This is a genomic window from Streptomyces sp. NRRL S-244 (assembly GCF_000717915.1).
GTDB lineage: Bacteria > Actinomycetota > Actinomycetes > Streptomycetales > Streptomycetaceae > Streptomyces.
In genome coordinates this window covers 1-46,783 of sequence record NZ_JOCX01000037.1, presented here as the reverse complement: position 1 = coordinate 46,783, position 46,783 = coordinate 1, and the positions used below count along the sequence as shown (strand labels likewise).

Genomic DNA, 46,783 nt, shown 5'->3' with positions numbered 1-46,783 from the left:
AACCTCATCCACCGAAGTGGACGGGGTATCAACTTCTGGCGTTGATTTTTGGCACGCTGTTGAGTTCTCAAGGAACGGACGCTTCCTTTGTACTCACCCGCAGTAATATTTACTGGGGCTTTCCTCCGGGCTTCGTTCTTCGTTTCCAACTCTACCAGATCATTTCTTCGTCGTTTCCGACTTGGATTTGAATTCGGTGACCGTTGGGGGTCTTTGCCTTTCGGCGTTCCACCACTTTAGCGCTTATCCCTTGCGACTCATAATCGAGCCGCCGGATTCGAATTCGGGCATGCCAAAATCGACCCCGCCAGGGGAACGTCGTAGGTAGTGGGTTGGCCGCCCCGGGGGTCTGCTGATGGCAGTGCCCCGTTCAAGCGGCTCGGGCTACGTTAGGCCTCTGCCAAGGCGGAGTCAAGTTGAACGGCGGCGTGGCGCATGGGCGCGATACGGGCTCACCGTCGGGTCGTGCGTGATCCAGTAGCGGTACGGATGATCCGCGCCGGCACCGCCGACTCCCGTGCGCGGGCCGTTGCTCACCAGGTCGGGTGAGGTGGCGGTACCCGTCAGGAGTGCCAAGGGGGAATCGGGGCCGGCGCAGAGGTCTGTGCCGTCCAGGGAACGGTCGACCGCCAGGGCGGTGGCCAGGCGGGCCGGGCCTTTGGCCAGTTCCCGGTCACCTCTGGCGGAAAGTCGACGTTTGCGGGCCAGGTCGGCGCCCACGGTTACCTCGCCCGCGCGCAGCAGCACCCCGCTCGCGTGGCCGGGCGGACCGCACACCAGGTTCAGGCTGAACCACATGCCGTAGATGAAGTAGACGTACGCGTGTCCGGGCGGACCGAACATCGATGCGTTGCGCTGGGTGCGCCCCCGGTAGGCGTGGGAGCCCGGGTCGGCCTCCCCCTCGTACGCCTCCACCTCCGTGATGCGCAGTTCCACGGGGCCTTCGGGTGTACGGCGGACCAGGGTCCGGCCGAGGAGGTCCGGGGCCACGGTGAGGACCGGCCGGTCGAAGAAGGACCGGGCCAGGGGCGTACGGTCGGGGCGCGCGCTCATCCGGTCGAGCGTAGTCCAACGCGCAGATCTGCAACCGGGGCCTAAGGTTCCGCGTTTGTCAGGGTGTACTCGTAAGCGGTAGTCGCACGAGCCTTCAAGGGGAGTCAGAGCATGGGGTTCAAGAAGCTGTTCGCGGCGCTGGGTGCCGGCGGTGCTTCGGTGGACACGATCATCACCGAGCCGAACGTCGTGCCGGGCGGGATCGTCCAGGGCGAGGTCCGCATCCAGGGCGGTTCCGTGGAGCAGCAGATCGAGGGCCTGTCCGTCGGTCTCCAGGCGCGGGTCGAGGTGGAGGGCAACGACCAGGAGTACAAGCAGGACATCGTCTTCACCAAGCAGCGCCTCGGCGGTGCCTTCCAGGTACAGGCGGGCGCCCTGCACGTGGTGCCGTTCGGGCTGGAGATCCCGTGGGAGACGCCGATCACCCACTTCGGGGGCCAGCACCTGCACGGGATGAACATCGGGGTCAGCACCGAGCTGGAGATCGCGCGCGCCGTGGACGCCGGCGACCTCGACCCGATCAACGTGCACCCGGTGCCGGCGCAGCAGGCGATCCTGGACGCCTTCCGTCAGCTCGGCTTCAGCTTCCGCAGCGCGGACATGGAGCGCGGGCACATCCGCGGGACCCGCCAGACGCTGCCGTTCTACCAGGAGATCGAGTTCGTGCCCCCGGCGCAGTACCGCGGGCTGAACCAGGTCGAGCTGACCTTCGTCTCGGACGGCCGCGAGATGGACGTCGTGCTGGAGATGGACAAGAAGTCGGGGCTGTTCTCCGAGGGCAGTGACACGTACCGCTGCTTCCAGGTGGGGCTGCAGTCGTACCAGGGGACCGATTGGGCGGCGTACCTCAACCAGTGGATCGCGTCCGTCGGTTCGCAGCGCAACTGGTTCTAGGCTCGGCCCGTTACCGGTACTGGTTCGCGATCAGGAGGTTCAGCAGTGGCCGAACAGAAGAGGGCGCCCCTTCCGCACGATTTCCACCCTCAGGTGCACGCGTTCTCGGTGGAGAGCGCCGATCTCGAGCCCGGTGGGGAGCTGGGCGACGCCCAGGTGCTGAAGGGCGGGAACGTCTCTCCGCACCTGCGGTGGGAGGGTTTCCCGGAGGGGACGAAGAGCTTCGCCGTGACGTGCTTCGACCCGGATGCCCCGACGGGCAGCGGGTTCTGGCACTGGGTGCTCTTCGATCTGCCCGCTTCGGTCACCGAGCTGCCGGCCGGGGCGGGCAGCGGGAAGTTCGAGGGGCTGCCCGCTGGGGCCGTGCACGTACGGAACGACTACGGCACGAAGGACTTCGGCGGGGCGGCTCCGCCGGCCGGGGAGCGGCACCGGTACGTGTTCACCGTGTACGCGGTGGACCAGGAGAAGCTGGGCCCCGGTGCGGACGTCTCGCCGGCGGTCGTCGGATTCAACCTGCGGTTCCACTCGTTGGGACGGGCGCAGCTGATCGGTGAGTACGAGAGCCCCGCGGGCTGATCGTTCGCCGTGCGTTTGCCCGGTCCTGGTCTAAAGACGACCAGGACCGGGCATTTTTATTGCGTTGTCCCGCGTGGCGCGCGCGGCCAGAGTGGTTGCGGGCCCTGCCGCCGGTGTGGTCGCGGGCCTGCACACGGGAGGTGGGCGAGATGCGGGACACGCTGGTGCTGAATGCGAGCTTCGAGCCGCTGTCGACGGTGACGCTGAACCGGGCTGTGGTCCTGGTGCTCCAGGACAAGGCCGTGGTCGAGCAGTCGCATCCGGAACTGCGTGTGCGCGGCGCCTCCCTGGATCTTCCGCTGCCGCGGGTGATCAGGCTGTGCCGGTACGTACGGGTGCCGTTCCGAAGACATGCTCCCTGGTCGCGGAGGGGGGTGCTGGTCCGGGACCAGCACCGGTGCGCGTACTGCGGCAAGCGCGCGACGACCGTGGACCACGTGCTGCCGCGGGCCCAGGGCGGTGGGGACACGTGGCTGAACACGGTGGCCTCCTGCGCCGAGGACAATCACCGCAAGGCGGCCCGGACTCCGGAGGAGGCGGGGATGCCGCTCCTCCGGAAGCCGTTCGTGCCGTCTCCGGCGGACGCCATGCTGCTGGCCCTGGGGGTGGGGGGCCGTGAGGCGCTGCCCGAGTGGCTGGAGCGTTCCGCCTAGTACGGCCGACGCGGCCGGTACGGCCGGATGACCTCGGGTGCGCTGGGCGACGTATTTCCCGTACGTCGCTCAGCGCAGCAGCAGCTGGACGATTGCGAGCACGCCGACCACGACGATGACCCCGCGGAGCACGGTCGGGGAGAGGCGGCGGCCGACCTTGGCGCCGATCTGGCCGCCGAGGGTGGAGCCGACGGCGATCAGGACCACGGCCGTCCAGTCGAACTCGGCGACGAAGAGGAAGAAGACGGCCGCGATGCCGTTGACGAGGGCGGCGAGGACGTTCTTGACGGCGTTGATGCGCTGGAGGTCCTCGTGGAACGACAGGCCCATCAAGCCGACGTAGAGCACGCCCTGGGCGGCTCCGAAGTAGCCCCCGTACGCGCTGGCGAGCAGCATTCCGGTGAGCAGGGCGGGGCCGCCGTCGGGGTGTCCGGGTTCGGTGCCGGCGGCTTCCTGGCGCTTGCGCAGGGCCGCGGCGAGGCGGGGCTGGAGGACGACGAGCACGAGGGCGAGTCCGATGAGGACGGGCACGATCGTGTCGAAGGAGTCCGACGGCAGGGTGAGGAGCAGGACGGCGCCCGCGAGTCCCCCGACGAGGCAGACGGCGCCGAGCCGGAGGATGCGGCCGCGCTGGCCCTGGAGCTCCTTGCGGTAGCCGATGGCTCCGCTGATGGAACCGGGCACCAGGCCGAGGGTGTTGGACACGTTGGCGGTGACCGGCGGGAGTCCGGTGGCGAGCAGCACCGGGAACGTGATGAGGGTGCCGGAGCCGACGATGGTGTTGATCGTGCCGGCGCCGATGCCGGCCGCGAACACCGCGAGTGATTCCCAGGGGGACATCGAGAGCAGAGACATGGACTGAGCCATCCCCTTTGCATGAGTGAGTCGCCTCCCCGCCATGAAGGTCGAGGGGCCTCACTGATCATGCAGGAGCGGAGGGGCCGGTCAGTCGATGGGGGGCTGTTCGCGGCGCTCGGCGGCGGCCTTGTCGGCCGCGCCGGTGCCATTGCCGCCGTCCTTGCCGGAGTTCTGCGGGTTGAAGCCCGAACCTCCGCCCATGGGGCCGAAGTTGCCCATGGCTCCCGAGAGGCCCTTGAGGGCGTCTCCGATCTCGCTGGGCACGATCCAGAGCTTGTTGGCGTCGCCTTCGGCGATCTTCGGGAGCATCTGGAGGTACTGGTAGGCGAGGAGCTTCTGGTCGGCGTCTCCGGCGTGGATGGACTCGAAGACCGTACGGATGGCCTGCGCCTCGCCCTCGGCCTTCAGTGCGGCGGCCTTGGCCTCACCTTCGGCGCGCAGGATGGAGGACTGCTTCTCACCCTCGGCGCGCAGGATCTCGGACTGCCGGATGATCTCCTCGCGGGAGGTCAGGGTCCGCTCCAGGTCCATGCCGCCGATGATGTTGCGCAGGGTGGTGACGGTGAGCTGCTCGATGGCCTGGATGTAGCTGGCGACCTCGTACGTCGCGGCCCGCGCGTCGGTCACCTGGTAGTAGATGACCGTGTCGATGTTGACGACCAGGTTGTCCTGGGTGATGACCGGCTGCGGCGGGAACGGCACGACTTGTTCGCGCAGGTCGATGCGGTTGCGGATCGAGTCGATGAACGGGACGACGATGTTGAGGCCCGCGTTGAGGGTGCGCGTGTAGCGGCCGAAGCGTTCGACGATGGCGGCGCTGGCCTGCGGGATCACCTGGATCGTCTTGACCAGTGCGATGAAGACCAGAACCACCAGAATGATCAGGACGATGATGATCGATGACATGCGGTTCCCCGTGCCCTTCCGGCTGTCCGTGCTGCCCCGTTGATCGGAGTCTCGCAGACCCCGGGGCCGCGGGTCGGCTCCTTGGCTCAAGCTCGACAAGCTCACATGACGATCGCGGTGGCTCCGTCGATCTCCACGACGTCGACCTGCTGGCCCGGTTCGAAGCTGCTGTCCGCGTCGAGGGTGCGGGCGGACCAGACTTCGCCGGCGAGTTTGATCCGGCCTCCGCTGCCGTCGACGCGTTCGAGGACGAGCGCGCTTCTGCCCTTCAACGCGTCGATTCCGGTGCGGTGTTGGGGCCGCTGCTCGCGGTGGTGGTTGGCGATCGAGCGGACGACGGCGATGAGTGCCACCGCGACGATCACGAAGACCAGGACCTGGGCGACCACTCCCCCGCCGAACGCCGCCGTGACGGCGGCGGCGACCGCGCCGACGGCGAACATGCCGAACTCGGGCATTGCCGTCAGGACGAGCGGAATGCCCAGTCCGACCGCGCCGATGAGCCACCACAGCCACGCGTCGATGTTCACATGGTCATGGTAGGTCGGGCGGGCGCGGTCGGGACAGGGTGCGACGGTGCGCGGACGGGCAGTACGCGCGCGCCCCTGCTAGCGCAGCGGGAGGCCCTGGGCGGTCCAGCGGTCGCTGTCGTTGCGCTCGACGACGAGGGGGAGGCCGAAGCACAGCGAGAGGTTGCGCGAGGTCAGTTCGAGGTCGATCGGGCCCGCGGTGACGACCTTGCCCTGCCGGATCATCAGGACGTGGGTGAAGCCGGGGGCGATCTCCTCGACGTGGTGCGTGACCATCGCCATGGACGGCGCGAGCGGGTCGCGGGCGAGGCGGCCGAGGCGGCGTACGAGGTCCTCGCGGCCGCCGAGGTCGAGGCCGGCGGCGGGCTCGTCGAGGAGGAGCAGCTCGGGGTCGGTCATCAGGGCGCGGGCGATCAGGGTGCGCTTGCGCTCGCCCTCGGAGAGGGTGCCGAACTTCCGGTCGAGGTACTCCGTCATGCCGAGGCGGTCGAGGAAGGCGCGGGCGCGCTGCTCGTCGATCTCCTCGTACTCCTCCTGCCAGGTCGCCGTCATGCCGTACGCGGCGGTGAGGACGGTCTGCAGGACGGTCTGGCGCTTGGGGAGCTTGTCGGCCAGGGCGATTCCGGCGACGCCGATGCGCGGGCGCAGCTCGAAGACGTCGCTGCCGGGCTTGCCGAGGGTGCTGCCGAGGATGGTGGCGGCGCCCTTGGTGGGGAAGAGGTAGCTGGAGGCGAGGTTCAGCAGCGTGGTCTTGCCGGCGCCGTTGGGGCCGAGGATCACCCAGCGCTCCCCCTCCTTCACCGACCAGGAGACCTGGTCCACCAGAGCCCGGCCCTCGCGGACCACGGATACGTCCACCAGCTCCAGAACATCGCTCATGAGCGTGTTGTCTCCCCTTGCAGTCTCGGTTTCGTCTGTGCACCGGTAGGCGCAGCCCCAGGGGAAAACCTACGCCACTCGGCGAGGGGTCCGGGCGCCAGGTTGGCCGCGGGGGCCGATCCGGGGTGATCCGTAAAGTGGGGGAATGCTTTTCGAACCACGTTCAGGGCGGTTGGCCGCCTGGGGGAACGCACTGCTGGCCGGTTTGGTCTCGCCCGACGAGGCCGTGTTGTCGATCGTCGGCGAGGACGCCGTGCACCGGGTGGAGGGGCTGCCGGGCGAATCGGGTCCGGTGGGTCTGACGCTGGCGCTCGGGCGGATGCGGGCGCTGGGGGTGACCGGGCTGCGGGTGGCGCTGCCGGCGCCGGGGCATCCGCTGGGGCTGAGCGGGCCGGCCGAGTTCAACGCGCGGGCGCTGGAGGCGGAGGAGGCGGTGGTCGCGGTGGGCGCGGCGGTGGGTCTGGTGCCGGAGGTGGCCGAGGCGGGGCCGCAGGGGGACGTACACGTCTCGGTGACGTGGCACTGCCTGCCCGTACGGGAGGCCCCGCCGGCGGACGTGCCGTCGCTCGGTGAGGCGGAGCGGGAGCTGGCGGAGGCGCTGCGCGAGGCGACGGTGGTGCTGACCCGGCTGGACGTGGCGGGGTCGGGGCCGGTGGCGGAGGCCGCGCTGTCGGCGTACCGGGCGCGGGCGGAAGCCGGGCGGGAGGTGCTGGCGCCGGGGTACCCGCCGCGGGCGGTACGGGTGCTGGCGCTGGCGCAGCGGGTGGACCTGCTGGTGTCGCTGGCGTACGAGCACGGGCCGGGCGGCGCGGTGGCCGCCTCGGAGATGGCGGCGCGGGCGGAGGCGTTGCGGCCGGTGGAGCGGGTGGCGCGGCGCGCGCTGGTCGCGGCGTACAACTCGGCGGTCGAGGAGCGCGAGCGGGGCTAGGCCGAATCTTTCGGATCATGCCGGGCCCGCGGCGTCCTGGACGCGCCGCGGCCCCGCTTCCCGGGGAGAGGTGGGGGAAGCGGGGCCGGTGCGTGGGGGCGGGTCAGGCGTTGACGCCCGTGTTGCCCCAGACGCCGTTCAGCAGGCCGATCACGGTGACCGTGTTGCCGACCACGTTCACCGGGACGTGGACGGGGGCCTGGACCTGGTTTCCGGAGGCGACGCCGGGCGAGGCCACGGCCTGGCCCTCGGCCGACGCACCGCCGTGCGCCGAGGAGACACCGGCGCCCACGGCAAGGAGGCCGCCCGCGATCACGGTGACGGCAGTGGCCTTCTTGATGTTCTTCACGTTCTTCGTCCTCCAGTACGTCTGCCGCGGCCAGCCGCCGCGGCACGTCATGAAGAACGTTCATCGGACGAACGGGATACGCCATGTGAGGGACATCCACCCGACCGTATGAATTCTCGGATCGGAGCCGGACCGTCCGTTCCGGCCGGGTTCAGTCCGTGATTCCGTGCCTGACCGCCCACAGCGCGGCCTGGGTGCGGTCCGCGAGGTCCAGCTTCATCAGGATGTTCGAGACGTGCGTCTTGACCGTCTTCTCCGACAGGACCAGCGCGCGGGCGATCTCCCGGTTGGACCGGCCGTCCGCGATCAGCGACAGCACCTCCTGTTCCCGCTCGGTCAGGGAGCCGCCCCGACTCGACGATGGCGGTCCCTCCTGCGAGAGCAGGGCCTCGGCCACCTCCGGCTGGAGCAGCACGTGCCCGGCGTGGACGGAGCGGATGGCTCCGGCCAGGGCGTCGGGGTCGATGTCCTTGTAGACGTATCCGGCGGCGCCGCCCCGGAGGGCCGGGACCACCGTCCGCTGCTCGGTGAAGCTGGTGACGATCAGCACCCGTGCCGGGTTCGCGAGCGCGCGCAGCCGGCGCAGGGCCTCGATGCCGTCGGTGCCCGGCATCTTGACGTCCATGAGGATCACGTCGGGCCGCAGCTCCTCGGCGCGGGCCACGCCCTCCTCGCCGTCGGCGGCCTCCCCGACCACCTCGATGTCGTCCTGGACCTCCAGGAACGTGCGCAGGCCGCGGCGGACCACCTGGTGGTCGTCTACCAGGAGAACGCGGATGGGCGTGTCAGCCACCGGGGACCTCCATCTCGATCGTGGTGCCCGTACCGGGCTCCGAGTGCACGGTGAGGTGGCCGCCGACGCCGCTCGCCCGGTCCCGCATGGAGACCAGGCCGAGGTGGCGTCCGGCCGCGCGGATCGCGGAAGGGGCGAAGCCGCTTCCGTTGTCCGTGACGGTCAGCACGGCTCCCGCGGCCCGGCGGGCGAGGGTGACCTCGACGCGGTCGCCGCCCGAGTGCCGCAGGGCGTTGTGGAGGGCCTCCTGGGCGACCCGGAGCAGCGCCTCCTCCTGGGTCGCCGGGAGGGCCCGTACGCCGTCACAGGTGAAGGTGACGTGCGCGGTGTGGGCGCGGTCGAGTACGTGGACCTGGTCGCGGAGGGTGGCGACCAGGCCGTCCTCGTCGAGGCCGGCCGGGCGCAGCTCGGTCACGGCGGAGCGCAGCTCGTCGGCGGCCTCCGCGGCGAGGGCGGCGACCTGCTGGAGCTCGCCCTTGGCGCGGGCCGGGTCGCGGTCGACGAGGGCGGCGGCCGCCTGGGCGGTCAGGCGGAGCGAGAAGAGCTTCTGGGCGACGGCGTCGTGCAGCTCGTGGGCGAGGCGGGAGCGCTCCTCGGCGATGGTGAGCTCGCGGCTGCGCTCGTAGAGCCGGGCGTTGGTGAGGGCGATCGCCGCGTGCTGGGCGAGGAGGGCGAGGAGCTCCTCGTCCTCCTCGGTGAAGCCGCCGGGGCTCTTCTTGTTCGCGAGGAAGAGGGCGCCGAGGGTCTCCTCGCCGTCGCGGACGGGCTGGCCGAGGAAGTCGGACATCTCGGGGTGGGCGGGGGGCCAGCCCTCGAAGCGGGGGTCCTCGCGTACGTCGGCCAGCCGCTCGGGGCCGTCCTGGTGGAGCATCGCGGCGAGGATGCCGTGCTGGCGGGGCAGCGGGCCGATCCGGCGCCACTGCTCCTCGCTGATGCCGTCCACGACGAACTGGGCGAAGCCGCCGTGGTCGTCCGGGACGCCCAGGGCCGCGTACTCGGCGTCGAGCAGCTGGCGGGCGGAGACGACGATCGTGCGCAGGACGTCGCGGACCTCCAGCCGGCGGCTCATGGCGAGGAGCGCGGTGCTCACGGCGGCGAGGCCGCCGCGGGGGCCGCCGATCACGGGACTACCAGTCATGGGCTCACCGTACTCGCGGCTCTGACCTGCGGGATCGGGCTCGGGCCCTAGGGCTGCGGGCGGGGTGTCCTCCTCCTCGGGGAGGGGGTCGCGGGCTCCGTCTCTGCCCTGGGAATGAGGGCGGCGGCGGGCTTGTGGTCCTCAAGGTGGAGAATTCCGCTACAGATTGCATTGCTGTCGCAACTCATGGTGAGACCGTTACGTGGCCGATGTGAGCCCGCGCATAGGACCCAGGTCACTTACGAAGGCGCCTAGTGGACACATAAGGACCGTGTCAGCGCTGCCACGCCTAGCGTCCGGCCCCGAATTCCCGGCGCGTCGGCGCCCCCTGATCCACTAAGCGGGATCGTACGTCACACCTTTGCCAGGCGATTTTGCCGCCGCTAAGAATTGCTCCCGTCGCACAGCGCCGCGGATCCCGGATCCGAGCGGCGCTTTCCTGCGGCTCCCCGATTCGAAGAGGTTGCTACGCATGTCCAAGACCAGCACCCCCGGCCACAGTCGTCGTCTGACGAAGGCGCACAAGATGTCCTTCGCCGCGTTCGCCACCATCGGCGCCGCCGCCCTGGCCGCCACCGTCGTCCCCGCCGGCTCCGCCGACGCCGACACGACCGTGACTGCCGCCCCCGTGGCGTGGACCCAGGCTGTCGAGGGTGTCCAGGCCAAGACCGTGCAGCACCTCAGCGCCCAGACCAAGCTGGCCACGGACGCCGCGAAGGTCGAGGCCGCGATCAAGGCCAAGGCCGACGCCGCCAAGGCGAAGGCCGACGCCGAGGCCAAGGCGAAGAAGGACCGCGAGGCGAAGGCGGCTGCCAGCCGTTCCACCGTCCGCAAGCCGGTCTACGCGAACAACCTTGACGGCTGGATCAAGGAGTCGCTGGCGATCATGAAGGCGCACAAGATTCCGGGCACGTACAACGGCCTGTACAAGAACATCATGCGCGAGTCGAGCGGCAACCCGCGGGCGATCAACAACTGGGACATCAACGCCCAGAACGGCATCCCCTCGAAGGGCCTGCTCCAGGTCATCAAGCCGACCTTCCTCGCCTACCACGTCCCGGGCACCCCGCTGGACCAGTACCACCCCGTCGCCAACATAGTCGCCGCGGCCAACTACGCCGCCGACCGTTACGGCTCGATCGACAACGTCAACAGCGCCTACTAAGGGCCGCTGGCGTAGCAACCCCCCACGCGCCTCAGGGCGGCACCCGGTATCCGGGTGCCGCCCTGAGGCGTTCGTGCGGGGAGCGGGTCGAGCAGCGGCCGGCCGCTAGTTGCGCATGACCTCGGGCTCGTGGCGGCGCAGCAGCTTCTGCACCGCGAAGCCGCAGGCCACACCGATGAGCAGCAGGATCGTGATGTTCACGCCCCACTGGGCGATGGAGTGCTCCCACAGCGGGTCGGTGTTGGTCGGGTTCTGCTGGTCCCACGGCGGCATGAGCTTGCCGAGGTCGAGCGTGGTGCCCGCGGCGGCGACCGCCCAGCGCGACGGCATCAGCCAGGCGAACTGCTCCAGGCCCGGCGAGTCGTACACCTGGAAGAGGATGCCGGTGAAGACGACCTGGACGATCGCGAACATGACCAGCAGCGGCATGGTCTTCTCGGCGGTCTTCACCAGCGAGGAGATCACCAGGCCGAACATCATCGACGTGAAGCCGAGCGCGGTGACCGACAGGCAGAGCTCGACGGCCGGCGGCATGATCAGGCCCTCGGTGGGCAGGTCGCGCGGGACGAAGCCGATGGCGCAGATGACCACGCCCTGGATGGCCGTGATGAAGCCGAGGACGATCACCTTCGACATGAGGTACGCCGACCGGGACAGGCCGGTGGCGCGCTCGCGCTCGTAGATGACCCGTTCCTTGATCAGCTCACGGACCGAGTTCGCGGCGCCCGAGAAGCACATGCCCACGCAGAGGATCAGCATGATCGTGCCGGCGTCGCCGTTGAACCGGGACGGCGGCTTCGGCGGCGCGAGGCCGAAGGTCGCGGGGATGACCGTGGAGACCACGCCCAGGACCGCGGGCAGGATCAGCATCAGGGCCAGGAAGCCCCGGTCGGACGCGATCACCGAGACGTAGCGGCGGATCAGGGTCCACAGCTGGTCGCCCCAGCCCTGCGCCTTCGGCGGCATCATCTGCTGCATCGGCGGCATGGCGACCTGCTGGGGCGCGACCGCGTCGAGGTCGGCGGCGTACAGCTGGTAGTGCTGCGAGCCCTTCCAGCGGCCGGCCCAGTCGTAGTCGCGGTAGTTCTCGAACGCCGAGAAGACGTCCGCCCACGTGCTGTAGCCGAAGAAGTTCAGCGCCTCGTCCGGCGGACCGAAGTACGCGACCGAACCGCCCGGGGCCATGACCAGCAGCTTGTCGCACAGCGACAGCTCGGCCACGGAGTGCGTGACGACGAGGACGGTGCGGCCGTCGTCGGCGAGGCCGCGCAGCAGCTGCATGACGTCGCGGTCCATGCCCGGGTCGAGGCCGGAGGTGGGCTCGTCGAGGAAGATCAGCGAGGGCTTGGTGAGGAGCTCCAGGGCCACGGACACGCGCTTGCGCTGACCACCGGAGAGCGAGGTGATCTTCTTGTCCTTGTGGATGTCGAGCTTGAGCTCGCGCAGGACCTCGTCGATGCGGGCGGCGCGCTCGGCCTCGGCGGTGTCGCCGGGGAAGCGGAGCTTGGCCGCGTACTTGAGGGCCGTGCTGACCTTCAGCTCCTTGTGCAGGATGTCGTCCTGCGGGACCAGGCCGATGCGCTGGCGGAGCTCCGCGAACTGCTTGTACAGGTTGCGGTTGTCGTAGAGGACGTCGCCCTCGTTGGCGGGCCGGTAGCCGGTCAGTGCCTTGAGCAGCGTCGACTTTCCGGAGCCGGAGGGGCCGATGACGCCGATGAGCGACTTCTCCGGGACGCCGAAGGTGACGTCCTTGAGGATCTGCTTGCCGCCGTCGACCGTGACCGTGAGGTGGCGGGCCGAGAAGGAGACGTCACCGGTGTCGACGAACTCCTCGAGCCGGTCGCCGACGATCCGGAACGTCGAGTGGCCGACGCCGACGATGTCGTTCGGGCCGAGCAGCGCGGTGCCGGACTTGGGCAGCGGCTGGCCGTTGACGTAGGTGCCGTTGTGGCTGCCGAGGTCGTGGATCTCGAAGCGGCCGCCCGCGGAGCGGAACTCCGCGTGGAGGCGCGAGACCTGGAGGTCCGATACGACCAGCTCGTTCTCCAGGGCGCGGCCGATGCGCATGACGCGGCCGACGGCGATCTGGTGGAACGTGGTCGGGCTGCGGTCACCGCCGTAGGCGGGGGCCGCGCCCTGCTGCTGCGGGATGTGCGGCTGCTGCGCCTGCTGGTGAGGCTGCTGCTGCCAGGCCTGCTGCGGCGGCTGGTGGGCCTGTGCCTGGGCCGGGGCCTGGTACGCCGGGGCCGCCTGCTGGGCCGGGGCCTGGTAGGCGGGCGCCGGGGCCTGGTAGGCCGGAGCGGCCTGCTGCGGTACGGCCTGCTGCGGCGCGGCGGCGGCCGCGGCGCTCAGATTCAGCCGCGGGCCGTCGGTGGCGTTGCCCAGGTGCACCGGCGTACCGGGCACGAGCTCCGTCTGCTGGACCCTCGCGCCGTGCACGTAGGTGCCGTTGGTGCTGCCGTGGTCCTCAATGCCCCAACCCCGGCCGTTCCAGGCGATGGTGGCATGCCGCCACGACACCCGGGCGTCGTCGATGACCACGTCTCCCTGGGGGTCGCGCCCCAACGAGTACGACCTGGACGGATCGAGCGTCCAGGTCCTTCCATTCAATTCCAGTACGAGTTCCGGCACTCCAGCCCCACTTAAGTCCCCCGAGAATCCCCCTGACGCCAGGGAGTCCGACGTCAGGGAGTCTAGGGATGGCGAACATCCGGGGGAACTATTTCAGGCCTGCGGCCACATGTGGAATCGGGGCCTTCCCGGGGCGTCTACGCCTGCCCGTTGACGGGGGTGAAAGTCACCCGGAGAGTGAGATACGGGACTTCTCGCCCTGGCTGACCCCGTCCCGCTCGGCACGCACGCTCGACACGCACCGGGGGTACGCATGCGCCGCATTCGTTGGGGAGACGTGGTCCTGTCGGGCATCGCCGCCACCGGCTGGGCCCTCGTCGCCATGGCCGGGGTCGCCGCCCTGGGGCTCCGCCTGTCGGGCGCCGACGCCGCGGGCGGCTCGCTCGGGGCGATGACCGCCGCCGTGGTGGTCCTCGCGATCGGCGGCACGGTCACCCCGTCGGGGGACATGTCCGTCCTCGGGATCACCGGGCCGGGCGCCCCGTCCTCGCTGGACGTCATGCCGCTCGGGGTGGGGCTGGCCGGAGCGCTGGTCCTGGCCCGGATCTTCCTGCGCTCGATCCGGACCGGGGCGCCCCGCGGGGAACTCGCCGCCCGGGCGGCCGCGGTGGCGGTGCTGCTCGTCGCCGCGGCGGGCGGGCTCGCCCGGGCCGGGCACGAGGTGGTCACCCTGGACGGGCCGCGGCTGCCGAGGACGCCGTCGAAGGTGGTGGTCCCGGGGATCGGGGACGTCGGCGGGCTGCTCCCGGACCGCATCGGGGACCTGATCGACACCCGGGCCCGGGTGGGGTTCTCGGTGGAGTCCGGGCCGACGCTGCTGGGCGCGGGGGTGTGGGCGCTGGCCGTACTGGCGGTGGCGCTGCTCGCTTCGCGGCGCGGGCCGGCGGCGTTCGCGCGGCTGCGTCCCGCCGTGTCGGCGCTGGTGACGGCCTTGCTGGTGGCGGTGGCGGCCGGGCTGGCGGCCGCGGTGTGGGCGGCGGCGCGCGACGAGCATCCGGGGCGGGTCCTGGGCGCAGCACTGCTGGGGGCGCCGAACGGGGCCTGGACGGGGGTGCTGCTGGGGCTCCTCGTACCGTTCGACGGCCGGGCCACGGGCACGCTGAGCCGGCTGCTGCCGGATCCGCTGGACGATCTGCTGGGGGTGGGGGCCCGGGAGCCGGTGACGGTGTCCCGGCTCGCGGAGTACGACGGGCGGGTCTGGCTGCTGGTCGCGGGGGTGGGGCTGCTGCTGCTCTGCGCCGGTGTGCTGGCCGCCGTACGGACTCCGGGGCGCGGGATCGCGGCGTGCGCGGTGCGGCTGTCGGCCGTGACCGGGGTGGCGCTGACGGTGCTGGTGCTGCTGACGGGGGTGTCGGTCGACGCGTCGCTGTCGGTGCTCGGCGTCGACGCGGTGGATGCCGGGGTGGAGCTGCGGGGGGACGCGCTCTACGCGCTGCTGCTCGGCGCGGCCTGGGGTGCGGTGGCGGGCGGGGCGGGGGCCCTGCTGGCCGGGGGCCGCCGTCGGCCGCAGCCGGTGCCGGTGTCCGCGGCCGGGCCCGGCGGGGCGGCCGTACCGGCCTCCGAGGCGCCGACGGCCCCGTACCGGCCCCCGCCGGGGCGGCCGCACCCGTACGCCCGTCCGGAGCCCGAGCCCTACGCGGAGCCCGACGGCTCCTGGGACGTCACGATCACCCGGCTGCCCCGGAGGCCCGCCGGCCGGCCGGCGCCGCGCCACCGCCCGCCCCGCCCGCCGTTCACCCCGCCGCCGCCGCCTCCCCCGCCGCCACCGCTGGGGCCGCCGGGCTGAGGCTCCGGGAGGGGAACGGAGCGTACCGAATCGAACACGCTCGGCCACCGCGCCGCCCCGAGGGCCCCCGACACCTCCCCGTCGGCCCGCATTCACCTCGCCGCCACTCCCCCGCCGCCCCCCGGGCGCCCGCGATCGGCGGCGCCGCAGCGCGCTGCGCCGGGAAATGGTTCCGGCAGGTGGGACGGGGGTCCTGGCAGGCAGGACGGGAAGATACGGTGAGGGCACCATGAGCGCTTCGCAGACCTCCGACGTCCCCACCCTCCTCGTCAAGATCTTCGGCAAGGACCGTCCCGGGATCACCGCCGGGCTGTTCGACACCCTCGCCGCCTACTCCGTCGACGTCGTCGACATCGAGCAGGTCGTCACCCGTGGCCGCATCGTCCTGTGCGCCCTCGTCACCAAGCCCGCCGACAGCGGCGAGGGCGAGCTGCGGGCCACCGTCCACAGCTGGGCCGAGTCGCTGAAGCTGCAGGCCGAGATCCTCTCCGGTACCGGTGACAACCGGCCGCGCGGCAGCGGCCGTTCCCATGTCACCGTGCTCGGGCATCCGCTGACCGCCGAGTCCACGGCCGCCATCGCCTCCCGGATCACCGCGACCGGCGGCAACATCGACCGCATCTTCCGGCTCGCCAAGTACCCGGTGACGGCCGTCGAGTTCGCCGTCTCCGGTGTGGAGACCGAGCCGCTGCGCACCGAGCTGGCCACCTCCGCCTCCCACATCGGCGTCGACGTGGCCGTGGTCTCGGCCGGGCTGCACCGCCGGGCGCAGCGCCTGGTCGTCATGGACGTGGACTCGACCCTGATCCAGGACGAGGTCATCGAGCTGTTCGCCGCGCACGCCGGCTGCGAGGCGGAGGTCGCCGAGGTGACCGAGCGGGCGATGCGCGGGGAGCTGGACTTCGAGCAGTCGCTGCACGCGCGGGTGAAGCTGCTGGCCGGGCTGGACGCCTCCGTCGTGGACAAGGTCCGCTCCGAGGTGCGGCTGACGCCGGGCGCCCGGACCCTGATCCGCACCCTCAAGCAGCTCGGCTACCAGGTGGGTGTGGTCTCCGGCGGGTTCACCCAGGTGACGGACGATCTGCAGGAGCGGCTGGGCCTGGACTTCGCCTCGGCCAACACCCTGGAGATCGTCGACGGGCGGCTGACCGGCCGGGTCACCGGCGAGATCGTGGACCGGGCCGGGAAGGCGCGGCTGCTGCGCCGCTTCGCCTCGGAGGCCGGCGTACCGCTGGCCCAGACGGTGGCCATCGGTGACGGCGCCAACGACCTGGACATGCTGAACGCGGCCGGGCTGGGCGTGGCGTTCAACGCCAAGCCGGTCGTCCGCGAGGCCGCGCACACGGCGGTGAACGTGCCGTTCCTGGACGCGGTGCTGTACCTGCTCGGGATCACGCGGGAAGAGGTCGAGGCCGCGGGCCTGACCTGAGCCGTCCGCGCGGACGAGGAGCAGACGAGGAGCAGACGAGGGGCAGACGAGGGCGGGCCCCGGCGGATCGATCGCGCCGGGGCCCGCCCTCGTCCCCGCGTCGTGGCGCTCGTACGCCCGCTCAGTGGTCCTTGGGCGTCCAGTAGTCCAGCAGCGTGCCCACCCCGTGCTCCACGGACTTCCAGGAGCCGGTGAAGGAGACGACGGCCAAGGCCGCGGTCGGGAAGCCGGTGCGGGTCATACGGGCCAGGGTGTCGCCCTCCGCGCGTCCCGAGAGGGCGTCGGCGAGGGCGTGCATGCCCGGGTTGTGGCCGATGACGAGGAGGTCCTTGACCTCGTCGGACGTCTCGTTCAGGAGGGCGATGAGCTCGCCCAGCGAGGCGTCGTACAGCCGCTCCTCGTAGTGGGTCTTCGGCCGGTGCGGCATCTCCTGGACGGCGAGCTTCCACGTCTCACGGGTGCGGGCTGCGGTGGAGCAGAGGGCCAGGTCGAAGGCGATGCCGGTCTCGGACAGCTTCAACCCTGCGGCCGGTGCGTCCTTGCGGCCGCGTTCCGCCAGCGGGCGCTCGTGGTCGGACACCTCGGGCCAGTCGGCCTTGGCGTGCCGGAGGAGGACGATCCTGCGGGGTGTGTCGGCGCTCATGGCTCCCAGCTTCGCATGAATCGGGCCATCGGGCGCAGGGTGTTGGGGGCTCGGCGGCGGTCGGCCGCGGGGCTGGGCCGCGGGGCTCGGCCGTACGGCCCGGTCAGCCGACGACGCGCAGGATCTGCTCGGTGACCTGGAGGATCGCCGCGGCCTCGCCGGTGGCGGCATGGGCCTGGCCGGAGCCGGCGAGGAGCAGCAGGAGGAGGCCGAAGGCGAGCGCGGGCAGGGCCAGCGCCCACCAGTGCAGCCGGGTGCTGGCGCCGTGGACTCGGGGACCGGGAGTGTGTGTGGGGGCCGACATGGCCGCCTCCGTGGGTACGCGGGGTGGGACTGGCTCGCTCTCTTCGAATCTATGGATTCGAAGGTGCGGTGCCCATCCGGGACACACCCCAGTCGACCCTGACCCTGGCCCCCTAAGGGTTGGGGGGTTACCCCTACCCCTGGACGGGTCAGGGGGAGACGACGCTCGCGATGACGGAGATGATCACGGTGACGACCAGCATCGCGCCCAGCACCAGGCCGAGCTTCTTGTGGCTGTTCTGCGGGTTCGGTTCGAGTACGGGCGACATGCCGCTCAGTCTCGCATGCCGCATTCGTCCTCGATCGTGCGGTCCCGGCCGGCCAGGATGCCCAGCGCGACCTGCGGGACCAGCAGGCACGCCATGACGGTGAGCGGCAGGTCCCAGCCGCCGCTGTGCTGGTAGAGGGCGCCGATGAGGAGCGGTCCGGGGATGGAGATGAGGTAGCCGACGCTCTGGGCGAAGGCGGACAGCTTGACCACGCCGGCCGGGGACTTGGCGCGCAGCCCGATCATCGTGATGACGAGGGGGAAGGCGCAGTTGGAGACGCCGAGCAGGAGCGCCCAGGCCCAGGCTCCGGCGGCGGGGGCGAAGTGGAGGCCGGTGTATCCGACGAGGCCGAAGGCGCCGAGGGTGACGGCGATGGCCCCCTGGTTCTTCATCCGGCCGGCCAGGTTGGGGATGACGAAGGCGAGCGGGACGCCCATGACCATGGTGACGGCGAGCAGGACGCCCGCGGTGGAGGCGGAGACCCCGGCGTCGCGGAAGATCTGCGGGAGCCAGCCCATGGTGATGTACGCGCCGGTGGCCTGGAGGCCGAAGTAGCAGGCCAGGGCCCAGGCGGTACGGCTGCGGACGATCTTCGGACCCGCGTCCGCCCGTACGGCCCCGGCGGCCGGGGAGTCCGCGGCACGCTTCTGGCGCCGGGCGGCCGCCGCGACGGGCAGCCAGGGCAGTACGGCGACCAGTGCGAGCACGGCCCAGACCAGCAGGCCCGTACGCCAGCTGCCGCCGAGGGCGGAGGTCATGGGCACGGTCACGGCGGCGGCCAGCGAGGTGCCGAGGGCCAGGGCCATGGAGTACAGGCCGGTCATGGTGCCCACGCGGTCCGGGAACCAGCGCTTGACGATGACCGGGAGCAGCACGTTGGTCAGGGCTATGCCCGCCAGGGACAGGGCGCTGGCGGCGAGGAAGCCGGCGGCGCCGTGCGCGAAAGGCCGGATCAGCAGCCCGGCGGCGACGGCGGCCATGCCGGCGCAGACGACGGCGGCCGGGCCGAAGCGGCGGGAGAGCCGGGGCGCGGTGATGCCGAAGACGGCGAAGCAGAGGGCGGGGACGGAGGTGATCAGCCCGGCGACGGTGCCGCTCATGCCGAGGCCCGTGCGGACCTCCTCGAAGAGGGCGCCGAGGCTGGTGATGGCGGGCCGCAGGTTGAGGGCGGCCAGCACGATGCCGACGATGAGGACCGGGCCGAGCCAGGTGGGGTCCGGCTGTGCTTGCGGGCTCGTGGGGGCGGCGGAACGGGACGGTGCGGGTACCGTGCGCGCGGCCTCGGGCCGGTTCAGGGTCTGGATTTCTTCGTCGGGCATTACACCATCATAGAATCATGGGATGATTGGTTGTCACCCTCGGAGGGTGACAACCCCCTCTCGGACCGGACTCGGATAGGAACCCGCCGTATGCCGCTGACCTCGCCCCGGCGCTCCGCGCTGGTCGACCAGGTGATCGCCCAGCTCCGGAACCAGATCACGTCCGGCGAATGGCCCGTCGGGGCCCGCATCCCCACCGAGCCGGAGCTGGTGGAACTGCTGGGCGTCGCCCGCAACACGGTCCGGGAGGCCGTCCGGGCACTGGCGCACAACGGGCTGCTGGACATCCGCCAGGGCTCGGGGACGTACGTCATCGCCACCAGCGAGCTGGCCGGGGTGATGCACCGCCGCTTCGCGAACGCCGACCCGCGCCACATCGCCGAGCTCCGCTCGACGCTGGAGTCCGCCGCGGCCCGGCTGGCGGCGGAGCGGCGCACCGAGCGGGACCTGGGGCAGCTGGACGCCCTGCTGGCGCGGCGCGAGGAGGCCTGGGCGAGCGGGGACGCGGAGCGGTTCGTGGCGGCGGACGTCGCGCTGCACATGGCGGTGGTGGCGGCCTCGCAGAACGAGGTGCTCATCGAGCTGTACGCGGACCTCGGCGACCTGGTGGCGGACTGGCTGCGCACGGACGTGGGCACGGAGCTGGATCCCGCTGCGCACCTGGACCACGCCCGGCTGATCGAGGCGATCCGGCGCGGGGACGGGGACACGGCGGCGTCGGAGGCGGCGGGCTACCCGTTCGCGTGCCTCGGCAGGAAGTAGCCCTCGCGGAAGGGACCCGGGGGCGGGGCCGCCCGCGAGTCACGGCCGTAGGCGGGTCACGGCCGCCCGCGGCTCACGGCCGCTGGTGGGTCACCCAGGCCGAGCGGACCTCCTTCCAGCAGCGGCTGGTGAGCTCGATCCGGCCGGCCGGTGCCAGGGCGACGGCGGCGCTGTCCGCGTCCACGTCCCACCAGCGGTCGCACTCCACGTGCAGGCGCAGGAGATCGGTCTCCGGATAGCTGTTGAGGCAGGTGGCCGACACCTGCGAGCCCTCGATCACGGTGTCGCAGTCGGCGCCGAACAGCTCCCGGGCGACGGGCGGCCGGGGCCGTACGGGCGGCTCGGCGGGGATCTCGTCGAGGTCGACGGCGGCGGGCTCCACGACGGCCGGTTCCACGACGGCCACCGCCTCCGGACCGGACAGCGCTTCGCCCCCCTCGGACTGCGCGTCGGCCCCCGGGATCAGGAATCCCGTCAGGACCACCGAGGTGACCAGCAGCGATACCGCTCGGCTCCGCCTCGCGCGCACTCCCGTACCTCCTCCCCGCACGAGCCGAGAAGATCCCGGCTCGGTCAGTTTGCAGGCATCTGTCCTGGTTTTCGACTCGGGAAGATCCGGTCGGAGGGCGAAAATCTGATCGAACACCCGGCCTGAATCCCCGCCCCCACCGGCGGATACGGCGACGGCCGCGCCTCCCGGAAGGGAGACGCGGCCGCCGCCGTACGGACGTACGAGTACCTCTACTACCTCTGCCTACCCGTCGGTACCCCGGTCAGGCACCCATCGCGTGCAGGCCGCCGTCCACGTGGACGATCTCGCCGGTGGTCTTCGGGAACCAGTCCGACAGCAGGGCCACGACACCCTTGCCCGCGGGCTCCGGGTCGGTCATGTCCCACTCCAGCATGGAGCGGGAGTTCCAGACGTCGGCCAGCTCGGAGAAGCCCGGGATGGACTTCGCCGCCATCGAGCCGAGCGGACCGGCCGAGACCAGGTTGCAGCGGATGTTCTCCTTGCCCAGGTCACGGGCGAGGTAGCGGCTGGTGGCCTCCAGCGCGGCCTTGGCCGGGCCCATCCAGTCGTACTGCGGCCAGGCGAACTGCGCGTCGAAGGTGAGGCCGACAACGGCCGCGCCCTCCGCCGGGAACAGCGGCTTGCAGGCCATGGTCAGCGACTTCAGCGAGAACGCCGAGACGTGCATGGCGGTGGCCACCGACTCGAACGGGGTGTTCAGGAAGTTGCCGCCCAGGGCGTCCTGCGGGGCGAAGCCGATGGAGTGCACGACCCCGTCGAGGCTGCCGAGCTCCTCGCGGACGAGGCCCTCCAGGCGGGCCAGGTGCTCTTCGTTGGTGACGTCGAGCTCGATCACCTTGACCGGCTTCGGCAGCTTCTTGGCGATGCGCTCGGTCAGCGTGGGGCGCGGCCACGCGGTGAGGATGACCTCGGCGCCCTGCTCCTGGGCCAGCTTGGCGGCGTGGAAGGCGATGGACGACTCCATCAGCACCCCGGTGATGAGGATGCGCTTGCCGTCGAGAATTCCGCTCATGGTGATCAGTGACCCATGCCCAATCCGCCGTCAACGGGAATGACGGCTCCTGTGATGTACGCGGCGTCGTCGGACGCCAGGAAGCTCACGGCTGCCGCGATCTCCTCGGGCTGCGCGTAGCGGCCCAGGGGTACCTGGCCGACGATGCCCGCGCGCTGCTCGTCGGTGAGCACCTTCGTCATGTCCGTGTCCACGAAACCGGGGGCCACGACGTTGAAGGTGATGTTGCGCGAGCCGAGCTCACGGGCGAGCGAGCGGGCGAAGCCGACCAGCGCGGCCTTGGAGGCCGCGTAGTTGGCCTGGCCGGCCGAGCCCAGCAGCCCGACGACCGAGGAGATCAGGACGACGCGGCCCTTCTTGGCACGGAGCATGCCACGGTTCGCGCGCTTGACCACCCGGAAGGTGCCGGTGAGGTTGGTGTCGACGACGGACGCGAAGTCCTCCTCGGACATGCGCATCAGCAGCGTGTCCTTGGTGATGCCGGCGTTGGCCACCAGCACCTCGACCGCGCCGTGCGCGTCCTCGATCTGCTTGTAGGCCTGCTCCACCTGCTCGGAGTCGGTGATGTCGCAGCGGACCGCCAGGACGCCGAGCGCGGTGAGCTCCTGCGGCGGCTCACCCGACCGGTACGTGATCGCGACCTTGTCGCCGGCCTGCGCGAAGGCTCGGGCGATGGCGAGGCCGATGCCCCGGTTTCCTCCGGTGACGAGAACCGAGCGGCTCAACGGATCACCCTTTCGACTAGCTGTCTGAGTACCAAAAACCTATAGGCCAGGTCCCCCCGGCGGAGAATCGATCTCCCACAGGGCCTCGGTACGGGCTCTGTCGAGTCCCTACAGAAAGATGTAGGCACAAGAGCCCCGAGCGCGACATGATCGAGGCGACCGGCCCCGACCCCGGGAGGACTACCGTGCCCCATTCCATCGACGCGGCCTTCACCGCGCTGCCCCTGCGGGCGCTCGCCGACGCGGCGCTCGCGCGGGCCCGCGCGCTGGGCTGCGACCATGCCGACTTCCGGCTCGAACGGATCCGCAGCGCCGCCTGGCGGCTTCGGGACGCCAAGCCCTCGAGCAGTTCGGACACCACCGACCTCGGCTACGCGGTCCGGGTGGTGCACGGGGGCAGCTGGGGATTCGCCTCCGGTGTGGACCTGACCATGGACGGCGCCGCCAAGGTGGCCTCGCAGGCCGTGGCCATGGCGAAGCTGTCCGCTCAGGTCATCAAGGCCGCGGGTTCGAACGAGCGGGTGGAGCTCGCCGACGAGCCGGTGCACGCCGACAAGACGTGGATCTCCGCGTACGACGTGAACCCGTTCGAGGTGCCGGACGCGGAGAAGGCGGCCCTGCTCGCCGACTGGAGCTCGCGGCTGCTGGCCGCCGACGGGGTGGCGCACGTCGACGCCTCGCTGCTCGCCGTCCACGAGAACAAGTTCTACGCCGACACCGCCGGCACCATGACCACGCAGCAGCGCGTACGGATCCACCCGCAGCTCACCGCGGTCGCCGTGGACGCGACCACCGGCGAGTTCGACTCGATGCGCACCATCGCCCCGCCGGCCGGGCGCGGCTGGGAGTACCTGACCGGCACCGGCTGGGACTGGGACACCGAGCTGGAGCAGATCCCCGGACTGCTCGCCGAGAAGATGCGGGCGCCGAGCGTCGAGGCGGGGCGCTACGACCTGGTCGTGGACCCGTCCAACCTGTGGCTCACGATCCACGAGTCCATCGGCCACGCCACCGAGCTCGACCGGGCGCTGGGCTACGAGGCGGCGTACGCGGGGACCTCCTTCGCCACCTTCGACCAGCTGGGCAAGCTCAAGTACGGCTCCCCGGTCATGAACGTGACGGGTGACCGCACCGCCGAGCACGGGCTCGCCACCGTCGGCTTCGACGACGAGGGCGTCCAGGCGCAGAGCTGGGACCTGGTCAAGGACGGCACCCTGGTCGGCTACCAACTGGACCGCCGGATCGCGAAGCTCACCGACCTGGGCCGCTCCAACGGCTGTGCCTTCGCCGACTCCCCCGGGCACGTGCCCGTCCAGCGGATGGCGAACGTCTCGCTCCGGCCGGATCCGGGCGGGCTGTCCACCGAGGACCTGATCGGCGGGGTGGAGCGCGGCATCTACGTCGTCGGCGACCGCTCCTGGTCGATCGACATGCAGCGCTACAACTTCCAGTTCACCGGGCAGCGGTTCTTCCGGATCGAGAACGGCAAGCTGGCCGGGCAGCTGCGCGACGTCGCCTACCAGGCCACGACCACCGACTTCTGGGGGTCGATGGAGAAGGTCGGCGGCCCCCAGACCTACGTCCTGGGCGGCGCCTTCAACTGCGGCAAGGCCCAGCCGGGCCAGGTCGCGGCCGTCTCGCACGGCTGCCCGTCCGCGCTGTTCCGCGACGTGAACATCTTGAACACCACGCAGGAGGCCGGACGCTGATGTCGATTCGTACGAAGCCCCACGAGATCGTCGAGCGGGCGCTGGAGCTGTCCACCGCCGACGGCTGCGTCGTCATCGCCGACGAGGAGTCGACGGCCAACCTGCGCTGGGCGGGCAACGCGCTCACCACCAACGGCGTCACCCGCGGCCGGACCCTGACGGTCATCGCCACCGTCGACGGCAAGGAGGGCACGGCCTCGGGGGTCGTGTCGCGCTCCGCCGTGACCGCCGGGGACCTGGAGCCGCTGGTGCGGGCCGCCGAGGCCGCCGCCCGCGGCGCCGGCCCCGCGGAGGACGCCCGGCCGCTGGTCACCGGGACCCCGGCCTCGCCCGACTTCACCGAGGCCCCGGCCGAGACCTCCTCGGCGGTGTTCGCCGACTTCGCCCCGGCCCTCGGCGAGGCCTTCGCCCGGGCCCGCGCGGGCGGCCGGGAGCTGTACGGCTTCGCCAACCACGAGCTGGTCTCCACGTACGTCGGCACCTCGACCGGGCTGCGGCTGCGCCACGACCAGCCGAACGGCACCCTGGAGCTCAACGCCAAGTCCCCCGACCGGCAGCGCTCGGCCTGGGCCGGCCGCGCCACCCGGGACTTCAAGGACGTGGACCCGACCGTGCTGGACGCCGAGCTCGCCGTACGGCTGGGCTGGGCGGAGCGGAAGATCGACCTGCCCGCCGGCCGGTACGAAACCCTGCTGCCGCCGACCGCGGTGGCCGACCTGCTGATCTACCAGATGTGGTCCGCGGCGGCCCGGGACGCGGTGGAGGGCCGGACGGTGTTCTCCAAGCCGGGCGGCGGCACCCGGCTCGGCGAGAAGCTGTCGCAGCTGCCGCTGACCCTGCGCAGCGACCCGCACGCGCCGGGCCTGGAGTCCGCGCCGTTCGTGATCGCGCACAGCTCGGGCGACGACGCCTCGGTCTTCGACAACGGCCTGCCGGTCCCGGCCACCGAGTGGATCCGGGACGGCGAGCTGGCCCGGCTGACCACGACCCGGCACAGCGCGGGCATGACCGGGATGCCGGTCGCGCCGGGCTTCGGGAACCTGATCCTGGACGGCGGCGGCGACCGCTCGCTGGAGGAGATGGTGGCCGCCACCGAGCGGGGTCTGCTGCTGACCTGCCTCTGGTACATCCGCGAGGTCGACCCGGCGACGCTGCTGCTCACGGGGCTGACCCGGGACGGCGTCTACCTGGTGGAGAACGGCCAGGTCGTCGGCGAGGTGAACAACTTCCGGTTCAACGAATCTCCGGTGGACCTGCTGTCGCGGGCCTCCGAGGCGGGCCGGACCGAGAAGACCCTGCCGCGCGAGTGGAGCGACTATTTCACGAGGGCCGCGATGCCCGCGCTGCGCATCCCGGATTTCAACATGAGCTCGGTCAGCAAGGGTGTCTGACCACCTAGACTGAGCCTTTGGCGTGACGCATTTCCCCATGTGAAGGAGTCGAGAGACCGTGACGGACATCGTCGACGAACTGAAGTGGCGTGGGCTCTTCGCCCAGTCCACCGACGAAGAAGCGCTGCGCAAGGCGTTCGCGGACGGTCCGGTCACCTTCTATTGCGGCTTCGACCCGACGGCGGCCTCCCTGCACGTGGGACACCTCGTGCAGGTGCTGACCGTACGCCGGCTCCAGCAGGCCGGGCACCGGCCGCTGGCGCTGGTCGGCGGGGCCACCGGTCAGATCGGCGACCCGCGGCCCACGGCCGAGCGGACGCTGAACGACCCGGAGACGATCGCGAACTGGGTGACCCGGCTTCGGGGCCAGATCGAGCCGTACCTGTCCTTCGAGGGCGAGAACGCCGCGATCATGGTGAACAACCTGGACTGGACGGCGGGCATGTCCGCCATCGAGTTCCTGCGTGACATCGGCAAGCACTTCCGCGTCAACAAGATGCTGACGAAGGACTCGGTCGCCAAGCGCCTGGAGTCCGACCAGGGCATCAGCTACACCGAGTTCAGCTACCAGCTGCTCCAGGGCATGGACTTCCTGGAGCTGTACCGGCGCTACGGCTGCACCCTCCAGCAGGGCGGGTCCGACCAGTGGGGCAACCTGACCGCCGGTCTCGACCTGATCCACCGCCTGGAGCCGCACGCGAACGTGCACGCGCTGGCGACCCCGCTGATGGTCAAGGCGGACGGCACCAAGTTCGGCAAGTCCGAGAGCGGGTCCGTCTGGCTCGACCCGGAGATGACCACCCCGTACGCGTTCTACCAGTTCTGGCTGAACGTGGACGACCGGGACATCTCCACCTACATGCGCATCCTGTCCTTCAAGTCCCGCGAGGAACTGGAGGCGCTGGAGGCGCAGACCGCCGAGCGGCCGCAGGCGCGCGCCGCCCAGCGGGCGCTGGCGGAGGAGCTGACCACCCTGGTGCACGGCGCCGACCAGTGCGCGGCCGTGATCGCCGCGTCGAAGGCGCTGTTCGGCCAGGGCGAGCTGGCGGACCTGGACGAGGCCACGCTGGCCGCGGCCCTGTCCGAGCTGCCGCACGTACGGGTCGCCGAGCCGGGCCTGGTGGTGGACCTGCTCGCGGAGACCGGGCTGGTGGCGAGCAAGTCGGCCGGCCGCCGGACCGTGAAGGAGGGCGGCGCCTACGTGAACAACACGAAGGTCACCGCCGAGGACGCGGTCCCCGCCAAGGAGGAGCTGCTGCACGGGCGCTGGCTGGTGCTGCGCCGCGGCAAGAAGAACCTGGCGGCGGTCGAGGTCACGGGCTGACGCCCGGGGCCTGACGCCCGAGCGCGGCGGAGGGGCCGGTACGGACGAGACGTCCGGCCGGCCCCTCCGTCATGCCGCCCCTCAGGTCGTCTGCTTGCTGCCGCCCTTGAGCGACTTGTAGACCATCTCACCGAGAGCCACGATCAGCACCGCTCCGGCAAGTTGCAGCAGGTGCCGGGTCCAGTCGATGCCCTTGGTCTCCCCGACGCCGATCCAGACCGCGACGGCGTTGCCGAGGATGCCGCCGGCGATGCCGAACAGGGTGGTCAGCCAGAGGGGCTGGTGCTGCTTGCCCGGCAGGACTGCCCGGGCTATGAGGCCCAGCACGAAACCGACGATGATCGCCCACAACCATGACATGTCGAGCCTCCTCGTGGCGCGTTGTGCGCATGTGGGCCCAGTTTCGACCCGTCCGGCGTACTGCGCATTTCGGACAGCCCCATTCGGGGGACACCCCCTCTCCTCCCCACGGGGCGGGCGGCGTACGGTGGGAGGGGTCCGGACCGGGGAGTGTCCGGCACGTGGATCGGGCGGTGGAGCGTGGAGCGGAAGAAGCGGAACGGGGCCGAGGTCTTCCGGATCACCGGAGCCCGGATGGGCCTCGACGAGGACGTACGGGGACGGCAGCGCCGGTACGTCATCTCGATGTCGATCAGGACGCTCTCGGTGCTGGCGACGGTGGTCCTGTGGAACGTGGAACGTCACGTGGCGATCGTGACGCTCATCGCGGGCGCGCTGCTGCCGTACGTGGCCGTGGTCATCGCCAACGCGGGACGCGAGTCGACCCCCTCGCTGCCCTCGCACTTCATCCCGTCACCTGTGCATCCGGCACTGGACGCGGGAAACCTCAAGAAAAGCTCAGATCAATCATGAAGTTCCGGTGCACTGCACCGGGTCCTGCGTGACATACTGCCTACGCGCTCCGCATCCCCCGTCGGAGCGACGGACCGACGCCGGGCAGCTCCCCCCGTGGCTGCTCGGCGTCGCCTTTCCGTGGCAGGGGTTTGTAGGGTTGAGGCGTGAACTCCCCTGATTCCCCCGGCTCCCCTGACGTCCCCGAGGCGCCCGCGCCCTCCTGCTCGGCCAAGGGCTGCCGCGACGCGGCCGTCTGGGTCCTGGCGTGGAACAACCCGAAGCTGCACACGCCGGAGCGCCGCAAGACCTGGCTGGCGTGCGAGGAGCACCGGGAGCACCTCTCCCAGTTCCTGGGCGTCCGCGGGTTCCTCAAGGACGTCGTGAAGCTCGACGAGTGGGTCCAGCCGGAGGGCTCGGAGCGCCCGTAGCGCGCCCCCGTCAGCCGCCGATCGCGGACATCGGCCGGTCGGGCTGGAGGAAGGACGGGTCGTCGAGTCCGGACCCGGCCTTCTTGCCCCACATCGCCACCTTCCACAGGCGGGCGATCTCCTCGTCCGGGGCGCCCGAGCGCAGCGCGGCGCGCAGGTCCGACTCCTCGGTGGCGAACAGGCACGTACGGATCTGGCCGTCGGCCGTGAGCCGCGTACGGTCGCAGGCCCCGCAGAACGGGCGGGTGACCGAGGCGATGACGCCGACGGTGGCGGAGCCGCCGTCGACCACCCAGCGCTCGGCCGGGGCGGAGCCGCGCTCCCCGGCGCCTTCCTCGGTGAGCGTGAAGCGGGTCCGCAGGGAGGCGAGGATGTCGCCTGCGGTGATCATGCCCTCGCGCTTCCAGCCGTGCTGGGCGTCGAGCGGCATCTGCTCGATGAAGCGGAGCTCGTACTCGTTCTCCACGGCCCAGGCGAGCAGGTCGGGGGCCTCGTCCTCGTTCAGGCCCGGCATCAGGACGGCGTTGACCTTGACGGGGGTCAGGCCGGCCTCGCGGGCCGCGGCCATGCCGTCGATCACGTCGCGGTGGCGGTCACGCCGGGTGAGGGTCTTGAAGACCTCGGGCCGCAGGGTGTCCAGCGAAACGTTTACCCGGTCCAGCCCGGCGGCCTTGAGCGCCTGTGCGGTGCGCTTGAGGCCTATGCCGTTGGTGGTCAGGGACATCTGGGGGCGCGGCTCCAGGGCCGCGCACTGCTCGACGATGCCGACCAGGCCGGGCCGGAGCAGCGGTTCGCCGCCGGTGAAGCGGACCTCGGTGATCCCGAGCCGCGTGACGGCGATCCGGATCAGCCGGACGATCTCCTCGTCGGTCAGCAGATCCGACTTTCCGAGCCACTGCAGACCCTCCTCGGGCATGCAGTACGTACAGCGCAGATTGCACCGGTCGGTGAGTGAGACGCGCAGGTCAGTGGCCACGCGGCCGTAGGTGTCGAGAAGCATTTCGGGCCCCCTCCCTGTCCGGTCCATAGAGACGTCCGCGCCGGTTCGGCTCCATGCCTGGCGCTGTATTCGAGCCTACGCGACGGCTGTGACGCATAGGGATGCCCAAATGAACGAGACGCGGCGTGGCCGCGTCGTAGAGAAGTACGACGCGGCCACGGTGCGTGCTCGGCTCATCTCACGATGGCACGGTGTCAGTGAGCGCCCGTTCCCGTAAGGGAGCGGACCTCGAGTTCCGCGAACTTCTGGGGGTCGGCCTTCTCCTTGGACAGGACGGTGCCGAGCCAGCCCAGCAGGAAGCCGAGCGGGATGGAGACGATCCCGGGGTTCTCCAGGGGGAACCAGTGGAAGTCGACCCCCTTGAACATCGAGGTCTTGTCGTTGCCGGACACGACGGGTGAGAAGAGCACCAGGACCACGGACGAGATCAGGCCGCCGTAGATCGACCAGAGGGCGCCCTGGGTGGTGAAGCGCTTCCAGAAGAGGCTGTAGAGGATCGTCGGCAGGTTCGCCGAGGCCGCGACGGCGAAGGCGAGGGCGACCAGGCCCGCGATGTTGATGTCCCGTGCGAGCGCCCCGAGGACGATGGCGACGGCGCCGATGACGACGGTGGACCAGCGGGCCGCCCGTACCTCCTCCTTCTCGGTGGCCTCGCCCTTGCGGATCACGTTGACGTAGATGTCGTGCGCGAAGGAAGAGGAGGAGGCGAGGGTGAGGCCCGCGACCACGGCGAGGATCGTCGCGAAGGCCACCGCGGAGATCACGGCGAGCAGGACCGCGCCGCCAGTGGAGTCGGCTCCGCCGCCGACGGCCTGGGCGAGGAGCGGGGCGGCGGTGTTGCCGGACGGGTTGGAGTCGGTGATCTCCTTGGGGCTGAGCAGGGCGGCGGCGCCGAACCCGAGGGCGATCGTCATCAGGTAGAAGACGCCGATGATGCCGATGGCCCAGTTCACGGACTTGCGGGCGGCCTTGGCGGTGGGCACCGTGTAGAAGCGGATCAGGATGTGGGGCAGGCCGGCGGTGCCGAGGACCAGCGCGAGGCCCAGGGAGATGAAGTCCAGCTTCGAGGTCCCGGTGATGCCGTACTTGAGTCCGGGTTCCAGGAAGGACGAGCCCTTGCCGCTGTTCTCGGCCGCTTTGCCGAGCAGGTCGGAGACGTTGAAGTTGAACTTCCACATCACCAGGAAGGTGATCAGCAGGGCGCCCGCGATGAGGAGGACGGCCTTGACCATCTGGACCCAGGTGGTGCCCTTCATGCCGCCGATGGTGACGTAGAGGATCATCAGCACGCCGACCAGCGCGACGATGGCGATCTGGCCGCCGTCACTGGTGATCCCGAGGAGCAGGGAGACCAGTACGCCGGCGCCGGCCATCTGGGCCAGCAGGTAGAAGATCGAGACCACGATGGTGGAGGTGCCCGCGGCGGTACGGACGGGCCGCTGGCGCATCCGGTAGGCGAGGACGTCGCCCATCGTGTAGCGGCCCGAGTTGCGCAGCGGCTCGGCGACCAGCAGCAGGGCCACCAGCCAGGCGACGAGGAAGCCGATGGAGTACAGGAAGCCGTCGTAGCCCTTGAGGGCGATGACGCCGGCGATGCCGAGGAAGGACGCGGCGGACATGTAGTCGCCGGAGATGGCCAGGCCGTTCTGGAAGCCGGTGAACTGGCGGCCGCCCGCGTAGAAGTCGGCGGCGTCCTTGGTCTGGCGGCCGGCCCAGATCGTGATGATCAGGGTGGCGACGACGAACAGCCCGAACAGGGTGATGATCAGCGGCCGGTGCTCGGTGGCGCCCGCGGCCACGTTCCCCGCGAGGCGGAGGGGGAGGGTGTCGCTCATTCGCCGGCCTCCATGCGCGCCTTGATGGCCGCGGCCTTCGGGTCGAGGTTCGCGGCGGCGTGCCGGGAGTACAGCCAGGCGATCAGGAAGGTCGTCGCGAACTGGGCGAGGCCGAGCACGAGGGCGACGTTGATGTTGCCGAAGAGCTTGGTCCCCATGAAGCCGCCGGCGTAGTTGGACAGCAGGACGTAGAGCAGGTACCAGGCGATGAAGGCCACGGTGAGCGGGAAGGCGAAGGACCGGTAGGAACTGCGCAGTTCGGCGAATTCGGCGCTCTGCTGGACGGCTGCGAACTCTTCGGCCGTGGGGGTCGCCGCGGGGCTCGCCGTGGGCGTTCCCGCGCTGCCGGGCGGCGGCGCTGCTTCGGTGGTCACGGGGGGCTCTCCTTGTGACGCGGGTGCGGTGGGGACGACGGACAAATCAACCTCCGTGTGGGGGGACGGTGGCGCTGATCCCCCCCTGTCAACGGCACGTACGGCGCGTCGGGACGGTTCAACACCCGTTGATTCTTCGGATGATTCTTCTAAATCTGATTTCGTCGAACTGATGGCGGAAAGTCGTACGCCGGCACTAGGTTCACTTGTCATGAACCCGCCGTCCGGCGCGACCCCGCGCGGACGGCTTCTTTCACGGATGATGTGGAGAACCCATGGCTCATCTGGGATCCGGCCGCCGGCGTATCGCCGTTCCGGTCGGCCTGGCGCTCACCGCCTCGCTCGCCTTCCTGCCCTCGGTCGCGGCCTCCGCGGCCCCTCTGGGCAACACGGCGGGTACGGCGGCCGCGGCGAAGCCCGACACCACCGGCCCCAAGCTCTCGTACGTCGCGAACCTGACCACGTACGCCTCGGTGAAGGCCGCGAAGAAGGCCGTCGAGCGGGCCGGTGGAACGGTGGTGACGTCGTATGAGCAGATCGGGGTCGTCGTCGCACACTCCCAGAACCCGGACTTCGCCAAGCAGCTGCGCGCGCAGCGCGGCCTGTTCGTGTCGGTGGGCGCCACCCGGACGGCCCCCCTCCAGACGGTGGCGACCACCGAGGAGGGCACGACGCAGAAGCTCGGCGCGGCGGACGCCGCCAAGGCGGCGGCGACGGCCACGGACGGTCAGGAGCCGCTGGAGCCCAACCAGTGGGACCTGCGGGCGATCAAGGCCGATCAGGCGCACAAGATCAACGATGGCAGCCCGGACGTCACCGTGGGCGTCATCGACACGGGTGTCGACGACACCCACCCGGACCTCGCCCCGAACTTCTCCAAGGGCCAGTCGGCCAACTGCGTCGGCGGTGTCGCGGACACCACCGACGGCGCGTGGCGCCCGTACCCCGACGGCAGCGACCACGGCACGCACGTGGCCGGAACCATCGCGGCGGCGCGCAACGGCATCGGCGTCGCGGGTGTCGCGCCGGGCGTGAAGGTCGCCGCGATCAAGGTGAGCGAGCCCGGCACCAGCCTGTTCTTCACCGAGGCGGTCGTCTGCGGCTTCATGTTCGCCGCCGAGAAGGGGATCGAGGTGACCAACAACAGCTACTACGTCGACCCGTGGCTCTACAACTGCAAGGCGGACGACGACCAGAAGGCGCTGGTGGAGGCCCTCGGCCGGGCGACCAAGTACGCCGAGCGCAAGGGCGTGCTCAGCGTGGCCTCGGCGGGCAACTCGAACCACGACCTGGCGTCGAACGCCATCGTCGACGACACGAGCCCGGACGACGCCACCCCGGTCCCGCGCACGATCGACCCGCACGTCTGCCTGGACATCCCCACGCAGCTCCCGGGTGTGGTCACGGTGAGCGCGACCGGCGACCAGGGCATCCGGTCGTACTACTCCAGCTTCGGGCTGGGCGTCGTCGACGTCGCCGCCCCCGGCGGCGACAAGTGGCAGGTCCCGGCCACCCCGGACGCCAACGGCCGCGTGCTGTCGACCCTGCCGGGCGGCGGCTACGGCTACAAGCAGGGCACCTCGATGGCCGGACCGCACGTGGCGGGCGTGGCGGCGCTGCTGAAGAGCGCGCACCCGAAGGCCACGCCGTCGCAGCTCCAGGCCATGCTGAAGGCCCAGGCCACGAAGACGGCCTGCCCGGAGAAGCTCTACGACGCGACGGGCGCGCTGGTCGACGCCGCCACCTGCCAGAGCAAGTGGGGCCAGACCGGGTACTACGGCTACGGCGTGGTGGACGCGCTGAAGGCCGTGAAGTAACGCCTCGACCGCTTGAACGGGAGGGGCCGGCGCGGGGGATCTCCCCCGGGCCGGCCCCTCCCGCCGTTCGGCACCGTCAGGGCTTGATGAGCACCTTCAGCGCGCTGCGGTCGTCCATCGCGCGGTAGCCGTCCGGGACCTCGTCCAGGGACACGGCCCGGTCGAAGACGGGCGCCGGGTCGATCGCGCCGCTCAGCACGTCCTCCAGCAGCTCCGGGATGTACGCGCGCACGGGGGCGACGCCGCCGCGCAGGGTGATGTTGCGGTCGAACATCACGCCGAGGTCGAGGCCGGTGCCGCTGCCGTGCGGGACGCCGACGTAGCCGATGGCCCCGCCGTCGCGGGTGATGTTCACGGCGGTGCGCATGGACTGCTCGGTGCCGACGGCCTCGATGACCGCGTGGGCGCCCTGACCGCCGGTGAGCTCGCGGACGGCGGCCTCGGCGGCCTCCCCGCGCTCGGCGACGACGTCGGTGGCCCCGAAGAGCTTGGCGATGTCCGTACGGACGGCGTGGCGGCCCAGTGCGATGATCCGCTCGGCGCCGAGGCGCTTGGCGGCGAGGACCCCGCACAGGCCGACCGCGCCGTCGCCGACGACGGCCACCGTGGAGCCCTTGCGGACGCCCGCGCCGAGGGCGGCGTGGTGCCCGGTGCCCATGACGTCGGAGAGGGCCAGCAGGCCGGTCAGCAGGTGGTCGTCGGAGACGGCCGCGGCGGGCAGCTTCACGAGGGTGCCGTCGGCGTGCGGGACGCGGACGGCCTCGCCCTGGCCGCCGTCGAAGCCGACGGAGCCCCAGAAGCCGCCGTGCACGCAGGAGGTGTACAGGCCCTCGGAGCAGTAGTCGCAGGTGCCGTCGGACCACATGAAGGGGGCGACGACGAGGTCGCCGGCCTTCAGGCCGGACACGGCCGAGCCGGTCTCCTCGACGATGCCGAGGAACTCGTGGCCGATGCGCTGGCCGGGCTGGCGCGCGGCCTCGCCGCGGTAGGCCCACAGGTCGCTGCCGCAGATGCAGGCACGCAGGACGCGGACGACGGCGTCCTCGGGGCGCTGGATCGCAGCGTCGGGCACCTCCTCCACGCGGATGTCGTGCGGGGCGTGGATGACGGTGGCGCGCATGGGTGTGCAGCCCTCCGGATCAATTGGTTCAGTCTTGTATGACTGTCCTACCGTACGCCTGCGTCGGAGCGAGCGCCCCGGTGGCCAGCAGGTACTGGGCGGCGACATAGGTGGCCATGATCCAGAAGTCGGGACGCGGCAGCTGCGGCCAGTCGGCGACCCCGGTGGCGATCAGCGTGTCGGAGACCAGGAACAGCGCCCCGCCGAGGCCGGCGCGCAGGCCGAGGGCGCTGGAGCGGTAGGCCATGGCGGTGAGCAGCAGGCTGTACCCGGCGACCGGGATGCGCAGATCGGCCGGCAGGTCCCCCCAGAGCAGCGCGACGGTCCCGAGGAGCGCCAGGGCGTACGCGCCCCCGAGCGCGGGATGGGTCCTGCCCCGGCCGAAGAGCACGAGGTAGCAGACGTGCCCGGCGGCGAAGGAGCCCATGCCGACGAGGAAGGCGGGGTCGGCGTCGAAGAGCAGGGCCAGGTCCCCGCCCCACCCGAAGAGCAGGGCCGCGATCAGCAGGCGGGGAGCCTTACGTGTGATCACGTATGCGACGAGCAGCGGCATCAGCAGCGGCTTGGCGAGGACGTGCCCGAGGTGCCAGCCGGCCAGCAGCGCGCCGAGGTCGAGGGCGGTGGCGACGGCGAAGGCACCGAGCAGGACGCGACCGGCGGGGCCGGCCGATTCGGGTACGGGCCGCGCCCAGGAGGGCGTACGGGCCTCCGTGTCACTCACGCGGCGCGCTCCGGGGCCTTCGCGGGGGCGGCGGACTCGGCGGCGGACTCGGCCGCGGACTCGGCGACGGATGCCGGGGCGGCGGGCTGCCAGCCGGGGCCGCGGAAGACGCGCCCGGCGCGCTCGCGCCAGCTGCGGGCGGCGCGGACGTCGCGGGCGATGGCGGCGTACTCGTGGGTGGCGACGCGCAGGGGGTTGTAGGTGCTGATGTTCTTGGTGAGCCCGTAGACGGGCTTGTCGCCCTCCCCCACCCAGGAGCCGAACATCCGGTCCCAGACGATCAGGATCCCGCCGAAGTTGCGGTCCAGGTAACCGCCCTGGGAGGCGTGGTGGACGCGGTGGTGGGAGGGGGTGTTGAAGACGTACTCGTAGGCCCGCGGGAGCTTCCCGATGCGCTCGGTGTGGACCCAGAACTGGTAGAGGAGGTTGATGCCGTAGCAGAACGGGATCGCGGCCGGGTGCACGCCGAGGGCGACCATCGGCAGGTAGAACCACCAGGTGGTGGCGCTGGTCCACGGCTGGCGCAGGGCGGTGGTGAGGTTGAAGTTCCGGCTGCTGTGGTGGACGACGTGGCAGGCCCACAGGATGCGGATGACGTGGTGGAGCCGGTGCTGCCAGTAGTAGAGGAAGTCCTGGACCAGCAGCATCAGCAGGGCGGTCCACCACAGGAACGGCACGCGCAGCGGGGTCAGTTCGTAGACCGCCGTGAACACCGCGACGACCGGGATCTTCCAGAGCAGGTCGAAGCCGATGCTGCCGAGGCCCATGGCGACGCTCGTCGCCGCGTCCTTGGCGTCGTAGCCGGCGGCGTCCTCGTCGGGATGGAGCCGGTAGCTCACCACCTCGATGACGGTGAGCAGTACAAAGGCGGGTATGGACCACAGCACGACATCGGGCAGGTTCGGCATGCCCGCACCATAGAGCGGGTTCGGGGGCGCCGCTAGGGGTTGTTACCGATCGGTATCCATCGGGGTTACCGGCGGTTCGCGCGATGGTCCGGCGGCCCCGGCTGTCACGGCACGAGCGGATCCCGCCGGAGCGGCTCAGGCTCCGGGGGGCCTGAGCCGCTCCGGGCGGGTCACCCGGTCACCAGACGCGGACCGAGCCGCCCTTGGCGAAGGCCGGGCTCGTGGCTTCCGGGGGGATCTCCTTCAGAGGTTCGGCGATCTCCGTCACCAACGGGCCGTGCTTCGCCGCCAGGCCGTCCAGGAAGGGGAGGTCGAAGCCGTAGACGCGGGCCGCGTTGCCGCCGGCCATTGCGGCCACCTCCGACCTCGGGAGGCCCGCGTAGGCGATGCGGAGGCCTTCGCGGGAGAAGGGGGTGGTGCCCTCGTCGTGGGGGTAGTCGCTGCCCCACATGATCTTGTCGAGGCCGATCCGGTCCCGCAGCGGGACCTCGTGGGGGCGCATGAAGCTGGCCCCCACGAAGCAGTTGTCCCGCCAGACCTCGCTCGGGCCCTTGCCCATCGCCTCCGCCAGGCCCGCCCCGAATTTGGACTCGGCCGTGGCCGACGCCGCGACCAGGCGCCCGTGGTAGTAGTCCAGCATCTCGATGACCCCCGGGATCCAGCCGGAGCCCTGCTCCGTCAGGACCAGCTTCAGGCCGGGGTGGCGGCGGAACGCCCCGCCGAAGATGAGGTGCCACAGGGCCCGGTGCGAGAACCAGGTCGTCTCGACCATGAAGACCGCCCGCGCGGCCGGTTCGTCGCCGAGCGGCGGCGAGGCCGAGCCGCCGTGGTGGTTGACCGGGACGTCCAGCTCGTCGCACACCGCCCAGATCGGGTCGTACGCCGACGAGTACAGCTCGGGGACCGACGAGCCGGGCGGGACGCCGGGCAGCAGGATGCCGCCCGTCAGGCCGGCCTCCCGCGTGCGGCGGATCTCCTTCACCGCCGCGTCCACGTCGTTGAGGAGGATCTGCACCACGCCCGCCCGCCTGCCCGGCGCGTCGGCGCAGAAGTCCGCCAGCCAGCGGTTGTGCGCCTGGAGCCCCGCCCAGCGCATCGCGTACTCCGCGGCCGTCGGCGGCTGGGCCATCAGCGAGGCCTTGGGGAAGAACGGCGGGATCGTGTTCGGGAAGACCACCTCCGCCACGATGCCGTCCGCCTCCAGCTCGGCGAGCCGGCGCGCCGAGTTCCAGTTGCGGTCCGCCGTGTCCGCGAGGAGGTCCTCGTACGGGTTCACGTAGGTGGCTGCCCAGGCGTCGAACTCCTCGTGGTACCGCTTCTCCAGGTACGGCTTGTAGTCCAGCAGGTCCGCGCCCGCGTGGCAGTCCGCCGAGATGACCGTGTACCGGTCCGCGGCCGTCATCGGTTCACCCCCAGGACGGGGAAGTCCTCGCCCGTCAGCCAGTGCCGGCCCGTCTCCCGCGAGCGGGCCCAGGAGGACTCCACCGACGCCTGGTCGGCCGGCTGGCCGAGCTCCGCCGGGGTCGGGCCGATCCGGCGGGCGACCGGGGCCAGCTTCCGCGTGTCGAAGCCGAAGACGTCCGCCGCCGCCAGCCCCAGCATCCGGCGGGTCTCGCCGACCGGGATGTCGTGGAAGGTGTTCTTCAGCCAGGTCCGGGTGTGGGGCCAGGTCCCCTCGGGGTGCGGGAAGTCCGAGCCCCACAGGATGTTGTCCACGCCGATCTCGTAGCGCTGGGCGAGCTCGCGCCGCTTCGTGTTCGTCGCGCAGATGAACACCTGGCGGTCCAGGTACTCGCTCGGCGGGCGCTTGAGCTCCTCGAACGGAGACAGCTTCTTGCCGCCGTGCGCGCCGAGGTAGAGCCGGTCCATGAACCACAGCTGGTTCGGCAGCCACCAGCAGCCCGACTCGGCGACGCCGAACCGCAGCCCCGGGTGCCGCTCGAAGACCCCGGACCAGAGCAGGAACCACAGCGGGCGCGACGGCCACCACGTGACCTCGGAGACGAAGATGCCCAGGTGGTCGCCGTACTCGTGGCGCGGCGAGGACCCCGAGTGGGTGACGATCGGCATCCGCGCCTCGGCCGCCGCCGCCCACACCGGGTCGTAGCGGCGGTCGTGGTACGGCGCCTTGTCCACCCACATCGCGGGGATCATCAGCGCGCCGAGACCGGACTCCTTGGCCCGGTGTATCTCGGCGACGACCTTCGACGGCTCGCCCGTGATGGGCAGCAGGGCGACCCCGCAGTGCCGCTCGGGGGTCTGGGAGACGAACTCCGCCAGCCAGCGGTTGTGCGCCTGCGCTCCCGCCATGCCGAGCTCGGGGTCCTGGTCGCCGGAGAGCCCGAGGCCCACCCCGAAGGGGGCGGCGGTCTGGCTGTCCACGGCGTCGGCGTCGGGGAAGACGACCTCGGCGGCGACCCCGTCGCCGTCGAGCTCCTTCAGGCGCTGCGCCGTGTCCCAGCCGCCCCTGAGGCCTTCCTCGTGATCGTGGAACCACTTCTCGGCGAAGGCCTCGTTGCGGACGCCGAGGCGCGTGGCCTCGGCGCGGCGGGCGTCGCGCTGGCCGAGGAACTCGTCGAACTGCGGGTGGAAGCGGGAGTCGAGGTACGGGCGGTACTGCTCGGTCGGCAGTCCCGCGTGGCAGTCGGAGGAGATGATCAGGTACGGGTCTTCGTACGCGTGCGCACTGCTGTCGTTCAACGGTCGCTCCTCAGTCGAGGATGAAGCTCTCCAGGTAGGCGGGGTTGGCGCGGTCGAGCATCGACCGCGACCGGGCGCGGATCTGCCGGTCGCTGTGCTCGCTCGCCGGGAGCATCCAGAAGCGGTCGGCGCGGATGCCGTCGACGACGTGCCCGGCGACCTCCTCGACCGGGGTGAAGTCCACCTCGTGGCCGGCCTGCTTCATCGCGGCCTCGTACTGGTCGAGGCTGCGGTACGGGGTCTTGCGCGGCCGCTGCTTCGCGTACCGCTCGGGCCGGTTGCGGTGCGACTCCCACAGCCCGGTGCGCAGCATGTGCGGTCCGGGGAACAGGACGGAGGCGCCGATGGCCGCGCGCTCCGCCTTGAGGTGGGCGTACAGCGACTCGGTCATGGTGACGACGGCCGCCTTGGTGACGGCGTAGACGGAGGCGGTGGGCAGCGGGGCGATGCCGCCGTCGCCGGAGGAGGTGTTGACGACGTGGCCGGGGCCGCCGCCCGCGATCATGCGCGGGACGAAGGCCTGGATGCCGTGGAAGACGCCCCAGACGTTGACGGAGAAGGCCCACTTCCAGTCGTTGGGCTCGTGCTCCCACATCCGGCCCTCGGCGCCGGAGCCGACGCCCGCGTTGTTGCAGAGCACGTGCACGGCGCCGAAGGCTTCGTACGCGGCGTCGGCCAGCGCGATCACGGAGTCGCGGTCGCTGACGTCGACGGGCCGGGCCAGCACCCGGGCGCCGTCGGCGGTCAGCTCGTCGGCGGCCTTGCGCAGGGCCCCCTCCTCCACGTCGGCGAGGACGACCTTCAGCCCCTCGGCCGCGAAGCGGCGGGCCATCGCGAGCCCGATGCCGCTCGCGGCGCCGGTGACGACGGCCACCTGTCCGGGTTCGAGCCGCACGTCACACCCTCCCCTCTGATGATCCCTCCGGGGGCGCGTCGAGGATCTGCATCGGGTCGTCGTAGCGCTGGTGGATGTACGGGAGGAGGGCCTGGGCGCTGACGCGCTCGACGACGCGGCCCTTCTGGTCGGTGGTCTTCTCGCCGATGGTGATCTCCACGATCCGGCGTACGGGGAGGTCGGCGACGGGGTCGAACATCGACTCGCGCAGGACCACGTCACCGGTGATGTGCTCCAGCTTGCGGACCTTCTCGTTGCGGGTGACGTGTACGAGCACCGGGTCGGCGTCGAACCCCGAACCGTCCACCGCCGGGAGGAACTTGAAGTAGAAGTCGGTCTTGGCGGCGGGCTCGGGCAGCGGCAGTTCGCGGTCCACCGCCCCGCGCACCTCCACGAACGCGATCCCGTGCCGGGCCAGCGAGGCGCGTACGACGAGGCCCTCGCGCTCGACGTCGACCTCGCCCAGCTTCTTCGGCTCGCCGAAGACCTCGCGGCCGCCGATCAGGGCCCGCTCGTGGGTCATCGGCATGACCAGCGGGTACCAGCCCTCGACCCCGTCGTGCTGCGCGGCGACGGCCACCGAGCCGGCGCCGAGGGGGTAGCCGGGCAGGTCGACCTTGCTGATGTTGGCCCGTACGAGGGGCCGCTCGGCGGGCTTGAGCGGCGGCGGCAGGACCGCCGCCACCACGTCCGGGTCGCTCTCCCAGACCGCCACCACCCCGGTGGACCAGATGTCGGGGAGCCGTGCACTCTTCTCGCGCGACGCCGTGATCTCGGCCTCGGTGCGCGCTCCGTACCGTACGCGTGCCATGTCTCGCACCATCCCTCGTCCTTGAGCGGATCGGTTCTGTAACACAGTTACACCGCGAGCGATGAAGGGTAAAGACCCCTGCACGGACCGGAACTGACGATCCGACAGATTGGCGGGAGACGGCCATGGCCAGAACCACGCTCACCCGTGACGAGGTGCTGGCGGCGGCCGCCTCCCTGGTCAAGCAGCACGGCCCGGCGGCCCTCACCATGCGCAAACTCGCCGCCGAGCTGGGCACGGCGGTGACCTCCATCTACTGGCACGTCGGCAACCGCGAATCGCTGCTCGACGCCCTCGTGGAGCGGACCGTCCAGGAGATGGGCGCGATACGGCCCGCCGGCCGCACCCCCGTCGAGCGGATCCTGTCCGTGGCCCGGATCCTGCGCCGCGAACTGCGCGAGCGGCCGCACCTGATCGCGATGGTCCACGAACGCGGGCTCACCGAGCGGATGTTCCTGCCCGCCCAGCAGGCCCTGGTCCACGAGGTGCACGCGGCCGGGCTGCGCGGGGCGCGGGCCGCCGACGCCGTGCGCGCGGTCCAGTTCCAGATCGTCGGCCACCTCCTCGTGGAGCGCAACCGCGAGCGCTCCCCCGCCCAGTCCCCCGCCGAGAGCGACCTCTGGGACCCTTCCGTGGCCCCCGACGACCCGGAGCTCGCCCGCGCCCTCGCGCGCCCGGCCGACCCGGAACGCCTGTTCCTGCTCTCCGTGCGCGCCCTCGTGCACTCCCTGCTGGCACCGGCGAACCCGCCGCCGCGGTGAATCCCTTGGCCGGCCACCGCCCTCGGGCCGGCAGGGCCCATCGGGCACCGGGTGTCAGTCCGTGCCGATATCCTCTGTGACCATGCTCGACGACCGTACGACCGCAGAGACGACGTGGCCGACCGCGTACCCCGAGGGGTACGCGGTCGTCGACGTGGAGACGACCGGGCTCGCTCGCGACGACCGGATAATCTCCGCCGCCGTCTACCGGCTCGACGCGCAGGGCAATGTCGAGGACCACTGGTACACGCTGGTCAACCCGCAGCGGGACCCGGGCCCGGTCTGGATCCACGGGCTGACCAGCGACATGCTCCAGGACGCGCCGCTCTTCAAGGACATCGCCGAGGAGTTCGCGGGCCGGCTCGCGGACCGGGTGCTCGTCGCGCACAACGCCATGTTCGACTGGCAGATGATCGCCCGGGAGTACGCGCGGGCCGCCGAGACCGCGCCGGTCCGTCAGCGGCTGTGCACCATCGCCCTGTCGAAGGAGCTGAACCTCCCGCTGCCCAACCACAAGCTGGAGTCGCTCGCCGCGCACTTCGGCGTGGTCCAGCAGCGCGCCCACCACGCGCTCGACGACGCCCGCGTGCTCGCGGAGGCGTTCCGTCCGTCGCTGCACGCCGCCGCGCGGGACGGCGTACGGCTGCCCCTGCTGGAGTGCCGGCCGCTGACGGAGTGGTCGGACTCCCCCGTCACCCCGCGCATCGGCCACCAGGCCTCGTACGGGAGCGCCGGCTGGCGGCCCTCGCGCAAGCGGCCGCCGTGCCCGCACCCGAACCCGGGGCGCTTCGAGGACGGCAAACCGCTGAAGCAGGGCATGCGGATCGCCTTCTCGGGTGACACCTCCGTGGACCGGGAGCTGCTGGAGGACCGGGCGATCGAGGCGGGGCTGCACGTCGCGACGAGTGTGTCGCGGCTCACGAGCCTGCTCGTGACGAACGACCCCGACTCGGCCACCTCCAAGACGGTCAAGGCGAAGTCCTTCGGTACGCCGGTGGTCGACGAGGCGGCCTTCACCCAACTGCTGCGGGACGTGGCTGCGGCAGACGGGTGAGCGTCGGGCGACTCGCCCGGCACCCGCTTTCCCGTCCTGCCCGTCCGGTCCCACCCTGTGGCGCATGGCACGTTGTGAGGTCTGCGGAAACGATTACGGCATGTCCTTCGAGGTGCACGCGCAGGGCAGCGTGCACGTCTTCGACTGCTTCTCCTGCGCCATCCACCGCATGGCGCCCATCTGCGAACACTGCCGGGTGCAGATCATCGGACAGGGCGTCGAGGTCGAGGGCCAGTGGTACTGCGGGGCGCACTGCGCCCGCGCGGAGGGGAAGGTGGGCATCGTCGACCGCGTGTGACCCGCCCCTCCCCATTCCCCCTCCCTTCCCGTCCCTCCCCCTTCCCGTCTCCCTCACCGACCCCGGACGGCCACCCGGCCGCCGGGGTCTTCTCGGCTGGGGGTACCGTCGTGGGCGTGTACCGCTTTGTGCTGACCCGGCAATGGGTGTGCCTCACCCTCATCGCCCTCGCCCTCGTCCCCGCGATGATCAAGCTGGGGTTCTGGCAGTACCACCGCCATGAGCACCGGGTCGCGCAGAACGAGCTGATCGCGGCGAACCTGTCCGCGAAGCCGGTGCCGATGACCGAGGTGACCTCCCCCGGCCACCAGGTCCCGCGGGCCGACTTCTGGCGTGCCGTCACCGCCACCGGTACGTACGACACCGCGCACGAGGTCGTCGTACGGATGCGCACCGACAACGACGACAAGGTCGGCTTCCACGTCCTGACCCCGCTGGTGCTCGCCGACGGCCGGGTGGTCCTGGTCAACCGCGGCTGGGTGGCGGGCGGCGACGACCCGCGCGCGTACCCGCCCGTGCCGGCCGCGCCCTCGGGCGAGGTGACCGTCACCGGGCGGCTGAAGGCCGACGAGACGAGCAGCGGCAGCGGCATCAAGGACCGCAAGGGCCTGCCGGACCGCCAGGTGATGCTGATCAACAGCGCCCAGCAGGCGGAGTACCTGGGCAAGCCCGTCCTCGGCGGCTACATGGAGCTCACCGCTCCGACCCCGGCGGGCGGCAGCCCCGAGCCCGTCGCCGACCCCGACCACGACTCGATCGGCCCGCACATGGCGTACGCCGTGCAGTGGTGGCTGTTCGCCGCGTCGGTGCCGGTGGGCTGGCTGGTCCTCGTACGGCGCGAGAAGCGCGACCGCGCGGCGGCCGCGGCGGCCGGCGCCACCCCCGAGCGGGAGCCGGCGCCGACGGCGTAGCGTGTCGGGCATGGATCTTGGACTGAAAGACCGTGTCTACGTCGTCACCGGAGCCACCCGCGGCCTGGGCTTCGCCTCGGCGCGCGAACTGGCGGCGGACGGCGCGAAAGTGATCGTGACGGGCCGCGACGCGGCGCGCGCCGCCGAGGCGGCGGCCTCGCTCGGTCCGAACGCGGTGGGCATCGCCGCGGACAACTCCGACCCCCTGGCGGCGGCCGCGCTCGTCGCCACCGCGAAGGAACGCTTCGGCCGCCTCGACGGCATCCTCATCAGCGTCGGCGGCCCCGCCCCCGGTTCGGCGGTGAGCAACACCGACGAGCAGTGGGCGGCGGCGTTCGAGTCGGTCTTCCTGGGCGCGGTACGCCTGGCCCGCGCGGCGGCGGCCGAGCTGGGCGAGGGCGGGGTCATCGGCTTCGTCCTGTCGGGCTCGGTCCACGAGCCGATCCCGGGGCTGACGATCTCCAACGGACTGCGGCCGGGGCTGGCCGGCTTCGCCAAGTCCCTGTCGGTGGAGCTCGGACCGCGCGGCATCCGCGTGGTCGGACTGCTCCCGGCCCGGATCGACACCGACCGCGTCCGCGAGCTCGACGCCCTGTCGGGCGATGCGGCGGCGGCCCGCGCGGCCAACGAATCCGGCATTCCGCTGCGGCGCTACGGCACCCCGGAGGAGTTCGGCCGTTCGGCGGCGTTCCTGCTGTCGCCCGCGGCCTCGTACCTGACGGGCGTCATGCTCCCGGTCGACGGCGGATCCCGCCACGGCTTCTGACGCCCCCTCCTCGACCCGCCGGACAGCCCCTACGTCACGCGGCGGGCGCGGTGGGAGGTGATCCGGAAGCGGGCCTCCGCGGGCAGTTCGGGGAGGCCCGCCGACCGGCGGGCGTGGCTCAGCACCGGCCCGGCCAGCTCCGCCAGGGCGTCGGCCGGGACGGCATGCGGCTCCAGTTCCAAGTCCACCCGCAGCTTCGGGGCCGTGCGCCGGCCCCGGCGCCCCTGCTTGCCCCGCAGGGCGACGCTGCACCGGGCGACCCCGTCCAGCGCCCCCGCCTCCGCGGCCACCGCCTCCTCCAGGGCCCGCCCGCGCAGCACCGCGAACGCCCCGTCGCCGGTGTCCACCACCACTGCGGGCAGCCGCGAACGCCGCAGCTGCGCCAGCAGCCACCACAGCGCGAGCACCACGCACACCCCGAGCCCGGCGAGCACCGCCCACCACCACCAGCCCTCGGCATGCCAGTACCGCTCGCGGGTCGCCGCGCCCAGCAGCGGCTCGTGGCGGCCGCCGAGCGGCCGCAGCGCCGCCAGCACCGCCACCCCGGCGGCCAGCAGCACGGCGCCGACGATCCCGAGCAGGATCCGGTTCACCGTCCCGAGCATCCCCTCACCTCTTCCCGACGGGGGCCCTGGTGACCCGTACCCGCGGCTTCGGCGCGTGCGCGAGGCCCAGTTCCCCGATGCCGACGGCCAGGACCTCCTCCAGGTCGGCCCGTACGTCGTCCAGCTCGCGGAAGTGGGACTGCGCCCGGATCGCGACGCGGGACCGCCGCACCGCGACCCGCGCCGAGCGCACTCCGGACACCTCCATCGCCCGGTCCCGCAGCACCAGCGCGGCGGCCTTGCGGCCGAGCCCGGCCCGTACCCCGCCGTCCGGGTCCGGCGGCCGCATCGACAGGATCCCGCGGAGCCCCGGGGTGAGGGCGAGGAGCAGGAGCACCGCCCCGGCCACGGCCAGTACCGCGGCGCCGACGAGCACCTCCGGGTCGGCGGGAGTGTGCTGCTCCAGCCGTTGGGCGAGTTCCCCGCGCCACTGCATGCCGGGGCGGCCGGCCCGTACGGCGGCGAGGTCGTACAGGAACAGGCCCGCCACCCCGAGCACGGCCAGTGCCGTCAGCGCGGACGGGATCCGCCGGGCGGACCGGAAGCGGCGGACGCGGGCCGGGGCCGCTTCCCGGGGCGGGGCCTGGCCGGGGGCGGGCGCCGTCACCGCAGCTTCCGGTCCCGTAGCGCGGCGGTGCGGGTGTGCGCGGAGTGCAGGTGCTCGACGTCGATGTCCACCTCGGGCACGGACATGCCGGCGTACTCCTCGACGCGGCGGACGACCTGGCTGCGGACGGCCGCGCACTGGGCGGCGAGGTCGGCGGGGTAGTCGAGCTCCAGGCTCACCCGTACCCGGGCGATGTCGTGGTGCACGGTGACGGTGGCGTGCGGGGCGCCCGGCACGGCGCCGCCCGCCGAGCCGGCGCCACCGGCTCGCGGCGGCCCGTCCGGCTGCGCGGCGAGCGCCTCCCTGGCGGCCTGGGCCGCGATCTTGGCGACGACCCGGTCGGCGATCCGGGTGGCCCCCCGGTCTGCGGGAGGGACCCGCTGCGGGGTCGCCCGTGGCGTGCTCATCGGGGCCTCACTTGTCGCGGTCGCGGGGGCGGAAGAAGTCGCCGGGCTCCAGGTCCCCCTCCAGGAACCGGCCGACGACACAGCCGATGGCGCCGAGCGCCGCCACCAGCAGGAAGGCCCCGAACCCGCCGAAGTACCCGGCGAACGCGAGCGCCATGCCGGCGAAGAGGCCGACGACCGCCATCCTCATACGGGCTCCTTCACTGGAGTCGGGACTCCGGCTCCTCGTCGGGCTCGTCGGGGAGCTTGACGTCGCTGACGGCGATGTTGACCTCGACGACCTCCAGGCCGGTCATCCGCTCGACCGCCGAGATGACGTTCTCACGGACGGCCCGGGCCACGTCGCGGATCGACACGCCGTAATCGACGACGATCTCCAGGTCGAGGGCGGTCTGCACCTCGCCGACCTCGGCCTTGACCCCGCGGCTGGCCGAGGACTTCGCCCCGCCGGGAACGCGGTCGCGGACGGCGCCGAACGTACGGGAGAGCCCGGTGCCGCTGCCCATGGCGTGGACGCCGACCACCTCGCGGGCGGCGAGTCCGGCGATCTTCTCGACCACCCCGTCGGCAATGGTGGTGCGGCCGCGGTCGGCCGGGTCCCGGGAGGCACCCCCGGATGCGGATTCGGTCATCGCGTGTCCCTTCGCGCGGATTGGACTCACTGCCCACCACGGTATGCGCGGGGCCCCGGCGGCGCACCGGGACTACGCCGGTCGGCCGGGAACGGATCCCCGCCACCGCTTGACCTCAACTGCGGTTGAGGTCGGAGAGTGGGCAAGTGATCAAGGCCGAGAGGCCGTTTTCAGACAGGGCAGGGGGAATGTCATGCGGGCGATACGGGTGGACGGCTACGGCGGTCCGGAGGTCCTGGTACCGGTGGAGCTGCCGGATCCGGTCCCGGGCGCGGGCGAGGTGGTGGTCCGGGCCGAGGCCGTGGACACGATCTTCGTGGAGACGCAGATCCGCGGGGGCTGGGGCGAGTCCTTCGGCATCCGTCCGCCGTACGTGCCGGGCGGCGCGGCCGCGGGGACGGTCGTCGCGGTGGGCGAGGGGGTGGACCCGCGCTGGCGGGGCCGCCGGGTGGTGGCCGCCCCGGGCACGAAGGGGACGTACGCGGAGCTGGTCCGGGTCCCGGTGGAGCTGCTGGTCCCGGTCCCGGACGGCCTGGAGTCCGCGGAGGCGGCAGCCCTGGCGCACGACGGGGTGACCGGCTCGGGCATCGTCGAGGGCGTCGGGATCAAGGCGGGCGACCGGGTGCTGATCCTGGGCGCGGCCGGCGGGATGGGGACGCTGCTGGTGCAGTTCGCGGTGGCGGCGGGGGCGTACGTGGTGGGGGCGGCGCGGGGCGGG

General features: G+C 71.6%; 53 protein-coding genes. 21 read left to right on the top strand and 32 right to left on the bottom strand.

What is annotated here, in order from left to right; translation table 11 throughout:
- A partial coding sequence (locus IF02_RS35765; RefSeq protein WP_234318366.1) for a hypothetical protein occupies positions 1–191 on the top strand: 191 nt, incomplete at its 5' end.
- Positions 192–411: 220 nt separating this feature from the next.
- On the opposite strand, the gene IF02_RS0129590 is transcribed toward IF02_RS35765, so the two are convergent.
- Positions 412–1,053 (bottom strand): DNA-3-methyladenine glycosylase, encoded by a 642-nt coding sequence (locus tag IF02_RS0129590; RefSeq protein WP_030162335.1) that lies wholly within the window; start codon positions 1,051–1,053, stop codon positions 412–414.
- 111 nt (positions 1,054–1,164) lie between these two features.
- On the opposite strand from IF02_RS0129590, the gene IF02_RS0129585 reads away from it, so the two are divergent.
- The 3 genes from IF02_RS0129585 (at position 1,165) to IF02_RS0129575 (ending at position 3,179) form a co-directional block, all read left to right on the top strand.
- A complete protein-coding gene (locus tag IF02_RS0129585; protein WP_030162334.1) occupies positions 1,165–1,947 on the top strand; it encodes a sporulation protein in 783 nt (260 codons plus the stop codon).
- Between the two features lie 45 nt (positions 1,948–1,992).
- Complete coding sequence (locus IF02_RS0129580) at positions 1,993–2,526, top strand: YbhB/YbcL family Raf kinase inhibitor-like protein (RefSeq protein ID WP_030162332.1); 534 nt, start codon at positions 1,993–1,995, stop codon at positions 2,524–2,526.
- Between the two features lie 149 nt (positions 2,527–2,675).
- The gene (locus tag IF02_RS0129575) at positions 2,676–3,179 is read left to right on the top strand and encodes an HNH endonuclease (RefSeq protein ID WP_030162330.1); all 504 of its coding nucleotides are present in this window, start codon (positions 2,676–2,678) and stop codon (positions 3,177–3,179) included.
- 69 nt (positions 3,180–3,248) lie between these two features.
- Here the strand turns inward: IF02_RS0129575 and IF02_RS0129570 are convergent, their stop codons facing one another.
- The 4 genes from IF02_RS0129570 to IF02_RS0129555 all read right to left on the bottom strand — a co-directional run bounded on the left by IF02_RS0129570 (position 3,249) and on the right by IF02_RS0129555 (position 6,352).
- Positions 3,249–4,019 (bottom strand): sulfite exporter TauE/SafE family protein, encoded by a 771-nt coding sequence (locus IF02_RS0129570; RefSeq protein ID WP_030162328.1) that lies wholly within the window; start codon positions 4,017–4,019, stop codon positions 3,249–3,251.
- A gap of 105 nt (positions 4,020–4,124) precedes the next feature.
- Positions 4,125–4,943: an SPFH domain-containing protein gene (locus IF02_RS0129565; RefSeq protein ID WP_030162326.1), complete on the bottom strand. Its 819-nt coding sequence runs from the start codon at positions 4,941–4,943 to the stop codon at positions 4,125–4,127.
- Between the two features lie 101 nt (positions 4,944–5,044).
- Positions 5,045–5,473 (bottom strand): NfeD family protein, encoded by a 429-nt coding sequence (locus IF02_RS0129560; protein ID WP_030162323.1) that lies wholly within the window; start codon positions 5,471–5,473, stop codon positions 5,045–5,047.
- A 78-nt stretch (positions 5,474–5,551) separates the two neighbouring features.
- Positions 5,552–6,352: an ABC transporter ATP-binding protein gene (locus tag IF02_RS0129555; protein WP_030162321.1), complete on the bottom strand. Its 801-nt coding sequence runs from the start codon at positions 6,350–6,352 to the stop codon at positions 5,552–5,554.
- A gap of 145 nt (positions 6,353–6,497) precedes the next feature.
- On the opposite strand from IF02_RS0129555, the gene IF02_RS0129550 reads away from it, so the two are divergent.
- Positions 6,498–7,280 carry a hypothetical protein gene (locus IF02_RS0129550; protein ID WP_030162319.1) on the top strand — a complete coding sequence of 261 codons (783 nt, stop codon included), beginning with the start codon at positions 6,498–6,500 and terminating at the stop codon, positions 7,278–7,280.
- Positions 7,281–7,383: 103 nt separating this feature from the next.
- On the opposite strand, the gene IF02_RS0129545 is transcribed toward IF02_RS0129550, so the two are convergent.
- From IF02_RS0129545 to IF02_RS0129535, 3 genes are all read right to left on the bottom strand, one after another.
- Positions 7,384–7,629 (bottom strand): chaplin, encoded by a 246-nt coding sequence (locus tag IF02_RS0129545; RefSeq protein ID WP_030162317.1) that lies wholly within the window; start codon positions 7,627–7,629, stop codon positions 7,384–7,386.
- A 151-nt stretch (positions 7,630–7,780) separates the two neighbouring features.
- Positions 7,781–8,422 (bottom strand): response regulator, encoded by a 642-nt coding sequence (locus tag IF02_RS0129540; RefSeq protein ID WP_030162315.1) that lies wholly within the window; start codon positions 8,420–8,422, stop codon positions 7,781–7,783.
- Positions 8,415–9,545 (bottom strand): GAF domain-containing sensor histidine kinase, encoded by a 1,131-nt coding sequence (locus IF02_RS0129535; RefSeq protein ID WP_106977381.1) that lies wholly within the window; start codon positions 9,543–9,545, stop codon positions 8,415–8,417. The genes IF02_RS0129540 and IF02_RS0129535 overlap by 8 nt, the downstream gene beginning before the upstream one ends.
- 487 nt (positions 9,546–10,032) lie before the next feature.
- Between IF02_RS0129535 and IF02_RS0129530 the strand changes: the two genes are divergently transcribed.
- Positions 10,033–10,725 (top strand): transglycosylase SLT domain-containing protein, encoded by a 693-nt coding sequence (locus tag IF02_RS0129530; RefSeq protein WP_030162311.1) that lies wholly within the window; start codon positions 10,033–10,035, stop codon positions 10,723–10,725.
- Positions 10,726–10,830: 105 nt separating this feature from the next.
- Here IF02_RS0129530 and IF02_RS0129525 read toward each other — a convergent pair whose 3' ends face one another.
- A complete protein-coding gene (locus IF02_RS0129525) occupies positions 10,831–13,356 on the bottom strand; it encodes an FHA domain-containing protein (protein ID WP_078622411.1) in 2,526 nt (841 codons plus the stop codon).
- 253 nt (positions 13,357–13,609) lie between these two features.
- On the opposite strand from IF02_RS0129525, the gene IF02_RS34995 reads away from it, so the two are divergent.
- Both IF02_RS34995 and serB read left to right on the top strand, forming a co-directional pair.
- Positions 13,610–15,142, top strand: coding sequence for a streptophobe family protein (locus tag IF02_RS34995; RefSeq protein ID WP_030162306.1), 1,533 nt, complete (start codon positions 13,610–13,612; stop codon positions 15,140–15,142).
- 229 nt (positions 15,143–15,371) lie between these two features.
- Complete coding sequence (gene serB, locus IF02_RS0129510; protein ID WP_030162337.1) at positions 15,372–16,571, top strand: phosphoserine phosphatase SerB; 1,200 nt, start codon at positions 15,372–15,374, stop codon at positions 16,569–16,571.
- 121 nt (positions 16,572–16,692) lie between these two features.
- Here the strand turns inward: serB and IF02_RS0129505 are convergent, their stop codons facing one another.
- From IF02_RS0129505 to IF02_RS0129490, 4 genes are all read right to left on the bottom strand, one after another.
- Complete coding sequence (locus IF02_RS0129505) at positions 16,693–17,214, bottom strand: SixA phosphatase family protein (protein ID WP_030162304.1); 522 nt, start codon at positions 17,212–17,214, stop codon at positions 16,693–16,695.
- 103 nt (positions 17,215–17,317) lie between these two features.
- Positions 17,318–17,518, bottom strand: a complete 201-nt coding sequence (locus IF02_RS0129500; RefSeq protein ID WP_030162302.1) for a hypothetical protein — start codon at positions 17,516–17,518, stop codon at positions 17,318–17,320.
- Between the two features lie 148 nt (positions 17,519–17,666).
- Positions 17,667–17,786, bottom strand: a complete 120-nt coding sequence (locus tag IF02_RS36015) for an SGM_5486 family transporter-associated protein (RefSeq protein ID WP_267880934.1) — start codon at positions 17,784–17,786, stop codon at positions 17,667–17,669.
- 5 nt (positions 17,787–17,791) lie between these two features.
- A complete protein-coding gene (locus tag IF02_RS0129490) occupies positions 17,792–19,105 on the bottom strand; it encodes a CynX/NimT family MFS transporter (protein ID WP_030162300.1) in 1,314 nt (437 codons plus the stop codon).
- Between the two features lie 90 nt (positions 19,106–19,195).
- Between IF02_RS0129490 and IF02_RS0129485 the strand changes: the two genes are divergently transcribed.
- Positions 19,196–19,867: a FadR/GntR family transcriptional regulator gene (locus tag IF02_RS0129485; RefSeq protein ID WP_030162298.1), complete on the top strand. Its 672-nt coding sequence runs from the start codon at positions 19,196–19,198 to the stop codon at positions 19,865–19,867.
- Between the two features lie 73 nt (positions 19,868–19,940).
- On the opposite strand, the gene IF02_RS0129480 is transcribed toward IF02_RS0129485, so the two are convergent.
- From IF02_RS0129480 to fabG, 3 genes are all read right to left on the bottom strand, one after another.
- Positions 19,941–20,396: a hypothetical protein gene (locus IF02_RS0129480; RefSeq protein ID WP_030162296.1), complete on the bottom strand. Its 456-nt coding sequence runs from the start codon at positions 20,394–20,396 to the stop codon at positions 19,941–19,943.
- A gap of 244 nt (positions 20,397–20,640) precedes the next feature.
- Positions 20,641–21,411 (bottom strand): enoyl-ACP reductase FabI, encoded by a 771-nt coding sequence (gene fabI, locus IF02_RS0129475; protein ID WP_030162294.1) that lies wholly within the window; start codon positions 21,409–21,411, stop codon positions 20,641–20,643.
- 5 nt (positions 21,412–21,416) lie between these two features.
- A complete protein-coding gene (fabG, locus tag IF02_RS0129470; RefSeq protein WP_030162292.1) occupies positions 21,417–22,136 on the bottom strand; it encodes a 3-oxoacyl-[acyl-carrier-protein] reductase in 720 nt (239 codons plus the stop codon).
- Between the two features lie 185 nt (positions 22,137–22,321).
- Between fabG and IF02_RS0129465 the strand changes: the two genes are divergently transcribed.
- From IF02_RS0129465 to tyrS, 3 genes are read left to right on the top strand one after another with little or no spacing between them, the layout of a single operon-like run.
- A complete protein-coding gene (locus IF02_RS0129465; protein WP_030162290.1) occupies positions 22,322–23,845 on the top strand; it encodes a TldD/PmbA family protein in 1,524 nt (507 codons plus the stop codon).
- The gene (locus IF02_RS0129460; RefSeq protein WP_030162288.1) at positions 23,845–25,236 is read left to right on the top strand and encodes a metallopeptidase TldD-related protein; all 1,392 of its coding nucleotides are present in this window, start codon (positions 23,845–23,847) and stop codon (positions 25,234–25,236) included. The genes IF02_RS0129465 and IF02_RS0129460 overlap by 1 nt, the downstream gene beginning before the upstream one ends.
- Before the next feature lie 58 nt (positions 25,237–25,294).
- Positions 25,295–26,560, top strand: coding sequence for a tyrosine--tRNA ligase (tyrS, locus tag IF02_RS0129455; protein ID WP_030162286.1), 1,266 nt, complete (start codon positions 25,295–25,297; stop codon positions 26,558–26,560).
- Positions 26,561–26,641: 81 nt separating this feature from the next.
- Here tyrS and IF02_RS0129450 read toward each other — a convergent pair whose 3' ends face one another.
- Positions 26,642–26,920, bottom strand: coding sequence for a GlsB/YeaQ/YmgE family stress response membrane protein (locus IF02_RS0129450; RefSeq protein WP_030162284.1), 279 nt, complete (start codon positions 26,918–26,920; stop codon positions 26,642–26,644).
- Positions 26,921–27,154: 234 nt separating this feature from the next.
- Here IF02_RS0129450 and IF02_RS0129445 point away from each other — a divergent pair, with 234 nt between their 5' ends.
- Both IF02_RS0129445 and IF02_RS0129440 read left to right on the top strand, forming a co-directional pair.
- Positions 27,155–27,433, top strand: coding sequence for a DUF3099 domain-containing protein (locus IF02_RS0129445; RefSeq protein WP_051696634.1), 279 nt, complete (start codon positions 27,155–27,157; stop codon positions 27,431–27,433).
- Positions 27,434–27,579: 146 nt separating this feature from the next.
- Entirely contained in the window at positions 27,580–27,843 is a 264-nt protein-coding gene (locus IF02_RS0129440; protein ID WP_030162280.1) for a hypothetical protein, read from the top strand.
- A 10-nt stretch (positions 27,844–27,853) separates the two neighbouring features.
- Here the strand turns inward: IF02_RS0129440 and moaA are convergent, their stop codons facing one another.
- The 3 genes from moaA to IF02_RS0129425 all read right to left on the bottom strand — a co-directional run bounded on the left by moaA (position 27,854) and on the right by IF02_RS0129425 (position 31,052).
- Positions 27,854–28,843 carry a GTP 3',8-cyclase MoaA gene (moaA, locus tag IF02_RS0129435; protein ID WP_030162278.1) on the bottom strand — a complete coding sequence of 330 codons (990 nt, stop codon included), beginning with the start codon at positions 28,841–28,843 and terminating at the stop codon, positions 27,854–27,856.
- A 194-nt stretch (positions 28,844–29,037) separates the two neighbouring features.
- Entirely contained in the window at positions 29,038–30,678 is a 1,641-nt protein-coding gene (locus tag IF02_RS0129430) for a cation acetate symporter (RefSeq protein ID WP_030162276.1), read from the bottom strand.
- Positions 30,675–31,052 (bottom strand): DUF485 domain-containing protein, encoded by a 378-nt coding sequence (locus IF02_RS0129425; RefSeq protein ID WP_030162275.1) that lies wholly within the window; start codon positions 31,050–31,052, stop codon positions 30,675–30,677. The genes IF02_RS0129430 and IF02_RS0129425 overlap by 4 nt, the downstream gene beginning before the upstream one ends.
- A 275-nt stretch (positions 31,053–31,327) precedes the next feature.
- Here IF02_RS0129425 and IF02_RS0129420 point away from each other — a divergent pair, with 275 nt between their 5' ends.
- Complete coding sequence (locus IF02_RS0129420; RefSeq protein ID WP_030162274.1) at positions 31,328–32,869, top strand: S8 family peptidase; 1,542 nt, start codon at positions 31,328–31,330, stop codon at positions 32,867–32,869.
- Between the two features lie 76 nt (positions 32,870–32,945).
- Here IF02_RS0129420 and IF02_RS0129415 read toward each other — a convergent pair whose 3' ends face one another.
- The 7 genes from IF02_RS0129415 to IF02_RS0129385 form a co-directional block, all read right to left on the bottom strand.
- Positions 32,946–33,989 carry a zinc-dependent alcohol dehydrogenase family protein gene (locus IF02_RS0129415; protein WP_030162273.1) on the bottom strand — a complete coding sequence of 348 codons (1,044 nt, stop codon included), beginning with the start codon at positions 33,987–33,989 and terminating at the stop codon, positions 32,946–32,948.
- A gap of 28 nt (positions 33,990–34,017) precedes the next feature.
- The gene (locus tag IF02_RS0129410) at positions 34,018–34,710 is read right to left on the bottom strand and encodes a lysoplasmalogenase (RefSeq protein ID WP_037837357.1); all 693 of its coding nucleotides are present in this window, start codon (positions 34,708–34,710) and stop codon (positions 34,018–34,020) included.
- Positions 34,707–35,618, bottom strand: a complete 912-nt coding sequence (locus tag IF02_RS0129405; protein ID WP_030162271.1) for a sterol desaturase family protein — start codon at positions 35,616–35,618, stop codon at positions 34,707–34,709. Before IF02_RS0129405 ends, IF02_RS0129410 begins: the two co-directional genes overlap by 4 nt.
- Before the next feature lie 178 nt (positions 35,619–35,796).
- Complete coding sequence (locus tag IF02_RS0129400) at positions 35,797–37,020, bottom strand: amidohydrolase family protein (RefSeq protein WP_030162269.1); 1,224 nt, start codon at positions 37,018–37,020, stop codon at positions 35,797–35,799.
- The gene (locus IF02_RS0129395; protein ID WP_030162266.1) at positions 37,017–38,318 is read right to left on the bottom strand and encodes an amidohydrolase family protein; all 1,302 of its coding nucleotides are present in this window, start codon (positions 38,316–38,318) and stop codon (positions 37,017–37,019) included. Before IF02_RS0129395 ends, IF02_RS0129400 begins: the two co-directional genes overlap by 4 nt.
- 10 nt (positions 38,319–38,328) lie before the next feature.
- Positions 38,329–39,213: an SDR family NAD(P)-dependent oxidoreductase gene (locus IF02_RS0129390; RefSeq protein WP_030162264.1), complete on the bottom strand. Its 885-nt coding sequence runs from the start codon at positions 39,211–39,213 to the stop codon at positions 38,329–38,331.
- A gap of 1 nt (position 39,214) precedes the next feature.
- Positions 39,215–40,024 carry an acetoacetate decarboxylase family protein gene (locus IF02_RS0129385; protein WP_030162262.1) on the bottom strand — a complete coding sequence of 270 codons (810 nt, stop codon included), beginning with the start codon at positions 40,022–40,024 and terminating at the stop codon, positions 39,215–39,217.
- A gap of 125 nt (positions 40,025–40,149) precedes the next feature.
- Between IF02_RS0129385 and IF02_RS0129380 the strand changes: the two genes are divergently transcribed.
- The 5 genes from IF02_RS0129380 to IF02_RS0129360 all read left to right on the top strand — a co-directional run bounded on the left by IF02_RS0129380 (position 40,150) and on the right by IF02_RS0129360 (position 43,814).
- On the top strand, positions 40,150–40,785 hold the full coding sequence (locus tag IF02_RS0129380) for a TetR/AcrR family transcriptional regulator (RefSeq protein WP_030162261.1): 636 nt from the start codon (positions 40,150–40,152) through the stop codon (positions 40,783–40,785).
- Positions 40,786–40,861: 76 nt separating this feature from the next.
- Positions 40,862–41,839 (top strand): DEDDh family exonuclease, encoded by a 978-nt coding sequence (locus IF02_RS0129375; protein WP_030162258.1) that lies wholly within the window; start codon positions 40,862–40,864, stop codon positions 41,837–41,839.
- A gap of 64 nt (positions 41,840–41,903) precedes the next feature.
- A complete protein-coding gene (locus IF02_RS0129370; RefSeq protein ID WP_078622409.1) occupies positions 41,904–42,137 on the top strand; it encodes a hypothetical protein in 234 nt (77 codons plus the stop codon).
- A 116-nt stretch (positions 42,138–42,253) separates the two neighbouring features.
- Positions 42,254–43,048: an SURF1 family protein gene (locus IF02_RS0129365; protein WP_037837358.1), complete on the top strand. Its 795-nt coding sequence runs from the start codon at positions 42,254–42,256 to the stop codon at positions 43,046–43,048.
- Positions 43,049–43,058: 10 nt separating this feature from the next.
- Positions 43,059–43,814, top strand: a complete 756-nt coding sequence (locus IF02_RS0129360) for an SDR family oxidoreductase (protein WP_030162252.1) — start codon at positions 43,059–43,061, stop codon at positions 43,812–43,814.
- Between the two features lie 29 nt (positions 43,815–43,843).
- Here the strand turns inward: IF02_RS0129360 and amaP are convergent, their stop codons facing one another.
- From amaP to IF02_RS0129335, 5 genes are read right to left on the bottom strand one after another with little or no spacing between them, the layout of a single operon-like run.
- A complete protein-coding gene (gene amaP, locus IF02_RS0129355) occupies positions 43,844–44,419 on the bottom strand; it encodes an alkaline shock response membrane anchor protein AmaP (RefSeq protein ID WP_030162250.1) in 576 nt (191 codons plus the stop codon).
- A gap of 4 nt (positions 44,420–44,423) precedes the next feature.
- Positions 44,424–45,026 (bottom strand): DUF6286 domain-containing protein, encoded by a 603-nt coding sequence (locus tag IF02_RS0129350; RefSeq protein WP_037837356.1) that lies wholly within the window; start codon positions 45,024–45,026, stop codon positions 44,424–44,426.
- A complete protein-coding gene (locus IF02_RS0129345; protein WP_030162247.1) occupies positions 45,023–45,433 on the bottom strand; it encodes an Asp23/Gls24 family envelope stress response protein in 411 nt (136 codons plus the stop codon). Before IF02_RS0129345 ends, IF02_RS0129350 begins: the two co-directional genes overlap by 4 nt.
- A gap of 7 nt (positions 45,434–45,440) precedes the next feature.
- Complete coding sequence (locus IF02_RS0129340) at positions 45,441–45,623, bottom strand: hypothetical protein (protein ID WP_030162244.1); 183 nt, start codon at positions 45,621–45,623, stop codon at positions 45,441–45,443.
- 10 nt (positions 45,624–45,633) lie between these two features.
- Positions 45,634–46,065, bottom strand: a complete 432-nt coding sequence (locus IF02_RS0129335) for an Asp23/Gls24 family envelope stress response protein (protein WP_030162242.1) — start codon at positions 46,063–46,065, stop codon at positions 45,634–45,636.
- A 193-nt stretch (positions 46,066–46,258) separates the two neighbouring features.
- Here IF02_RS0129335 and IF02_RS0129330 point away from each other — a divergent pair.
- On the top strand, positions 46,259–46,783 hold a 525-nt coding region (locus IF02_RS0129330; protein ID WP_030162240.1), incomplete at its 3' end, for an alcohol dehydrogenase catalytic domain-containing protein.

Excerpts from the sequence above, each read along its gene's own strand:
- IF02_RS0129405 (WP_030162271.1), bottom strand. The coding sequence starts at position 35,618 with ATGCCGAACCTGCCCGATGTCGTGCTGTGGTCCATACCCGCCTTTGTA.
- IF02_RS0129370 (WP_078622409.1), top strand. The coding sequence starts at position 41,904 with ATGGCACGTTGTGAGGTCTGCGGAAACGATTACGGCATGTCCTTCGAG.
- IF02_RS0129570 (WP_030162328.1), bottom strand. The coding sequence starts at position 4,019 with ATGTCCCCCTGGGAATCACTCGCGGTGTTCGCGGCCGGCATCGGCGCC.
- IF02_RS0129500 (WP_030162302.1), bottom strand. The coding sequence starts at position 17,518 with ATGTCGGCCCCCACACACACTCCCGGTCCCCGAGTCCACGGCGCCAGC.
- IF02_RS0129360 (WP_030162252.1), top strand. The coding sequence starts at position 43,059 with ATGGATCTTGGACTGAAAGACCGTGTCTACGTCGTCACCGGAGCCACC.
- fabI (WP_030162294.1), bottom strand. The coding sequence starts at position 21,411 with ATGAGCGGAATTCTCGACGGCAAGCGCATCCTCATCACCGGGGTGCTG.
- IF02_RS0129380 (WP_030162261.1), top strand. The coding sequence starts at position 40,150 with ATGGCCAGAACCACGCTCACCCGTGACGAGGTGCTGGCGGCGGCCGCC.
- IF02_RS0129585 (WP_030162334.1), top strand. The coding sequence starts at position 1,165 with ATGGGGTTCAAGAAGCTGTTCGCGGCGCTGGGTGCCGGCGGTGCTTCG.
- IF02_RS0129460 (WP_030162288.1), top strand. The coding sequence starts at position 23,845 with ATGTCGATTCGTACGAAGCCCCACGAGATCGTCGAGCGGGCGCTGGAG.
- IF02_RS0129555 (WP_030162321.1), bottom strand. The coding sequence starts at position 6,352 with ATGAGCGATGTTCTGGAGCTGGTGGACGTATCCGTGGTCCGCGAGGGC.
- IF02_RS0129575 (WP_030162330.1), top strand. The coding sequence starts at position 2,676 with ATGCGGGACACGCTGGTGCTGAATGCGAGCTTCGAGCCGCTGTCGACG.
- moaA (WP_030162278.1), bottom strand. The coding sequence starts at position 28,843 with ATGCTTCTCGACACCTACGGCCGCGTGGCCACTGACCTGCGCGTCTCA.
- IF02_RS0129565 (WP_030162326.1), bottom strand. The coding sequence starts at position 4,943 with ATGTCATCGATCATCATCGTCCTGATCATTCTGGTGGTTCTGGTCTTC.
- IF02_RS0129485 (WP_030162298.1), top strand. The coding sequence starts at position 19,196 with ATGCCGCTGACCTCGCCCCGGCGCTCCGCGCTGGTCGACCAGGTGATC.
- IF02_RS0129385 (WP_030162262.1), bottom strand. The coding sequence starts at position 40,024 with ATGGCACGCGTACGGTACGGAGCGCGCACCGAGGCCGAGATCACGGCG.
- IF02_RS0129590 (WP_030162335.1), bottom strand. The coding sequence starts at position 1,053 with ATGAGCGCGCGCCCCGACCGTACGCCCCTGGCCCGGTCCTTCTTCGAC.
- IF02_RS0129345 (WP_030162247.1), bottom strand. The coding sequence starts at position 45,433 with ATGAGCACGCCACGGGCGACCCCGCAGCGGGTCCCTCCCGCAGACCGG.
- IF02_RS0129490 (WP_030162300.1), bottom strand. The coding sequence starts at position 19,105 with ATGCCCGACGAAGAAATCCAGACCCTGAACCGGCCCGAGGCCGCGCGC.
- IF02_RS0129550 (WP_030162319.1), top strand. The coding sequence starts at position 6,498 with ATGCTTTTCGAACCACGTTCAGGGCGGTTGGCCGCCTGGGGGAACGCA.
- IF02_RS0129340 (WP_030162244.1), bottom strand. The coding sequence starts at position 45,623 with ATGAGGATGGCGGTCGTCGGCCTCTTCGCCGGCATGGCGCTCGCGTTC.
- IF02_RS0129420 (WP_030162274.1), top strand. The coding sequence starts at position 31,328 with ATGGCTCATCTGGGATCCGGCCGCCGGCGTATCGCCGTTCCGGTCGGC.
- IF02_RS0129505 (WP_030162304.1), bottom strand. The coding sequence starts at position 17,214 with ATGAGCGCCGACACACCCCGCAGGATCGTCCTCCTCCGGCACGCCAAG.
- IF02_RS0129430 (WP_030162276.1), bottom strand. The coding sequence starts at position 30,678 with ATGAGCGACACCCTCCCCCTCCGCCTCGCGGGGAACGTGGCCGCGGGC.
- IF02_RS0129415 (WP_030162273.1), bottom strand. The coding sequence starts at position 33,989 with ATGCGCGCCACCGTCATCCACGCCCCGCACGACATCCGCGTGGAGGAG.
- IF02_RS0129445 (WP_051696634.1), top strand. The coding sequence starts at position 27,155 with ATGGGCCTCGACGAGGACGTACGGGGACGGCAGCGCCGGTACGTCATC.
- IF02_RS0129530 (WP_030162311.1), top strand. The coding sequence starts at position 10,033 with ATGTCCAAGACCAGCACCCCCGGCCACAGTCGTCGTCTGACGAAGGCG.
- IF02_RS0129400 (WP_030162269.1), bottom strand. The coding sequence starts at position 37,020 with ATGACGGCCGCGGACCGGTACACGGTCATCTCGGCGGACTGCCACGCG.
- IF02_RS0129450 (WP_030162284.1), bottom strand. The coding sequence starts at position 26,920 with ATGTCATGGTTGTGGGCGATCATCGTCGGTTTCGTGCTGGGCCTCATA.
- IF02_RS36015 (WP_267880934.1), bottom strand. The coding sequence starts at position 17,786 with ATGTCGCCCGTACTCGAACCGAACCCGCAGAACAGCCACAAGAAGCTC.
- IF02_RS0129335 (WP_030162242.1), bottom strand. The coding sequence starts at position 46,065 with ATGACCGAATCCGCATCCGGGGGTGCCTCCCGGGACCCGGCCGACCGC.
- amaP (WP_030162250.1), bottom strand. The coding sequence starts at position 44,419 with ATGCTCGGGACGGTGAACCGGATCCTGCTCGGGATCGTCGGCGCCGTG.
- serB (WP_030162337.1), top strand. The coding sequence starts at position 15,372 with ATGAGCGCTTCGCAGACCTCCGACGTCCCCACCCTCCTCGTCAAGATC.
- IF02_RS34995 (WP_030162306.1), top strand. The coding sequence starts at position 13,610 with ATGCGCCGCATTCGTTGGGGAGACGTGGTCCTGTCGGGCATCGCCGCC.